The 56,593-nt window shown below is 33.7% G+C and carries 66 protein-coding genes, 6 tRNA genes and 4 pseudogenes (2 of these 76 running past the window's edge); 31 read left to right on the top strand and 45 right to left on the bottom strand.

All coding sequences use genetic code 11. The features are described from left to right. From JJC05_RS01825 to JJC05_RS01780, 11 genes and pseudogenes are all read left to right on the top strand, one after another. On the top strand, positions 1-981 hold the 3' end of the coding sequence (locus tag JJC05_RS01825) for an amidohydrolase (RefSeq protein WP_445297831.1). The gene continues 1,065 nt to the left of window position 1, outside the view; 981 of the gene's 2,046 nt are visible here — the last part of the coding sequence; the start codon falls outside the window, past its left edge; it ends in the stop codon at positions 979-981. A gap of 40 nt (positions 982-1,021) precedes the next feature. Beyond that, positions 1,022-2,323 (top strand): amidohydrolase family protein, encoded by a 1,302-nt coding sequence (locus tag JJC05_RS01820; RefSeq protein ID WP_235878081.1) that lies wholly within the window; start codon positions 1,022-1,024, stop codon positions 2,321-2,323. A gap of 198 nt (positions 2,324-2,521) precedes the next feature. After that, entirely contained in the window at positions 2,522-3,595 is a 1,074-nt protein-coding gene (gene prfA, locus JJC05_RS01815; protein ID WP_088391708.1) for a peptide chain release factor 1, read from the top strand. Positions 3,596-3,761: 166 nt separating this feature from the next. After that, positions 3,762-5,426, top strand: a complete 1,665-nt coding sequence (locus JJC05_RS01810; protein WP_258929405.1) for a DUF5723 family protein — start codon at positions 3,762-3,764, stop codon at positions 5,424-5,426. Next, entirely contained in the window at positions 5,378-5,788 is a 411-nt protein-coding gene (locus tag JJC05_RS16385; RefSeq protein WP_258929404.1) for an OmpA family protein, read from the top strand. Before JJC05_RS01810 ends, JJC05_RS16385 begins: the two co-directional genes overlap by 49 nt. 50 nt (positions 5,789-5,838) lie before the next feature. After that, positions 5,839-6,237 (top strand): hypothetical protein, encoded by a 399-nt coding sequence (locus tag JJC05_RS01805; protein WP_235878080.1) that lies wholly within the window; start codon positions 5,839-5,841, stop codon positions 6,235-6,237. 274 nt (positions 6,238-6,511) lie between these two features. Then, the gene (gene pyrF / locus JJC05_RS01800; RefSeq protein ID WP_105196558.1) at positions 6,512-7,351 is read left to right on the top strand and encodes an orotidine-5'-phosphate decarboxylase; all 840 of its coding nucleotides are present in this window, start codon (positions 6,512-6,514) and stop codon (positions 7,349-7,351) included. Between the two features lie 30 nt (positions 7,352-7,381). Further along, positions 7,382-8,211: pseudogene (locus JJC05_RS01795) on the top strand (ABC transporter substrate-binding protein). Positions 8,212-8,231: 20 nt separating this feature from the next. Continuing rightward, positions 8,232-9,005: an alpha/beta fold hydrolase gene (locus JJC05_RS01790; protein WP_105196545.1), complete on the top strand. Its 774-nt coding sequence runs from the start codon at positions 8,232-8,234 to the stop codon at positions 9,003-9,005. A 764-nt stretch (positions 9,006-9,769) separates the two neighbouring features. Continuing rightward, positions 9,770-10,666 (top strand): L-dopachrome tautomerase-related protein, encoded by an 897-nt coding sequence (locus JJC05_RS01785; RefSeq protein ID WP_235878078.1) that lies wholly within the window; start codon positions 9,770-9,772, stop codon positions 10,664-10,666. Between the two features lie 224 nt (positions 10,667-10,890). Then, positions 10,891-11,488, top strand: a pseudogene (locus JJC05_RS01780) (NAD(P)H-dependent oxidoreductase). A 348-nt stretch (positions 11,489-11,836) separates the two neighbouring features. On the opposite strand, the gene JJC05_RS01775 reads toward JJC05_RS01780, so the two are convergent. Further along, positions 11,837-12,244, bottom strand: a complete 408-nt coding sequence (locus JJC05_RS01775; protein WP_235878076.1) for a helix-turn-helix domain-containing protein — start codon at positions 12,242-12,244, stop codon at positions 11,837-11,839. A gap of 591 nt (positions 12,245-12,835) precedes the next feature. Continuing rightward, positions 12,836-13,243, bottom strand: coding sequence for a helix-turn-helix domain-containing protein (locus tag JJC05_RS01770; RefSeq protein ID WP_088394327.1), 408 nt, complete (start codon positions 13,241-13,243; stop codon positions 12,836-12,838). Positions 13,244-13,425: 182 nt separating this feature from the next. On the opposite strand from JJC05_RS01770, the gene JJC05_RS01765 reads away from it, so the two are divergent. Together JJC05_RS01765 and JJC05_RS01760 are read left to right on the top strand one after the other, a co-directional pair. Beyond that, positions 13,426-13,689: a hypothetical protein gene (locus JJC05_RS01765; protein ID WP_088394330.1), complete on the top strand. Its 264-nt coding sequence runs from the start codon at positions 13,426-13,428 to the stop codon at positions 13,687-13,689. 783 nt (positions 13,690-14,472) lie between these two features. Further along, entirely contained in the window at positions 14,473-14,652 is a 180-nt protein-coding gene (locus tag JJC05_RS01760; RefSeq protein ID WP_235878074.1) for a hypothetical protein, read from the top strand. Positions 14,653-14,800: 148 nt separating this feature from the next. Here the strand turns inward: JJC05_RS01760 and JJC05_RS01755 are convergent, their stop codons facing one another. From JJC05_RS01755 to JJC05_RS01655, 22 genes are all read right to left on the bottom strand, one after another. Next, entirely contained in the window at positions 14,801-15,502 is a 702-nt protein-coding gene (locus JJC05_RS01755; protein WP_258929402.1) for a DNA adenine methylase, read from the bottom strand. A 199-nt stretch (positions 15,503-15,701) separates the two neighbouring features. After that, positions 15,702-15,863 (bottom strand): hypothetical protein, encoded by a 162-nt coding sequence (locus tag JJC05_RS01750; protein ID WP_165764164.1) that lies wholly within the window; start codon positions 15,861-15,863, stop codon positions 15,702-15,704. Continuing rightward, positions 15,863-16,408 carry a hypothetical protein gene (locus tag JJC05_RS01745; RefSeq protein WP_235878072.1) on the bottom strand — a complete coding sequence of 182 codons (546 nt, stop codon included), beginning with the start codon at positions 16,406-16,408 and terminating at the stop codon, positions 15,863-15,865. The genes JJC05_RS01750 and JJC05_RS01745 overlap by 1 nt, the downstream gene beginning before the upstream one ends. Positions 16,409-16,411: 3 nt before the next feature. Beyond that, a complete protein-coding gene (locus JJC05_RS01740; RefSeq protein ID WP_088420403.1) occupies positions 16,412-16,801 on the bottom strand; it encodes a hypothetical protein in 390 nt (129 codons plus the stop codon). A gap of 93 nt (positions 16,802-16,894) precedes the next feature. Next, positions 16,895-17,626: a hypothetical protein gene (locus tag JJC05_RS01735; protein WP_235878071.1), complete on the bottom strand. Its 732-nt coding sequence runs from the start codon at positions 17,624-17,626 to the stop codon at positions 16,895-16,897. Beyond that, the gene (locus tag JJC05_RS01730; RefSeq protein ID WP_258929401.1) at positions 17,623-18,087 is read right to left on the bottom strand and encodes a hypothetical protein; all 465 of its coding nucleotides are present in this window, start codon (positions 18,085-18,087) and stop codon (positions 17,623-17,625) included. The genes JJC05_RS01735 and JJC05_RS01730 overlap by 4 nt, the downstream gene beginning before the upstream one ends. Next, a complete protein-coding gene (locus JJC05_RS01725; RefSeq protein ID WP_235878070.1) occupies positions 18,077-18,916 on the bottom strand; it encodes a nucleotidyltransferase in 840 nt (279 codons plus the stop codon). The genes JJC05_RS01730 and JJC05_RS01725 overlap by 11 nt, the downstream gene beginning before the upstream one ends. 1 nt (position 18,917) lies before the next feature. Beyond that, positions 18,918-19,217, bottom strand: coding sequence for a hypothetical protein (locus tag JJC05_RS01720; RefSeq protein WP_235878069.1), 300 nt, complete (start codon positions 19,215-19,217; stop codon positions 18,918-18,920). Continuing rightward, the gene (locus JJC05_RS01715; protein WP_235878068.1) at positions 19,189-19,734 is read right to left on the bottom strand and encodes a phage holin family protein; all 546 of its coding nucleotides are present in this window, start codon (positions 19,732-19,734) and stop codon (positions 19,189-19,191) included. Before JJC05_RS01715 ends, JJC05_RS01720 begins: the two co-directional genes overlap by 29 nt. Beyond that, positions 19,731-20,012 carry a hypothetical protein gene (locus JJC05_RS01710; RefSeq protein ID WP_235878067.1) on the bottom strand — a complete coding sequence of 94 codons (282 nt, stop codon included), beginning with the start codon at positions 20,010-20,012 and terminating at the stop codon, positions 19,731-19,733. The genes JJC05_RS01715 and JJC05_RS01710 overlap by 4 nt, the downstream gene beginning before the upstream one ends. Next, on the bottom strand, positions 20,009-20,497 hold the full coding sequence (locus JJC05_RS01705; RefSeq protein WP_235878066.1) for a hypothetical protein: 489 nt from the start codon (positions 20,495-20,497) through the stop codon (positions 20,009-20,011). Before JJC05_RS01705 ends, JJC05_RS01710 begins: the two co-directional genes overlap by 4 nt. Further along, positions 20,467-20,970, bottom strand: coding sequence for a hypothetical protein (locus JJC05_RS01700; protein ID WP_235878065.1), 504 nt, complete (start codon positions 20,968-20,970; stop codon positions 20,467-20,469). The genes JJC05_RS01705 and JJC05_RS01700 overlap by 31 nt, the downstream gene beginning before the upstream one ends. Continuing rightward, positions 20,967-21,308: a hypothetical protein gene (locus tag JJC05_RS01695; RefSeq protein ID WP_235878064.1), complete on the bottom strand. Its 342-nt coding sequence runs from the start codon at positions 21,306-21,308 to the stop codon at positions 20,967-20,969. Before JJC05_RS01695 ends, JJC05_RS01700 begins: the two co-directional genes overlap by 4 nt. 122 nt (positions 21,309-21,430) lie before the next feature. Then, on the bottom strand, positions 21,431-21,967 hold the full coding sequence (locus JJC05_RS01690) for a hypothetical protein (RefSeq protein ID WP_235878062.1): 537 nt from the start codon (positions 21,965-21,967) through the stop codon (positions 21,431-21,433). After that, positions 21,960-22,547, bottom strand: coding sequence for a DUF6046 domain-containing protein (locus JJC05_RS01685; RefSeq protein ID WP_088392825.1), 588 nt, complete (start codon positions 22,545-22,547; stop codon positions 21,960-21,962). The genes JJC05_RS01690 and JJC05_RS01685 overlap by 8 nt, the downstream gene beginning before the upstream one ends. Beyond that, positions 22,540-22,674, bottom strand: a complete 135-nt coding sequence (locus tag JJC05_RS16380) for a hypothetical protein (protein ID WP_258929400.1) — start codon at positions 22,672-22,674, stop codon at positions 22,540-22,542. The genes JJC05_RS01685 and JJC05_RS16380 overlap by 8 nt, the downstream gene beginning before the upstream one ends. 56 nt (positions 22,675-22,730) lie before the next feature. Beyond that, on the bottom strand, positions 22,731-23,084 hold the full coding sequence (locus tag JJC05_RS01680) for a hypothetical protein (RefSeq protein WP_235878061.1): 354 nt from the start codon (positions 23,082-23,084) through the stop codon (positions 22,731-22,733). 27 nt (positions 23,085-23,111) lie between these two features. Further along, a complete protein-coding gene (locus tag JJC05_RS01675; protein ID WP_235878060.1) occupies positions 23,112-23,531 on the bottom strand; it encodes a hypothetical protein in 420 nt (139 codons plus the stop codon). Continuing rightward, entirely contained in the window at positions 23,531-24,769 is a 1,239-nt protein-coding gene (locus JJC05_RS01670; RefSeq protein ID WP_235878059.1) for a DUF2586 family protein, read from the bottom strand. The genes JJC05_RS01675 and JJC05_RS01670 overlap by 1 nt, the downstream gene beginning before the upstream one ends. 7 nt (positions 24,770-24,776) lie before the next feature. Continuing rightward, positions 24,777-25,076, bottom strand: a complete 300-nt coding sequence (locus JJC05_RS01665; RefSeq protein ID WP_235878058.1) for a hypothetical protein — start codon at positions 25,074-25,076, stop codon at positions 24,777-24,779. Between the two features lie 10 nt (positions 25,077-25,086). Beyond that, positions 25,087-26,007, bottom strand: coding sequence for a hypothetical protein (locus tag JJC05_RS01660; RefSeq protein ID WP_235878057.1), 921 nt, complete (start codon positions 26,005-26,007; stop codon positions 25,087-25,089). Further along, on the bottom strand, positions 26,007-27,080 hold the full coding sequence (locus JJC05_RS01655; protein WP_235878056.1) for a head maturation protease, ClpP-related: 1,074 nt from the start codon (positions 27,078-27,080) through the stop codon (positions 26,007-26,009). The genes JJC05_RS01660 and JJC05_RS01655 overlap by 1 nt, the downstream gene beginning before the upstream one ends. Positions 27,081-27,219: 139 nt before the next feature. Here JJC05_RS01655 and JJC05_RS01650 point away from each other — a divergent pair, with 139 nt between their 5' ends. The 10 genes from JJC05_RS01650 to JJC05_RS01605 all read left to right on the top strand — a co-directional run bounded on the left by JJC05_RS01650 (position 27,220) and on the right by JJC05_RS01605 (position 35,423). Further along, positions 27,220-27,489 carry a hypothetical protein gene (locus JJC05_RS01650; protein ID WP_235878055.1) on the top strand — a complete coding sequence of 90 codons (270 nt, stop codon included), beginning with the start codon at positions 27,220-27,222 and terminating at the stop codon, positions 27,487-27,489. Continuing rightward, on the top strand, positions 27,486-27,671 hold the full coding sequence (locus JJC05_RS01645; protein ID WP_235878054.1) for a hypothetical protein: 186 nt from the start codon (positions 27,486-27,488) through the stop codon (positions 27,669-27,671). The genes JJC05_RS01650 and JJC05_RS01645 overlap by 4 nt, the downstream gene beginning before the upstream one ends. A 2-nt stretch (positions 27,672-27,673) precedes the next feature. Further along, positions 27,674-29,254, top strand: a complete 1,581-nt coding sequence (locus JJC05_RS01640) for a phage terminase large subunit family protein (protein ID WP_235878053.1) — start codon at positions 27,674-27,676, stop codon at positions 29,252-29,254. Beyond that, a complete protein-coding gene (locus JJC05_RS01635) occupies positions 29,254-29,679 on the top strand; it encodes a phage protein Gp36 family protein (protein WP_235878051.1) in 426 nt (141 codons plus the stop codon). Before JJC05_RS01640 ends, JJC05_RS01635 begins: the two co-directional genes overlap by 1 nt. A gap of 52 nt (positions 29,680-29,731) precedes the next feature. Next, positions 29,732-30,979, top strand: a complete 1,248-nt coding sequence (locus JJC05_RS01630; RefSeq protein WP_235878049.1) for a phage portal protein family protein — start codon at positions 29,732-29,734, stop codon at positions 30,977-30,979. Positions 30,980-31,014: 35 nt separating this feature from the next. After that, positions 31,015-31,311 (top strand): hypothetical protein, encoded by a 297-nt coding sequence (locus JJC05_RS01625; RefSeq protein WP_235878047.1) that lies wholly within the window; start codon positions 31,015-31,017, stop codon positions 31,309-31,311. Between the two features lie 29 nt (positions 31,312-31,340). Further along, the gene (locus tag JJC05_RS01620) at positions 31,341-32,264 is read left to right on the top strand and encodes a phage minor head protein (protein ID WP_235878045.1); all 924 of its coding nucleotides are present in this window, start codon (positions 31,341-31,343) and stop codon (positions 32,262-32,264) included. A 127-nt stretch (positions 32,265-32,391) separates the two neighbouring features. Next, positions 32,392-34,392, top strand: coding sequence for a phage tail tape measure protein (locus tag JJC05_RS01615; RefSeq protein ID WP_235878043.1), 2,001 nt, complete (start codon positions 32,392-32,394; stop codon positions 34,390-34,392). A 31-nt stretch (positions 34,393-34,423) separates the two neighbouring features. Beyond that, a complete protein-coding gene (locus tag JJC05_RS01610; protein ID WP_235878041.1) occupies positions 34,424-34,897 on the top strand; it encodes a phage virion morphogenesis family protein in 474 nt (157 codons plus the stop codon). A gap of 16 nt (positions 34,898-34,913) precedes the next feature. Next, entirely contained in the window at positions 34,914-35,423 is a 510-nt protein-coding gene (locus JJC05_RS01605; RefSeq protein WP_088395012.1) for a hypothetical protein, read from the top strand. Between the two features lie 27 nt (positions 35,424-35,450). Here JJC05_RS01605 and JJC05_RS01600 read toward each other — a convergent pair whose 3' ends face one another. From JJC05_RS01600 to JJC05_RS01530, 15 genes are all read right to left on the bottom strand, one after another. Then, positions 35,451-35,858 carry a hypothetical protein gene (locus tag JJC05_RS01600; RefSeq protein ID WP_088395014.1) on the bottom strand — a complete coding sequence of 136 codons (408 nt, stop codon included), beginning with the start codon at positions 35,856-35,858 and terminating at the stop codon, positions 35,451-35,453. A gap of 51 nt (positions 35,859-35,909) precedes the next feature. Further along, positions 35,910-36,122 (bottom strand): hypothetical protein, encoded by a 213-nt coding sequence (locus JJC05_RS01595; RefSeq protein WP_235878040.1) that lies wholly within the window; start codon positions 36,120-36,122, stop codon positions 35,910-35,912. Positions 36,123-36,127: 5 nt separating this feature from the next. Next, entirely contained in the window at positions 36,128-36,943 is an 816-nt protein-coding gene (locus JJC05_RS01590; RefSeq protein WP_235878039.1) for a DUF2786 domain-containing protein, read from the bottom strand. Positions 36,944-36,945: 2 nt separating this feature from the next. Further along, entirely contained in the window at positions 36,946-37,413 is a 468-nt protein-coding gene (locus JJC05_RS01585; protein ID WP_235878037.1) for a hypothetical protein, read from the bottom strand. Positions 37,414-37,420: 7 nt separating this feature from the next. Beyond that, positions 37,421-37,978, bottom strand: a complete 558-nt coding sequence (locus JJC05_RS01580) for a hypothetical protein (protein ID WP_235878036.1) — start codon at positions 37,976-37,978, stop codon at positions 37,421-37,423. Between the two features lie 144 nt (positions 37,979-38,122). Continuing rightward, positions 38,123-38,596: a M15 family metallopeptidase gene (locus tag JJC05_RS01575; RefSeq protein WP_235878035.1), complete on the bottom strand. Its 474-nt coding sequence runs from the start codon at positions 38,594-38,596 to the stop codon at positions 38,123-38,125. A 2-nt stretch (positions 38,597-38,598) separates the two neighbouring features. Next, on the bottom strand, positions 38,599-38,838 hold the full coding sequence (locus tag JJC05_RS01570; protein WP_088395002.1) for a hypothetical protein: 240 nt from the start codon (positions 38,836-38,838) through the stop codon (positions 38,599-38,601). A gap of 73 nt (positions 38,839-38,911) precedes the next feature. Continuing rightward, entirely contained in the window at positions 38,912-39,370 is a 459-nt protein-coding gene (locus tag JJC05_RS01565) for a hypothetical protein (RefSeq protein ID WP_235878034.1), read from the bottom strand. 93 nt (positions 39,371-39,463) lie between these two features. Beyond that, positions 39,464-40,138: a DUF3164 family protein gene (locus JJC05_RS01560; RefSeq protein WP_088394922.1), complete on the bottom strand. Its 675-nt coding sequence runs from the start codon at positions 40,136-40,138 to the stop codon at positions 39,464-39,466. A 170-nt stretch (positions 40,139-40,308) separates the two neighbouring features. Further along, entirely contained in the window at positions 40,309-41,238 is a 930-nt protein-coding gene (locus JJC05_RS01555) for an AAA family ATPase (protein WP_088394918.1), read from the bottom strand. Between the two features lie 29 nt (positions 41,239-41,267). Then, positions 41,268-43,016 (bottom strand): DDE-type integrase/transposase/recombinase, encoded by a 1,749-nt coding sequence (locus JJC05_RS01550; RefSeq protein WP_235878033.1) that lies wholly within the window; start codon positions 43,014-43,016, stop codon positions 41,268-41,270. Then, entirely contained in the window at positions 42,997-43,413 is a 417-nt protein-coding gene (locus tag JJC05_RS01545) for a hypothetical protein (protein ID WP_235878032.1), read from the bottom strand. Before JJC05_RS01545 ends, JJC05_RS01550 begins: the two co-directional genes overlap by 20 nt. 175 nt (positions 43,414-43,588) lie before the next feature. Continuing rightward, positions 43,589-44,119: a hypothetical protein gene (locus tag JJC05_RS01540; RefSeq protein WP_235878031.1), complete on the bottom strand. Its 531-nt coding sequence runs from the start codon at positions 44,117-44,119 to the stop codon at positions 43,589-43,591. 496 nt (positions 44,120-44,615) lie between these two features. Beyond that, positions 44,616-44,882, bottom strand: coding sequence for a DUF4884 domain-containing protein (locus JJC05_RS01535; protein WP_088394870.1), 267 nt, complete (start codon positions 44,880-44,882; stop codon positions 44,616-44,618). 413 nt (positions 44,883-45,295) lie between these two features. Beyond that, a complete protein-coding gene (locus tag JJC05_RS01530) occupies positions 45,296-45,481 on the bottom strand; it encodes an XRE family transcriptional regulator (RefSeq protein WP_235819818.1) in 186 nt (61 codons plus the stop codon). A 294-nt stretch (positions 45,482-45,775) separates the two neighbouring features. On the opposite strand from JJC05_RS01530, the gene JJC05_RS01520 reads away from it, so the two are divergent. Further along, entirely contained in the window at positions 45,776-46,321 is a 546-nt protein-coding gene (locus JJC05_RS01520; RefSeq protein WP_235878029.1) for a S24 family peptidase, read from the top strand. A 1,317-nt stretch (positions 46,322-47,638) separates the two neighbouring features. Here JJC05_RS01520 and JJC05_RS01515 read toward each other — a convergent pair. The 6 genes from JJC05_RS01515 to JJC05_RS01490 all read right to left on the bottom strand — a co-directional run bounded on the left by JJC05_RS01515 (position 47,639) and on the right by JJC05_RS01490 (position 48,241). After that, positions 47,639-47,712, bottom strand: a tRNA-Arg gene (locus JJC05_RS01515). A gap of 28 nt (positions 47,713-47,740) precedes the next feature. Continuing rightward, positions 47,741-47,815, bottom strand: a tRNA-Pro gene (locus tag JJC05_RS01510). Positions 47,816-47,831: 16 nt separating this feature from the next. Further along, positions 47,832-47,915, bottom strand: a tRNA-Ser gene (locus JJC05_RS01505). A 48-nt stretch (positions 47,916-47,963) separates the two neighbouring features. After that, positions 47,964-48,037: transfer RNA gene (locus JJC05_RS01500), tRNA-Arg, on the bottom strand. Positions 48,038-48,065: 28 nt separating this feature from the next. Continuing rightward, positions 48,066-48,141, bottom strand: a tRNA-Pro gene (locus JJC05_RS01495). Between the two features lie 16 nt (positions 48,142-48,157). Continuing rightward, positions 48,158-48,241, bottom strand: a tRNA-Ser gene (locus JJC05_RS01490). A gap of 366 nt (positions 48,242-48,607) precedes the next feature. Between JJC05_RS01490 and JJC05_RS01485 the strand changes: the two genes are divergently transcribed. The 7 genes and pseudogenes from JJC05_RS01485 to JJC05_RS01455 form a co-directional block, all read left to right on the top strand. Beyond that, positions 48,608-49,786, top strand: a complete 1,179-nt coding sequence (locus JJC05_RS01485; RefSeq protein ID WP_164849138.1) for an acetyl-CoA C-acyltransferase — start codon at positions 48,608-48,610, stop codon at positions 49,784-49,786. Between the two features lie 81 nt (positions 49,787-49,867). Beyond that, a pseudogene (locus tag JJC05_RS01480) lies at positions 49,868-50,628 on the top strand (C40 family peptidase). 85 nt (positions 50,629-50,713) lie between these two features. Continuing rightward, positions 50,714-52,111: a tRNA uridine-5-carboxymethylaminomethyl(34) synthesis GTPase MnmE gene (gene mnmE, locus JJC05_RS01475; RefSeq protein WP_127823140.1), complete on the top strand. Its 1,398-nt coding sequence runs from the start codon at positions 50,714-50,716 to the stop codon at positions 52,109-52,111. 465 nt (positions 52,112-52,576) lie between these two features. Further along, positions 52,577-54,118, top strand: a pseudogene (locus tag JJC05_RS01470) (type I restriction-modification system subunit M); the annotation flags it as partial. Continuing rightward, the gene (locus JJC05_RS01465; protein WP_258929744.1) at positions 54,092-54,397 is read left to right on the top strand and encodes a GIY-YIG nuclease family protein; all 306 of its coding nucleotides are present in this window, start codon (positions 54,092-54,094) and stop codon (positions 54,395-54,397) included. The pseudogene JJC05_RS01470 and the gene JJC05_RS01465, both read left to right, overlap by 27 nt. 5 nt (positions 54,398-54,402) lie before the next feature. Continuing rightward, positions 54,403-55,386, top strand: a complete 984-nt coding sequence (gene rhuM, locus JJC05_RS01460) for a RhuM family protein (protein WP_235878027.1) — start codon at positions 54,403-54,405, stop codon at positions 55,384-55,386. Continuing rightward, positions 55,383-56,593, top strand: the 5' portion of a protein-coding gene (locus JJC05_RS01455) for a restriction endonuclease subunit S (RefSeq protein ID WP_235878025.1). It continues 40 nt past the right edge of the window; the window shows 1,211 of its 1,251 coding nt (coding positions 1-1,211); it begins with the start codon at positions 55,383-55,385; its stop codon lies beyond the right edge, outside the window. Before rhuM ends, JJC05_RS01455 begins: the two co-directional genes overlap by 4 nt.

The raw sequence follows: 56,593 nt of genomic DNA, 5'->3' as shown, positions 1-56,593 counted from the left end.
GGATCAGCCAATCCTATTGGGGGACGCTCAGCCATAGTACGTTGGAAATGGGGATTATCACCAGACGAAATGATTTTTCAAAATTCACCCCAGTTCATCAAATTCGCTTTAGGAGAAAATGTAAAACAATCCAACTGGGATATTTCAAATCCAACTCGTTTTCCACAAACACGTATGGGAGTAGAACAAGTATTCGTAGATTATTTTACTCGAGCATTAGAATATGACCAAAATTGGAAATTGTATAATGCACAAGGAAAATCAGGTAAATTAAAACAACCACGTATAGATCTTGAATTACAAACAATAGCCGAAATTTTAAATAAAAAACGATTTATTTCCTGTCATTCGTATGTTCAATCTGAAATTTTATCACTAATGCGAGTAGCCGAAAAGTTTAATTTTAAAGTAAACACTTTTACCCATATATTAGAAGGTTACAAAGTAGCTAATGAAATGAAACAACATGGGGTAGGAGCATCTACTTTTTCTGATTGGTGGGCCTATAAATATGAAGTAAATGATGCCATTCCATACAATGCCTCAATTTTACATAAACAAGGAGTACTTGTAGCAATTAATTCAGATGATGCAGAAATGTCAAGACGATTAAATCAAGAAGCCGCAAAAATAGTTAAATACGGAGGAGTTTCAGAAGAAGATGCTTGGAAAATGGTTACATTAAATCCCGCTAAATTACTCCATCTAGATCATAAAATAGGAAGTATAAAAATAGGTAAAGATGCTGATTTAGTTTTATGGGATAATAACCCATTATCAATATATGCAAAAGTAGATAAAACCATGGTTGAAGGGATCATATATTATGACACTGAACAAGATAAACAACACCGAAAATCCATTCAATTAGAAAAAGCAGAGTTAATCAATCAAATGCTACAAGAAAAAAATCAAGGAACTTTTACAGTACCAGTAGTTAAAAAAATAAAAAAACAATACCATTGTGATACAATGGAATAGTAATAATTCAATTCTTGTACCCTTTTAAAGATATGAAACAATGAAAATAAATATAAAAATTTTATACTCCTTACTATTTGCAACAGGCATTTACTCTCAACAAATTCCAGCCCCTAAACAAACCAAATCAGTACTGATTATCAACGGTGTAGCGCATTTGGGAAATGGAGAAAAAATAGAAAATAGCGCAGTAGGCTTTAAAGACGGTAAAATAAACTTAGTAGCGGATGCTCGCCTTACTCGTATAGATTTAAGTACCTATGACGAAGTAATACAAGCAGAAGGCAAACATATATATCCCGGTTTTATAGCTCCCAATTCTACAATAGGATTAGTTGAAATAGATGCCGTAAAAGCAACTAACGATGAAAGAGAAATAGGCGGTTTTACTCCTAACATAAGAAGTCTTATAGCTTATAATACAGAATCAAAAGTAATAGAAACAGCACGTATTAATGGCGTTCTTATAGCTCAAGTTGCACCAAGAGGAGGAACCATAGCGGGAACTTCATCTATTGTCCAAATGGACGCTTGGAACTGGGAAGAAGCAGTTGTAAAAGAAAATGATGGAATTCATTGTAATTTTCCAGCCACGTTTAAAAAAACAGGATGGTGGGCTGAACCAGGAATGATAGAAATAAACAAAGAATATTTAAAAGAAGTAAACGAGTTTTCTGATTTTTTAAAAAATGCAAAAGCCTATTTAGCCAGTGAACCAATAGAAAAAAATAGAGTATATGAATCTTTAAGAGGTGTTTTTAATGGAACCCAAACCCTATATGTAAACGCCAATGAAGAAAAACAAATCATCGATGCCATTAGAGTGATACAAGAAAATCAAATACAAAAAATGGTAATCATTGGAGGATATCAAGCTGATAAAATAGCACCTCTTTTAGTTAAAAATAATATAGCAGTCTTAGTAGGAAGAGTACACAGTTTACCCAATTTAGATCAAGATGACATAGATCACCCCTTTAAAATAGCCAAACTCTTAATAGAAAAAGGTGTTTTAGTAGGTTTAGAAAACAGTGGAGACATGGAACGAATGAATACCAGAAATATACCTTTTCAAGCAGGAACAACAGTAGCCTATGGACTGACAAAAGAACAAGCCTTACAAACAATTACCCTAAATACCGCTAAAATTTTAGGAATTGATTCTATTTGCGGTTCCTTAGAAGTAGGTAAAGAAGCAACACTCTTTATTTCTGAAGGAGATGCACTGGATATGCGTACAAATAACCTATCACACGCCTATATTCAAGGAAGAAAAATTTCTTTACAATCACATCAAACCCAATTAAACGATAAATACAAAAAAAAATATAGCATTCAATAAAAACTTTAAATAGAAATCATCAACTTAATGAAAAACAATAAATAATAAGATTTTTGATAGTACACGAAGCTTTCTTTTAAAAGGGAAAAAAATATTTATAAAAATATATTTAAACCAGATCATAAAACTTAAATCTCTAATTCTTGGTTCTTGAAACAAAAATTGTAATTTTGTAGTCCAAAATAGAAGAATTACAATATGTTAGAAAGACTTCAATATGTAAAACAGCGTTTTGATGAGGTTTCAGATTTAATTATCCAACCAGATGTTATTGCTGATCAAAAACGTTATGTACAATTAAATAAAGAATACAAAGATTTAAAAGCGTTAGTTGAAAAACGTGATGAATATGTAAACCTTGTTGGAAATATTAATGAAGCCAAAGAAATTATAGCAGATGGTGCTGATGCTGAAATGATAGAAATGGCAAAAATGCAACTAGAAGAAGCACAAGAAAGACTCCCTCAATTAGAGGAAGAAATCAAATTCATGCTAATCCCTAAAGATCCAGAAGACGCTAAGAACGTAATGGTTGAAATTCGTGCTGGTACAGGTGGGGATGAAGCCTCTTTATTTGCAGGAGATTTATATAAGATGTATACCAGATACTGTGAAACCAAAGGATGGAGAACCTCTGTTGTAGATCTAAACGAAGGAACAGCTGGAGGATTTAAAGAAATTATTTTTGAAGTAACAGGAGAAGATGTTTACGGAACTTTAAAATACGAAGCAGGTGTACACCGTGTACAACGTGTACCCCAAACAGAAACACAAGGACGCGTACACACCTCTGCTGCTACCGTTATGGTATTACCAGAAGCAGAAGAGTTTGATGTACATATAGATATGAATGATGTTCGTATTGATTTATTCTGTTCTTCAGGACCCGGCGGACAATCTGTAAATACAACCAAATCAGCTGTGCGTATGACACACATTCCAACAGGATTAGTAGCACAATGTCAAGACGAAAAATCACAACACAAAAATAAAGATAAAGCCTTGTCAGTACTACGCTCCCGTTTGTACGAAATGGAACTAGCTAAAAAACAAGAAGAAGACGCTAAAAAACGTAATTCGCAAGTTAGCTCAGGGGATCGCTCGGCAAAAATTAGAACCTATAATTTTCCACAAGGACGTGTAACAGATCATAGAATAGGTATGGATATTTTTGATATGGATGGTGTAATGGGTGGAAAAATTCAAAAATTTATAGACGAATTACAATTAGTAGCTAATACCGAAAAATTAAAAGAATCAGAAGTATATTAATGGGGGCTGAAAAGTTAATACTCAGCGTTTAATTTATTACTTCAACGACAGGAGAAGTCACATTACCAGTATTATGTGATTTCTCCCTATGGTCGAAACAATAAGATTGTCATTTTTTAGAAGAGCCTCTACTTTTAAACAATAAAACCATCATCAAATAAAAAAAATGAAAAAACTTCTCACATTATTTTCTCTTTTCCTCTGTGCAGAACAAATACAAGCACAGTCCTATATCGGATTTGTTCCCGATAACTACAGTGGTGTACACGGTATGATTTATAATCCCGCCGCTATAGTAGGATCTCCCTATCGTCTAGATTTAAATTTAGTTTCAGGAAGTGCCTTGCTAGGTAACGATTATTTTGGTGTCAAAATTACAGACCTTTTAAAAAAAGACTTTGATATAGATTTACAAGCCAAAAAATTTGCTTCATCAAACAATAATGCAATCGTAAATGCAGACGTATTAGGTCCCTCATTTATGTTTAATATTGCACCCAAACACGCTATTGGTTTTTTTTCTAGAGCCAGAGGAAATGCAAACATACACGAGTTAAATGGTACTTTATTTGATAAATTTAGAGAAGATTTCAAAGATGTTAAAAATTATAATATTGATGAAGGTGATTTTAACATGGTAGCCAATACTTGGGCAGAAGTAGGCTTGTCTTATGGAGCCATTATCCTAAATAACGAACAATATTCATTAAAAGGAGGTTTTTCATTAAAGTATTTACAAGGATTTGCAAATTCGTATGCCTACGGAAGAAATATAAGCTTGTTTTTTAATGCAAATAATCTTCCTAAAAATCAAAAAATTACAGCCACAGGAGATTTTATTTATGGCGGTACTAAAGAATTTGATAACCTAGATAAAGAAATTAAATACAACTCAAATTCTAATGGATTTGGAGGTGATTTAGGATTCCTATTTGAAATAAAAAATCAGGATATTCAAAAAAAATATGGGCCTAATTATAAATGGAAATTTGGAGTATCTGTAACCGATATAGGTTCTATTAACTATAAATCAAATACAGAAAATCATTACGAATTTAATAGCATTACCATCAATCAAGTACTTGTTGAATCAGCAGGAAATTTAGACAAGATTTTAACATTATTTGATTCAACTCCAGAGGTTAATACTTCACAAAAAGTAATGCTGCCAACCGCTTTACATACCAATATAGATTGGAATTTTTTTAGAAAATTTTATTTAAATATTAACGGTGATTTTAATTTAAACGATAAAAAAGCCTTAAATACAACATCAATTGCTAATACCTATATTTTAACTCCACGTTACGAAAGCAAATGGTTTAGTTTTGCTTTGCCAGTAAACTATATGGAATACAGAGGACTAAATGTAGGAACTAGTTTGCGTTTTGGTCCTTTATTCTTAGGATCAGGATCTATCTTAAGCAATCTCATTTCATCAGAGTCAAAAGGTGCCGATGTTTATTTTGGATTAAAAGTACCAATTTATAAAGGAGAAAAAAGAGTAAAACAGCCAAAAGAAATAAAACAACCAGAGCCGACACCTGTAGTGGTAGAAAAGATAATACCTGACACCGATAATGATGGTTTGTTAGACAATGTAGATCAATGTATTAACGAAAAAGGACCCAAAGAAAACGGAGGATGTCCTTATAAAGATACCGACAATGACGGTGTTATAGATCCTGAAGATAAATGTATAACAATAGCAGGACCTGTTGAAAATAAAGGTTGTCCTTGGCCTGATACAGATGGAGATATGGTGTTAGACAAAGATGACAAATGTATAGATGTACCGGAACAATCAAAAACAATGGATGTCCTGAAGTAACACAAGCAGTTGTTAAAAAGCTAAATGATTATGCAAAAACAATTTTGTTTGATGCAGGAAAAAATACTTTCCAATCTACTACTTATCCAGTATTAGAAGCTATGTCAGCCCTTTTAAAAGAATATCCTACAGCTAAATTCTCATTAGAAGGCCATACAGATAGTATAGGGAAAGCAGAAACAAATCAAGCTTTATCAGAAGCACGAGCATCCGCTATTATGAATTATTTAGTAAGTAAAGGAATTGATAAAGCAAGACTAAAAGCAATAGGATATGGTGAGTCAAAACCAATAGCTTCTAATAAAACAAAAGCAGGAAAAGCATTGAATAGAAGAGTAGAAGTGAGATTAATCATTGAATAATTTCATCATTTTTAATATCTTGTACATCATAAACAAAATAATGTACAACTATGAAAAATACGAATTTTAAAAAAATAGGCCTATTATTATTACTAAGTTCATTTTTTAATAGTAATGCTCAAGAAAAAAGAACGAGCGAGTTCAGAGTTAGTTATGGAGTAGTTTCAACTAACAGTATCATTAATACCGTTACAGATATTTTAACTACTCCAGCAACTTTAGGAGCAATAACAGTAGATAATAAAATCAGTTCAGGAGTATTTACTATTAGTTATAGTTATGCTCTTGTAGATAAGTTAAATTTAGGATTAGATCTAGCGTATGAAGCTTTTGTATCAGATGTCATATCCAATGGCAAGATTGTAAATAAACAAAAAGAAGACGATATTACCCCGGCTCTAAAATCCAATTATAATTATCTGTCAAAAAATAAATTTAGATTATATTAAGGTTTAGGAATAGGTTATACACTTATCAAAAACAGAACAAATGATTTATCCTCACAAGGACTATCCTTTGATAATTCAAGCCGATTTAATTTTCAAATAACAGGTATCGGATTTCGATATGGAGGAAAATTAGGAATAAGTGCAGAAGCTGGTTTAGGATATAAAGGAATTTTAAATGCAGGAATTTCCTATCAGCTCTAAAATTAAGATATTTATTAAAAAGGATGTTCAAATTGAACATCCTTTTTTTATTTTTGTAACACAAAAAAATAAAATGACAACACAACAATTAATCCATCAAATTCAAGAAAAAAAATCATTCCTTTGCATAGGATTAGATGTAGATTTAGATAAAATACCACAACACCTTTTAACAACAGAAGATCCTGTATTTGAATTTAATAAAGCTATTATAGATGCTACACAAGATATATGCGTAGCCTATAAACCCAATATTGCTTTCTTTGAAGCTTATGGAATCAAAGGATGGATTTCGTTAGAAAAAACCATTCAATATATTAATAAAAATTATCCTCAAATTTTTACCATTGCAGATGCAAAACGAGGCGATATAGGCAATACCTCCTCTATGTATGCCAAAGCATTTTTTGAAGATCTAAAATTTGATTCCGTTACAGTAGCACCCTACATGGGAAAAGATTCCGTAGAACCTTTTTTAGCATTTAAAGACAAACATACAATCATGTTAGCTTTAACATCAAACGAAGGAGCCTTTGATTTTCAAACCTTAAATGTAAATGGAAAAGAATTATACAAACAGGTTATAGAAACATCTAAAAATTGGAAAAACTCAGAAAATCTAATGTATGTAGTAGGTGCCACTAAAGCAGAATATTTTCAAGAAATTAGAAAAATTATACCCGATAGTTTCCTCTTAGTACCGGGAGTAGGAGCACAAGGAGGAAGCCTACAAGAAGTATGTAAATACGGAATGAATAGCAATGTAGGTTTATTAGTTAATTCTTCTCGTGGAATTATTTACGCTTCAAAAGATAAAGATTTTGCTCTAAAATCAAGAGAAGAAGCTTTGAAATTACAAAATGAAATGAAAGAAATTTTAATTTCAAACCCAACTTTAAACCTTCAGAGTTAAAAGAACATGATTTAATCCCCTTTTGAACAAATGATTTATACTGATCCAACAGGAAACCAACAAGAATTAAAAACAACCCCCAAAAGAATTATTTCTTTAGTACCTTCACAAACCGAATTATTATATGATTTAGGTTTAGAAGATAAAATTGTAGGTATAACAAAATTTTGTGCACACCCTTTTCATTTTAAATCCACAAAAACCATTGTAGGAGGAACAAAAAATATAAAAATAGATAAAATAAAAGAACTAAATCCCGACATCATTATTTGTAATAAAGAAGAAAATACCCAAGAAATAGTTCAAGAATTAAACTCAATATGCCCCGTTTGGGTAACAGAAATCTATACTGTTGAAGATAATAACAAAATGATTGAAGATTTTGGCAAACTATTTAATGTACGTACCGAATCACAAAAATGGATCGATAAAATTAATTTTGCAAAAAATGATTTTCTTCATTTCATCAAAGATTATGAAAAACAAACAGTAGCCTATTTCATCTGGGGAAAACCCTATATGGTAGCAGGAAGAGATACCTTTATTAATCATTTATTACAATTAAATAAATTAGAAAATATTTATGCAAATAATGATAAGTATCCCCAACGATATCCAGAAGTTATTGTGCAAAAATGCGAATTCAAGGCGATCCCGACTTAATATTCCTTTCATCAGAACCCTATCCTTTTAAAGATGAACACGCTTTTGAATTAGGCCGATATTCACACCATGCAAAAACTGTTTTTGTTGATGGAGAAATGTTCTCATGGTATGGTTCACGTTTAGTAAAAGCCTTCGATTATTTTAAAAAATTACGTTTACGTATAGGTGAATTACATTTACACCATGCACACTAAAAATAGAATTGCTATAAAATATGATTCATTACACCATTTATGAAAATACATCAAGTAATCAATGGGTTACTTTTGTACATGGGGCAGGAGGAAGTTCTTCTATATGGTTTAAGCAAATTAGAGAATTTCAAAAACATTTCAACGTCCTATTACTCGATTTAAGAGGACATGGAAATTCTAAAAAAGCAAACTTCTCAAAAAAATATACATTTAAGTCTATTGCTCATGACGTATTAGAAGTTATAGATTATTTAAAAATACAGTCATCCCATTTTATCGGAATTTCTTTAGGAACCATAGTCATCAGGCAATTAGCCGAAATGTATCCAGAAAGAGTTAAAAGTATGATTATGGGTGGTGCTATCCTAAAAATGAATTTTCGCTCACAAATATTAATGAGAGTAGGTAATTTTTTTAAATATGTATTACCCTATTTATTCCTCTATAAATTATTTGCCTTTATTATTATGCCAAAAGATAATCACAAACAATCCCGTTTGATGTTTATCAATGAAGCTAAAAAATTGTATCAAAAAGAATTTATAAAATGGTTTAAATTAACATCTGAAATAAATCCCGTATTAACTTGGTTTCGACAAGTAGAATTAAATATCCCAACGTTATATATAATGGGAGAAGAAGATTACATGTTTTTGCCAACCGTAAAAAAAGTAGTAGAAACACATTATAAATCAGCAAAACTAACCATTATTGAAAAATGTGGACACGTTGTAAATGTCGAACAAGCCCCTATTTTTAATAAAAAAGCAATTGATTTTTTAAAAAAAATATAATAAAATCCAATTTTAAAATTTTGAGATAGATTTAATCTAAGTTTCACATTACACTTTGTTTTGCAATAAAAAAGGCAATAAATTCAAGTGCTCACGGAAAATTTTAGAAGATGAAAAAGGCAACTATTTTGATGAATAAAAATAGAGTACGTCCTTAAATTTGAATAAAAGTAAAATGAATAGATTGCTAATGCGGAATTTGAGTTAAACCATTTTCAAAAAGATCATGTTTTGTTTTTTAAAAATCATTTTGAGACAGATTCAGAAAAAACTATCAATAAAATTAGTTTTCAATACCTCCTTACTTATAAAATGAAGCCCTGTTTTTGGAAAAGTCCAAAAGTAGGGTTTTTCTTTCCATCTTTTACTACAGTATCTACTCAATGATTTTGTAGATGTCTAAAAAAGAACCTATTACTATCCCCAAGCAGCCCATTAGTAATCTAATGCTAGACGTAAATTCAGTCGTCTATACAATATATTAGGTACTATCTATTTTATCCGTTATTGCAAAGATAAATAACTATACTTATTTTTGTAACTATAAAAATTATAGTTTAATCAATTCTTGTAAAAATGAAAAAAAATAATCTATTTATATCAATAGTATTTGCTTTCTTACTTATAATAAGTTTTGAAACGAATGTCTACGCCCAACTAAAAGCAGATAAGAATAGCCAATTGGAGATAGTTGCAGAAATGCAGATTCGTCCGGAAACGTAGCAGTTAGTAACAAAGGGGTCGTTTATTCAACCATTCATCCTTTGGGAAATCCATCCATACAATTGGTTGTTATTAAAGATGCCAAAACAATAGAAGCGTTTCCCAATATGGGATGGCAAAGAGGAGCCGATCAAAAGGCAACTCCTACTACCTTCGATACACCACTTGGAATAACTACAGATGAAAACGGAAATTTATGGGTAATTGATATGGGGTTAAATTTAGGGCAAACTAGATTGTTTTGCTTTAGTTCAGAAAGCAAAGAAAATATTTTTTCTTTAACCTTCCCTGAAGAAGTAGCCCCAAAAGGCTCTTTTATCCAAGATTTAGCAGTTGATATAAAAAATGGTTTTATTTATCTAGCAGATATAGCCAACCCCGGGATTATAGTAGTTAATATAAAGACAAAAGCCGTAAAAAGATTAAAACAACACCCTTCATTTTTAAGTGAAGACATTGATACAGTTATAGACTTTAAAATTATAAATTTTGGAGGCAAACCTGCGCGTGTAGCAATAAATCCAATTACAATTTCAGCAGATAAAGAAACGGTTTTTTACGGTGCGATGAATGGAAAAACATGGTACAGTATATCCGCAAGGGCAATTAGAAAAAATGAAGAAGAAGATAAAATTTTAGCAACCATAAAAAAAGTGGGAGATAAACCAATTTCAGACGGTGTTGCAACAGATAAAAAAGGCAATCATTATTTTACAAATTTGAATGATAAAGGAATTGATAAATGGAATGCTAAAACAAAAAAGCTAGAACCTTTCATTCGAGATGCTAGATTACTTTGGGCTGATAACATCAGTTTACAAAATGGATACCTCTATATATCTGTTAACCAGCTTCATAAAACAATAGCTTTTTCAGGTACAATCGATTCAGGAAAACCACCTTACTTTATATACAAAATAAAAATAAACAAATTGTAAACTTTTAAAAATAAAAAGGCGGTTATCGCTTCATATAATTTATTTAAAACCAGATTTCGCATTAGAAAAAATAAATTTTATAACTTATTGAAATAAAAAGATTTAGTTTTACTGATTCTAGTACTTAATTTTATACAGTACTGACAATCAATAAAATGTTCTTTTTAAAATCTCTAATGAGTATTTGGGTTAAACCAGCATAAAAAATAATTAAAACAAATAAAATGGATTTTATAAACTTATCAAAAAACAGATATACAACCAAAATGTATAACACACAGCAAAAAATATCCGATTATGAAATAGAACAATTGAAGGAAATTTTGCGATTAAGTCCTTCATCTATTAATAGTCAACCATGGAAATTTATTATTGTGTCAAACGATAAAACAAAAAATCAATTAGCAGAAGTCTCTTACTTTAATGAACAAAAATTAAAGAAGCAAGTCATTTAGTGGTTTTTTGCGCAATAAATGACATTCCTACTTTTGAAAATCAAATAAACAAAAATCTTCCCGAAGGAGCCGTTGGTTATTACAATCAGTTCATAAAACCACTGCCTGAGTTTGAAATAAAGTCTGGCTAAAACATCAGATTTATCTTTCATTAGGCTATTTTTTGAGTGCTTGTGCAAGTATGAAAATTGATTCTACCCCAATGGAAGGGATTAAATGTGATGAATATGATCAAATTCTTAATCTAAAAAATTATTCAACATTATTTGCAGTTGCAATTGGTTATAGAGATGAAAATGACCCTAATCAACCCCACATTAAAAGTAAATCAAGATTACAAATGGAAGAAATTGTCGAAGTCTTATAGTCGATTTTTTTTACCTGCAATTTAAATAAGCTTTGTTGAAAACTAATTCAACGTAAATTGATATTATTTTTACTCCAAATATTCTTTTTTATGTTTTTTAGAAAATATTAAGTCTTATATAACTTGTAAAAAAGATATTTTAAAAATAAAAATTGAAGAAATCAGAATACTTAAATGCAAGGTTTTTATACTATAATATTCTCAAAAACCTTGCATTTAATAATAAAATTCAATTGTAGTTTTATCTTTTTAAACCAAATGACTATTTAAAAAAAGTAAGAAAATCATAAAAAACAAAATCAAATACTATAAAATATCATTTTAGCAGTACAACCTTATAAAAAACAATTAAAAATTATTTTGCTTTACTTTATTTATATATTTAATCCTTTCCTTATAAACTTGGATGAGCTCTATGTTATGATAATAGTCAAGAGAATTAGGATTTAAAATCTTCAAAATCTCCTCACGTTGATTAATTAATTCATTCAAGTGATGAATCGTTTTATCTAAACCACTTTCCGTATAATATATTTCCGAAGGTTCTTTTATATGATTTACATCAGATAAAAATTTATCTAATATTTGGTATTTTGTTGATGGAATCTTCTTTCCATTTTCATAACCATTATAAGTTTGAAAAGAGACCCCTATTAAATCCGCCACTTCCTTTTGAGTCAAACCTTTCATTTTTCTAGTTCTTTTCAATTCTTCTGGGCTCATAGATTTTTTTTTAGTTTCGTTTAATTTCAACATCGTTTTTTATTTTTATAAAAAATTTGATTTTATATTATTTTTGATCAAATATTTTATATATTTGCATATCTGATTTTTGATATAGTTTATAAGTATAAACCATACGTTTAATTTTCATAAAGAATTTACACAAATTATACCAGCATATAATTTGTGTAAACATTAAAAACAAATATACAAAAGTTATATTAGTTCATTCTAAAAACACGACAAAGACAAAATAGTTTGTGTTAAACTGACAGATTAGGTAATAAACTTTCTGATGAAAACGAAAAGATAAAAACACACGAAAAATTTACCACAAACGTGTTTTACTATATCAAAAATAAAAAATCCGCAGTCTTAAAATTCTAAACTATTACTTTATCCATAATAAGTTTCTAAAGCTTATTTGAGTTAAATAAACAAGATTAACACAGACTGTAAATATTTTCTGATAGGAAAATAGAATTTAAACACTTTTAAAATAATAATAAAAAAAGCAACTACTTCTATTTTAGAATGAAAACCTATAAAATCTAATAAATAAAGAGACTAATTATCAAATAGTCCTTTTATTTATAATATATTTCTACACAAAATAAAAAATACCTAAAAAGAATTCTTTCTTACGCTATTTATGTATTTAATCCTTTCCTTATAAACCTGAATTAACTCTATATTATGGTAGTAGTCAAGGGAATTAGGATTTAAAATCTTCAAAATCTCCTCACGTTGATTGATTAATTCATTCAAATGATGAATCGTTTTTTCAAAATCATTTTCCGTGTAATATACTTCTGAAGGTTCTTTTACCTGATGAACATTTGATAAAAACTTCTCCAATATTTGATATTTTGTTGTTGGTATTTTCTTCCCATTTTCATAACCATTATAAGTTTGAAAAGAGACCCCTATTAAATCCGCTACTTCCTTTTGGGTTAAACCTTTGATTTTTCTAGCCCTTTTTAATTCTTCTGGATTCATAGATTTTCTTACAGTTTCGTTTAATTTTAACATTGTTTTTTATTTTATAAATTATTTGATTTTTTACTTGTTTTTAATCAAATATTTTATAAATTTGTATATCTGATTTATATAATTTACACAGGTAAATTATATTGCTAGTTTTCACAAATAGTTTACACAAATTGTATAACAATACAATTTGTGTAAACATTAAAAACAAATATACAAAAGTTATGTCAGTTGATTCTAAAAATACAATGAAGAAGAGAGAACTCTCTACATTAAAACGAATAGAGTTAATTCAGCGTTCAAGTAAGCTTTTGATTGGCTTTTTTAATAAAGGATTTAGAAGTTTTGATGCTTTTAAAGCTGTAATTCAAAATTACTATCCAGAAATACCAGAGTCAAAGGTTTTTGATTTTTGGCATTTTAGAAACATAAACAAAGAAATATGTGATAAAATAGAACAAGTTTTAGAATTATTAGTTAATCAATGATGTAATTTTTAAAAAGAACAATGAGTAAATAATGCTAAAAAACTAAATTATTTATCAAATTACAACCGTATATATAACATTTTTAATGCTATATCTTTAATGATAAATTTTAAAAAGCTTGTTAAGATAAAATGGCGTTAATCAAATAAAGTTAAAAAGAGATAGTAACTTAATGAAAAATGGCTAGTACTATTAAACATATTCTTTGTTAATATTGAAAATAATATATGAAAACTATAAAAAAAGTAAGGATGTGTAATAACTGTTTAATCTGGTTGTTAATTGGTGTCGTATTAAATTTATTGGTTCAAACTATTTTGTATTTGATATTATAATTATACCGAATAATATATTTTAAAAAGCAAAAATTGCTTTTATCTTATTAAAAAAATCCAGAATAAAAGATCGTAAATGCTTTTAGGTTTTTCCGTATCACCTATTAAGTTTAAGTTTTTAGTTTGTTTTTTAGTTTTTTTTTGATCTTTAATTGTAGGGCTGGTTAATAAGACAGTATAATCGGGAAAACCAAAAGTAAAGTTTTTTTTAGATATGAACAGCAGTAATGGGCTGGAAAAAATTCCCAAAATATCACTTCACAATGCAGACTATCGCATAACGCTTGGCAACTTGCAGTTGGTTTATCAAAAAGAAACAATCATGAATGAAAACAAAATAAAACCATCCTAAGACTCTAACAATATAAACCAAATCAAAAAATACTTTCAAAAAGACTACGACGTGTTGTTTTTCCAACGTATACTTGCCGTGTAAAAAAACGAAAATATGAAAGCACAAGTATTACAATTCTTAACAACTGACCCAAAAAATAAACGAGGTAAAATTGGAATAATAATAAAAACTAATGAAGAAGATGAAGTATATACATTGCTATTCGAGGATGGTGTTACTGGACTATACTCATTCGATGCGGTGAGTATTTTAAAAGACTTAAAGCCCTTTTAAATCTACTTTAAAAGGCTTAAGTTTATCTAGCAAGCTTATAAATCATTATATCTGTATAACTCGATTGATGAGTAACATTTGTATTCATTGTTTCCATTTTAGAGCCATTGAAAGGATTCGCTAAAGTCGAACGGCTTTCAATCCACTCTCATAACTCCACAATTTGACTTTTATTAGAAGTAAAATAAAAGTAATTCGAACCTTCAAGCACGTTTAGTACGTCCAAATAATCCCTTAACTTCCAATAGCCTTTATAGGTGCTTGCGTCAGTAGATAAGTACGGTGGGTCGACCAAAAACACAATGTTTTTACAATCCTTATACTTTTTGAAAAGCTCTTTGTAATCCATTTGAACGACTTCTATTGCGTCTAAATAACCCTCTGCGGTATAGTTGGATTGGCGCACGCAATTGTAAAGCGTTGACTTTTCAATTTCATTATAGCAAGTTGCATAGTTCATTGAAAACAGAATTGAGCTTGATATCGTTATGTAATCAACGTATCCTTTTGCTTCTTCTAATTTGATCCGCTCTAAAATTTCCTTACGCGCTTCTTCTTTAATGATTTTGTCTTTTGGGTGGTTTGCTAATATTTGTCTAATATCACTTAGTAAAACGTTGGTTTTATCAATGTTTGCCAAGCGTTCGCTATAGCCGTCGAAGTCATTGTAAACTACTGTGGCATTTGGGTAAAACGCTTTAACGGTATGACTAAGTAAACCCGAACCGCCGAACATATCTATATAAATTGCATCAGATGGGAAATCGTTTAAAGCTGGTTTGAATTTCTTTAAAAATTGGCGTTTTTGCCCCATGAAAGGAAGGGGTGCACTTGAAAAAACTTTTTTCATTTCTTGATTTTTTTTGATTGATGATTGATTAATTAAATTTGATGATTATCTTTGTAACTCCTAGGAATGTTTTAAATAGTAAAGCCACCATTAAGAAGACTTTTAGTCCTCCAACGGTGGCTTTGTTGCTAATTTAAAATACCCTAGGAAAGTTTTTAATTTGTTGGAGGACTTTTTTTATTCTTCCCTCCGAAAGAAATTACTTTACTGCATCTTGCGAAAAGATTAGACCAATACCCGCAAGTACAGCCGTTAAAGATTCAATAATTTTTGTTTTATCATTCACGAATAATAAAACTCCTGATGCTATGGAAACAACGCCAGCCGACGTGGTTTTCCAGTTTTTAAAAATTAATCCCATTATTTTTCAATTTTTATTTTAATGATTTCCCCACCTAAACCTAAACATAAATAGCGGACGGCATCGATAGTTTTTATAAACAAGTTCCCCTGTGTTGCTGATTCATTATCTACAGATAATACAATTGCGGTACCCTGTAAGCTAGGAAGTTTAAAAATCCCTTCCGTGTTGTTATCGCTAGGAATGATCGCTATATGTTTATTGTTTCCTTTGTTTAGGAAAGAGATCTTCGTGTTTGTCAGTTCTAAAGAAGAAAATGAATCGCTAAACTCAAGACCATTTTCTTTAAATGTTGTTTTATTATCTAGGGCGGTTCCATATTCGCATGTAGAGGATGTCGTTAGTATTCCTTGCAATGTTGGTGGGACAATTATACTACGCTTATCGACTTGTTTGATCATTCCAGAATGATCACGGACTAAAATATTTTCTGAGCCTGTGCCTGCGGGTACGCTGGTCAATTTCAAGGGTTTCACAATAGTGTGTGTCTGTGCGTTTGCTATCATCCCGATAGCCAAAGCGCAAAATATATTCAATAGTTTCATTTTTTACATTATTTTAATAGATGATTGTTTAATTTCTGTCATATTTACGATATCGTAAGAGGATATATTATGTATATCGCCGTCTATATACACCCCCTCTATATACACATCGCCAATTATTCTTTTAACAAAATCCCCTCTTTCTAACACGCTGTTATTTGAATTTGGGGAAACTTTAAATATTAGAAGTTGCCCAACTGGAACGATGCGGATGTTTTGTTGGTTTTGAGAAATATTGTTTATAGCATCAAAAATTCGTTCCATTCCTTCAATTTGCGTAATAGGGATTTTGTCCATTTTATGCCAAAATGAATCCCACGTAGCACTAAACTGGTCTTGCGTTGGTTTCAGACCTGTTTTAAAAAAACTTTTTATTACATCGATTGCTATCATTATTTTATTTTCCTGTATAAATTATAAAATGTACGACCAAGCATGGGTTTAAAAAATCAATCTCTATTTGATTGGTCGCGGATGTTCCAATACTTACATCTCGTTGTGAAGGTTTGAAATACGGGGTGCCACCGCACGGAGAACTATCTGTGTTCCCCTCTTGTTCGATTGTTCCCGTTGTGAATTTAAATTCTGGAATATGCTCTTTTGATAGTTTTTTTTGCGAGATCCTAAAGGAACTAATAATGCGTCATAATCTGACTGACTACCGTCAAAACCCAGTGGCATTCGTCCGTGTAAGGGTGTAAACTCTTCCCAACCTTTGGGAATTTCGTTAGATGGTCTGCCCCATATAGCAATCATACCTATAGGCACGTTTGCCATTGGTCTTTCTTCTAATTGTTTCACACGCTGGATTAGCTTTTCCAGCTCGGTTTGTTCTGCTTTCTCTTTTGTCAACTGAATAGTTGATTTTGGGCGTTTAAAATCCGACCAGTTGTAAGTCGTATTTCCTATTCCAAAAGTGGCAAACCGAATAAACAAAACGTCTTTTTCTTCGCCGTTTTCAAACTCTTTTTTTATGGGCGTTTCAACAATGATAACGGTAGTGGTAGGATTGCCCCCGCGAAACTCCAACACTTCACCATTTATAAAGACTACTCCATTTGATATTACTCCATTATTATTTTCACATCCTGAAATAACAGCTAAATCTCCAGCTATATTCCCTAGACTGTTAAATATATTGTAGGCGGTTTGCATATCGTTTAATACTTCCGTTTCCAACGGAAAGCCCTCTGATTGATTGAAATTTTGCTTATTCATATCTTTTCTATTCTGTATCGTTTACCTGCTAATTTGTAATATTTTATTAAAAATTTCAGTTTGTGAATGTTTAGTTCTACAATCTCTTTTGGTGCAAAAACCACAAAGTCAACCCCTGTATTTTCAAATTCCGTTTTGTTGTTAATAAATACCTTTCCTAAATAAATAGGCTTTTTTTCTGCTTTTGTATAGATGTATTTCCGTTTGAATGATGTACCATCGTCAATCCGAATACGCCTTTGTCGGGTGTCTAGTTCGTCATTTAAAACCTTTCGTAACTTGCATCTTTGCCCGTTATGGTTTAACATATACCAATCACTTTGCCTTTTTTGTTTCCATTGGTAATACACCTCGTCAATTGGTTTAACCAAGCAATGTAAATAGGCAATCGTTTTACGTTTTCGTAACGCTATAGGCAATAGTAGTACTATTAACTTCTTATAATCAACCTCAAACCACATATTTAAACACGCTTTGATTATCTATTTCAAAATACCCAGCCAAAGGGATCGTTTTCACATTTATAGCCGTGAAAGGCGTGTAAGTGTTAGTGGTCAAATCTAAGTAACTACTTTGAATGGTAGTTATGTTTACGTTAATCACCCCGTCAACACTTCTAAGATGAGCAATCAAATCGTTAACCACTAATTCACCATCAAAGGGTAAGTTTTTTAAATATTTTTTTAAATCAATTTCTACTGTTTTACTTCCAAGCCTAACGTTTGTCCCTTTGCTATCAAATAATAGTGGGTCGATATAAACGTCCATTTTTAACAGTAATTTGTCCGCTGGATTATTGATAATTAAAAGTTTCACACCCGCAAAACTTACTTCTTTCATATAAGCGGTGAAGCTTCTAATTTCATCTGCTGAAAGCTTGCGCAAATTATCGCCTTGCTCACCTGCCACTTTCAAAATCACCTTACTACTTTCTAAGCCTTCCTTAACAGAACAGTACTTTACAATCTTTGAAGTTTCAATTTGTTCGGTTGTCGCTCCTTGGTTATTAAACTGGTCATCGTCTGGTTTTAAATTAAACCCAAATTGAAAGGCTAACGCCATATTTCTATACCAACGTAAAGTACCGGGCTTGTACTCGTAAATAGCGGTGGTGATTTGGATTTTATGAATCGAAAACAATTGATCTAAACTCCAAATAGCTACTGCTACTATATAACAAAAAAGTCTGTAAATTGCCGTTTTACTTGTGCTGTTTAACTCTTGCAAGTCGGGATGATTGGCAATGTTTGCCAACATATTCCCGTGTATTTCTTCGATGCTTCTTGCCATATTATTGTACTGTAAAATCAAAACCAATGAACATATAGCCTATGCCTTGGGGTTCTAAGTTTTGGATTTGGGTTTTACTTAAACCTGTTGCTGGTTGTTCGTTTGTTCTTCTTAGATAATCAGCTATTTCTTTACTTGCGTTATTAGTTCCTATAACTAAAACAGTAGAAGTTTTTAACTCTTGCGTAATTGACAGGTTGTTTTGTAAAGCCAATTCAAAAAGAGTTTTTATACAACCTGTATGCTGTATGGCTATATCTAGTAAGGACTGATTACTTAAAACTGTTGCTTTGCTCTGCATCTAACTCAAACTTTTTATAAAATTGTTTATTGATGATTTTTATTAATATAGATGCGTATTTATAGCCTAGATTGTTCAGATTCTCGAGCAATGATATTAACAATTGCCAAATCATACCCAAGAGAAATACCCAATATAACCACATAAAAGGATCTACTTCATATCCCATTATACTTGGAAATTGTGAGTTTTTCGAAAATTGATTTAGAATGTAGATTGGAACTAAATACGTTGCAATTTTCAATAGCATACGCCCAAATTTTCGACTTGAATGATTTTCTCCTTTTTTAAATGAAGCTTTAACGCCCGTGAACCATTCAAAAATGAGTAACACAACGTAAGCAGTAAAAAAAGCTATATTAAAACCAAACAACGTGTTTACTGAACAAAATACAAATGCTAATAAGCTATCCAAAAGGATTATTTTTTTATCCATCGTATGTCCGAACGTACTCTTTAAAAAGTCTTTAAAATCCACAAAACCAAATCCATCTAGGATATAATTAATCGTTTTCATATATCAATTTTTAATTGACCGTTAGTTAAGTTAATCTTACATTTTTTATAATTGTCGTGTTCTAGCTGAATTTTTAAATCTCTTTTAAATTCAACCTCCGACACATTTGTTTTTAAATAATTCACTATTCCAAAACCAAGAGTAGGATGCTGTTTGTATTCACCTTTTACGGCTTCCAAAATATGCTCTACGTGCATCTGGTCTGATGGAGCTAATGAGAAATCACCATTTATAAAAGACAAATCACCATCTTGGTCTAATTCAAAATCTTTATTCATTTGAGTAAATTTTTAAACTTTTCTTTCAAGGCTTCAATAAGTAATTTTGAATCAGGTGACACAGTTCCGATACCATTTGGAGTGGTAATCTTCAAGTTGTTTATATTTGCTATCAAATCATCAAGTAAACTCCCTAAACTATTTTTACCGTCAAAAACTTCGAGCTTATCGTTTTCGAGTTTTAGAGAAATAGAACCTACTTTTGTTTCAATACGTTCTATTTCACTATATCCAACTATCAGTGTTTCGCTTGGCTGGTTTTCAATTTCAAGCAAAATTACTTGACTGTTTATTTTAGGTATTACTTGAATGAAACTCTCTTTTTTTTGCTCCAAGGCACTAAAGCGAACATCTAGTAAATCTGCCCTTCCTTCACGTTTAACAGTACAAGTATTGTCTTGCACACTTTCAACTATACCTAATGAGGTGACCGCTTTTAAATGTTTGGTAACTTCTAAGGCAACGGCACGGCTAAACGCTTCCATAGTTTTACAATTTTATAAATGAGCCACAGACAAAAAATACTTGTGAATAACTTACCCAAACTACACCACAACGTTTCCCACCAAGTGAGTGGTTTCTTTATTAATTTGGGAGGAAGCGCCACCGTTTTAACTTTCGTCTCACTGATATGCTTTTCTTTCCATTGTAAAAAAAGCTTTTGCGCTTCCTTTTTACAATCCACGATAAGCATACCGTTTACAAGTGTTGTCCTAATCTTTAAAGGTTCTTTAAAGATTGTTTTAACATTGGCTAAATCTTTTTCTATTAAAACAGGTTTATTATTTTGGCACTCGATAAGTGCTTTGTAAAATGTACTATCAGCTTGCACTTCAAATACGGTATCTTTAACGATGGTTTCGATTATCTTTTGGTTTTGCTCCTGTTCAATTGGCTTTGCCGTTTTGCAAGAAAACAACAATCCCAACATTACCAATACGAATATTTTTATTTTCATTTACTTAGTTTGTAAGACAGCTTACTTTGTCTTTTAAAGCCGTCGGTTTCGTTTAATACTATTTTTACACTCTCAACCAAATACCTACCGTCTCGATGCTGGTCAGGATAGTTTGGGTCTTTTAAATCTATGGTATCCCCATGTTGTACTAGAGGAATTGCCCAGCCATCAACTGTACCACTATAACCACTACGTGTACGGTTTTTGTGTTCGTTTTTAGCCAGTTGCTCAATTGCTTTTTGAGCCATATTTAAAGGAGCATTAATACTAATTTCATCTCCTCCCTTTTCTCCGTATTCGTAGAAAACATTTTCTTTACCTTTTTTTGGTGAGGTCACTTTTATCAAGACCTTTCTTGATTCGTTCGTTTCGAATTTCAAAGCGGTTGATTTTCGTATGTTTATTCCAAAAACATAGTCGTGATTTTGATGCGGTTTTAAGTCAATCAGCAAGCTTACTATTAACTTTTCTCCTTTGAAGTAAAACCACAAACGGCAATCCTTTTTAGTCTTTCAAAAACATCAAAAGGCGTAGCGTTGTCTATCATAAACTTACCTAAGTCCATATCAATTACCTCGCTTTGGTAATTAGGAAGCAGAAAGTTTACAATATCTTTAAGCTTGCAACTACTAAAAGTTTTACTTACTTTAGGTAGTTTTTTGAGCCTGTACATTTCATCCTCACACTCTAAAATCAAAGGAATATCAGCACCTACACTAGAAATATAACCCTCAAACTCTTTGACTAGCTCACCATTGTAACCCGCTTCAACTACAACAGTATCCCCTTTATTTATAAGCTCGAAAATGCTTTTGTAAGCAATTGTATCAGTTGTACCGTTTACTTTTAGATTTCGAAACCCCCTTGGTAGTTCTATTTTTGCTGTATCGGAAAACTTATCAATGCTTTTTTCAATTTCTATACTTTTCACCTGCGTAATAACAAGCTTCCCGCCAATAGTAATTTTAATGTTGATATTGTAATAATGGCTATTCATTTGGGTTTGATAAGGAATAACTAACTTCTTTAATACTTCGTGCTGACAAGTTAAATCTTACCGTGTCAGCAAAGCCTTCCAAAGGTTCGATGTGAACAGCTTGAAAATAAACGCTATCAATGTCTTTATCTAAAAACTGATTTCCTGAAACCTTTACGATATTGTTATAATCGAACAGCTTTACGAGTTCTTCAATTTTTTCTTGTGGATAGGCTCTGTTTTCAACATCTATTAAAATTCCTGTAATATTGATTATCCAATTAGAAGTACCCCAGCGCTCTACTACCATATTGTCAGAACCACTAACTTCGGTTTCTATTAGCCTTTTCTCTTTTGAAAAATTCATCATAAGAGGGGGGGCAAAAATTCCAGTATCATCAAGCAACATTGCTCCGAATACCATTTTATTTCCATCAAACTTAAAAATGACCTCTTCCTGTGTTTCAGACTGTTTATCGTAGTATTCTACTTTGTACTTATTGTCTTCCTTAACTACAACCGCCTTACTTTGAAATGCTACTCCGAAAGCAGTAGCGTATCGCATAGCAAGATTTATAAGTATTGAAGCTCCATCATCCATTACCTGACATTTTAGAAATTCCTAATATCCCTTTTTCTGAGAGCCATTGTATTTGCGCCCATTTGCTTGCCCAAGTTTCATCATCTAACTCTTCGGGGAAAGGGATATGCAAAAAGTGACTTATCATTGCATCCACTTTAAAATACAAATCCCCATCATCCTTATAGTTTAAACTTAATTCCTCTAGGCTCTTTCCGACTTTCCCTGTCTAATAGGCATCAGTTCAGTTAAAGCAGTAAAGGCAGCGTAAAACAATCCATCATCTGCCAACACTTTTTCTTTATCGGTCAACACACAGTTTTTAACTACAATTTCCTGCGCTTTCAAAGGGTCAATGCGTTCGTATTTTTGATACTGCCCAATAATTTTGCGTTTTGGCACTACTGCCATAACTTCAATAAATTTAGTTTCGTCTTCGTTTGCTGGTAAGGTTAATTTTCTTAAATCCTGACCGTGTTCAATTTTAAGAGAGCTAATAGTTTCCTCAGCTACTTTTTGAATAGTTTCTTTATTTTCTTGGTTTTCTGTATGCGACATTTTTGTTTTTTTTAAAAGATTAATAATTTAGGATGCAATATTTAACACCACATCAAGAGCAAATAGTTCGTATTGTTTTTCCAGCCCCATGTCTCCAGTAACTTCACGTCCTTCGTTTTTGAATTTAGCGACCACTTTATCAACAACTATTAAATTGTATTCGTTTATAAATTCAATTGTAATAGTAAATGGTTTAATATTCAGCAAGCTATTTCCTTGCGATGCTACCTCCAAAGGGACTGCGTCGTGCATTGCTAAAGTCATCGAAGCCGACGGGGTTATTTTCCCCATACTCCACGAAGTGGCTTTAGCTCCTAACGAATGGTTTAACTGATGCTCCTGTTCGTTACCGTATGATATGCTTTTTACCTCGATAGGCACACCGTTAATTTGGACTTTAACGTCGGCACTATCATACGCCTTTGAATTTCTAATTAAGTCTGCCATTACGTTTGTGTTTTAAGGTTAATAGTTCCTTGAATTTCTCCAATTGTTCCTTTGGGTACGATAACAAAAGACACTAGCAATGTTTTTTGAACCAATAAGTCAGATTTTTTGTCAACGATGGTTTTACCGTATGAAATATTCCCTTCCTTGATCATTTGGGCAAAAACTTTATTTCCAATATCTTCTAGTGCAACAATTGTTGCTGGCGACAAAGTCCCCGTTGCTTTATCCACAAACCAGTCGGTTTTAATTTTGGGTAAATAAGCAGCTCTAAGCTTTCTAACCGCCTTGTTCATAGTTCTACCGTATGCTACTGTATGCTCGTTAATCACTTTGTCAGTATCCATTTTTATAGGCGCACAAACGTGGTCGTTGTTTATTCTAACTCCAGCTAACCCTGTGTAATTGATTCCAAAAACAAAACCCTTATTTTCCAAAGTTTGTAAATCAGAAAAGCAATCAATGTTTAATACATTAGAGGACAGGGCTGGTTCTAACCATGCGTCCTTTGTCGCATCCGTAATATTGAAAAGCTCATTATTTCCAATGTTCTGATGTACTAGCGCTTTTGACGCTACTCCAAGAACAGTTCCTATATCAGCGTATTTTTTTGCTAACCCTGTTTTACTTTTAGCATATTGATAATCTTGACCAATAAACACAGTCACCTTATCGGCTTCTAAATTGGTTAAGTCTCTCAAATTGGCAACAGCCGAAGCAGTACCTGAATAATTATACCCTTCTAAGAAAATTTGACAAGGCATATTATTTTCATAACTCCAGTTATAAAGAGCTTGAGCTTTAGAAATGCCATCAATAACATTTTTAGGAAGACCGTTTAACATCACTGGAACATCGTTTGCAGGTAAATTAACCGCAATCCCTAAAAGGGAAGCATACCCACCAGCAAAAACCAAAAGCTTTTTTGCTAATTCCGTCATTTCGGTGATGGTTTTATTTTGTTCTACCAGCATTATGTATAAAGGATTGCCCTCTTTAGCTAGACGATAATATTCGTCTATATGCCTGTATACATTCACATTGTTAGCCGTGTCAAATTCAGAAGTAATGCCTTTTGCTTTGGCATCATTCCGATTGTAAATAACAAAAGATTTTTGATGCTCCATTCCTTGTGGAACTGGTGAAGAAACAACAAGAGCGGTAACTCCTTCCGAGTTATCCAAAATACTCGCGCCTTGCTTTCCTTTTTGTAAATTGAATCCTTTTAAATCTGCCATTTTACTACTATTCTTTTGGCGGTTCTTCGTCTGTTTTTTCTGTTAGATTGAATACCCCTTGTTGATTATTTTTATTTGTATTGTTTGGCACTACTTCTTCACTACTAAAGGACTCGTCTTCTTTAGGAAGCTTTTCACCTAATTTTTCAGAACGTGTAATAACTTCTAGTTTATCCTTTTCCTTCGTGCCGTTCATCGCCCAATCTTTACAGGTAAAGTATTCGCCCTCGACTGTTAAGAAAACAGCCTTTAACTCAGGTTGTTTTTCTAATATTTGTAATCCAATTGCTTTTCCTTCTGTTGTCATAAGTTCTAGTTTATGCGTTATCAGAAATGATTGCACCAAATCCATGTTCTTGCACTTTATCGCACAAGCCGTAAGCGTGTAAACGTAATTCGCTTTTAGGGTCGGCGCTTCTTGTATCCCCTGACATTGGTTTATATTGAACCTTAACATCTTCAATATGGTAAACTGTGTTTGGTTGATAAAAGAAGATTGACCCTTTTTGGTCGCCTTGAACAGTAGTTGAACCCAATGATTTTAATTTACCATTGCTTCCATATAAAGGAGTAGTTGCGTTTTCAAAAAGATTCAAATTATAGAATCTTTTAATTTTTCCTGTCAATGGGTCGAATATCAAATTATCCTTATGACTGTTAGACCCCGCCTTATCCTGCATTAAATCCATACGATGTGTGGTGTTCAAAATCATATATAAAGCTTCTTGGTCAGTTAAATTTAAACTAGCCACTTCCTCTAAGAAGTTTAACATATCTGCATAAGTCAAACGTTTTCTACCGTTGATAACCACACCAGTTGTTCTAATAACTGGCATTTTACCTGCCTTATGTTCTGATGGAGCAATTTTATTCAAAGCATAGTCACGAACTCCAATTTTGAAACTTTTGAAATGCTCTTCCTTAATAGCACTTTCTTTGTTAAATGCTAAGTTTCTAGCTTCACTATCGGTACATTCAGTAGGCGTTGTGTCTAATTTATCCCACTCGACTAATGTTTTTTCACCAGTCATTTTACTGGTAGTAAAATCGTCGGATTTATTAACATAGAAACCTACGTTATTAATAAGTTTATTAAATCGAATACCGTCAGCAGTTACGGCATTAGGATTTGGCGCTTTTAAAACGCCTATAAAATCATCGTTGTAGTTTCTGAAATCTTCCAGTAACTGTGGCTCTACATACTGCTGTAACCATAAACCTGTATTAGTAGTAGGCATTATTTTTTATATTTTTGATTGAACAATTTTTTAAATTTTTCAGGATTTGCAGACGCCATAACTTCCAATCCTTTTGGGTCTTCTTTCTGCCATTGGTCAAACGACCAGTTTTCGCTACCTTCAAAAGCATCGGCATTTGTAATAAGTGCTGAAATATTTGGTGCTTGTGGTTTAATTCCTTCGATTAATTTTGCAAGATCATCAAAGCCTGCTTTTTCACCAATACTTTCGTACAACTGCCTGTCTTCTTTTTTGAATACGCCTTTTGCTTCGGTTCTATCCAAATAAGCTGTTAATTGGCTTTTCTTGTATTGGTTTAACTCTTCTAAAGCGTTGTCCTTTGCCTCACGCTCTGTTTTAAACTGATTTTGTAAAGCTTCTAAAACTGCGGTATCGGAGCTTTGAGCCGTTACATTAGGCAGGTTTAAAGCCTGAATGATTAACTGTTTCATATTATCGTCTAATTTTTGACTGTTAAAGTTTGCCATTGTAAGTAGCGAAGCATAAGCTGAAAAAACATCGCTTGGTTGCATTTCTTGTGGTTGAATTTCAATAGCTGGTTCAACTACCCAAGGCACTACCTCGCTCACTAAACCCATGTCTAAACACTCTTGCGCATTAAACCAGTGGTCGCCAATCATAAGCTTATTTATTTCCTCAGGGTTTAAGTTCGTTTTAGCGGAAAGAAGTTCTTTGAAGTTTTCTTCCATTTTTCTAAGCAAAGAAGCTTGACCTTCTAAATCGGACGCCGTTCCACCGCCGTACAAACTGGGAGCATGAATCATTACAAAACCGTTATCTACTATCTTAACCTTATTGGAGGCTAGAATGATTATGGCTCCCATGGATGCGGCTATACCATCAACTATTATATCAATATTGCTTTTGCTTTTGTTTATAGCGTTAAAAATTAAGTTGCCATCAAACACACTACCGCCGTCGGTGTGTAATCGAATTGTAATATCCGAGTAAGAAGATTCTAAACGGTTTAAGGTTTCGCAAAACCAAGCTCCGTCTCCTTGCCAAATGCTACCGTAAGCGTGTAGTGTATTTTCAATGGTTTTAATTAACATTACTTATTATTTCTAGGTTGTCGTTTTATTTGATGCAAACATAAAGCAGGTTTTTGGGTTGTTTTTTTCTTAGGGAAGGGTTGCACTTTTATTTAACTTGCTGTTAATGAGTGGGTAGTTTTGAAAAAATATTATTAAAATGACAAAACTTACTCGTGTAAATAATCACCCGATGTACGCTATTTGTGAGCGTATGTATGTAGAGGAAGGCTTGAACAAAAAAGCAATCGCCAATGCTACAGGAGTATCAGAACAAACCATAGGTAAATGGAGTAAAGGCGTAGGAGAAAGCAATATCTCTTGGGATGAAAAAAGAATCAATACAAGGCTACTCCACATAATATTAAAAAAATGCTTATTGATGAGCTTTCACACCTTGCATCAGGTGGAGAGGCTACCCTTGACGTGAAAAGCATAGCCGAAGTTAGGAGAGCAATTGAACAACTATCCGATAAAACATCGGTACAGGTTGTTTTTACAGTCTTTAAAGAGTTTGACCAATGGATGGCAAGCCAAGAGCCTGATACTGCTATACTATTCTTGGAATGGCATAAAATGTTTTTACAACACAAAGCACTACAGGAGGGGTAGCAATGGCTGAGAAATTAAATAAAAACATAGAAAAATTACTTGCAAGTTATGAGGAGCATTGTAAAAAAATCAAGCAAATTAAAAACGTTAATGTTAACGAAACTCCCCAAGAACGCCGTAAGAAACGCCTTGAACTAGAAAAAAATTATATAGACTGGTTTGAGGCTATTTTTCCTCTATACGCAAGAGTTCCTTGCGCTCCATTTCATAAAAAATTAGCTAAGCTAATTATTGAAAATGAAGTTGTGGACGTACTTGCTGAGATTTACCGTTCAGGAGCAAAATCTGTACATCTTTCGCTTGGTATTCCTTTGTTTTTGTATGCTACTGGCAAACTTCGCTTTATGCTTTTAGCATCACAAACAGAGGACAAAGCAAAGAAACTCATTAGTGACATTCAGGCGAATTTAGCCCATAACCCGAACTTTATCCATTACTATGGTAAGCGATTTAAGTTTGGAGATTGGTCAAATGGTGATTTCACCACCTCAGACGGTGCAAAATTTATGGCATTGGGTGCAAGCCAATCCCCAAGGGGTTTACGTGAAGCAAATTCACGCCCTGACTATATCGTTATAGACGACGTTGACACTAGACAACGATGCAATAACGATGAGCTGTCTAAAAAACTATTCGACTGGGCTTGGGAGGACTTAAAAGGAACATTTGACGAAGGTAGTCCACGCAGACGATTTATAGTAGCAAACAACAATTTTCACAAAAACACTTTAATCAATCAGTTAAAGAAAGAATTTCAAGGCTACATTCAAAAAGCTAAAGAAAGCGGTTTTACAATACGCCACTTTATAGTGAGTGTTCCGGCGGTTAAAAATTTAAGCACGTTTGAACCCTCATGGGCAGAAAAAACATCGGCGGATTATTGGCGTGAAAAGTTTGCTACAACGCCTTACCGCTCATTTATGCGGGAGTACCAACACATTCACATTGTAGAAGGTTCAATTTTCAAAAATGAATTTATCGAATATTGCACGCCTTTGAAGTTGAACAAATACGAAGCATTGGTTTTTTATGGGGATTTATCATATAAAGATGCGGGTGACTTTAAAGCAATGGTTTTTGTTGGTAAGATAGGTTTAGAGTTTCATGTACTGGATTGTTTTGTAAGGCAAACCTCAAAGAACAATACAGCACTTTGGTTATATGATAAAGTTGCACATGAAGGCTTGCTAAATCTAAATGTTAACTACTGGATTGAGGGATTATTTGCAATGGACGATTTTGTAAATGACTTTGACAATGTAGGCGCACAACTAGGCTGGTACATTCCTGTAAGAGCTGACAAAAAAAGTAAGAGCGACAAATTTGACCGTATTGAATCAATGGCGGGATATTTTGAAAGAGGAAAGGTAAAGTTTAGCAAATCGCTTGAAAATAGTAACGATTTTAAAGAACTATTAAACCAGCTTTTAGCCTTCCAAAAAGGAAGTGGCGCACATGATGATGCACCCGATGCGTTACAATCGGCTATAGTTAAGCTCAACACAGCATCCATTATAAATACTATTCCACCAAAAATGGTGAGCAGAAAAGAAACAATTAACAATCAAAAAAACAGGTTCTAATGGGATTCATTTTAGAAGAAGATTATTCCGTATTAATACGCAATGAGATAAAAGACATATTGCTCGAGAATTATTCACCGCAAAAGTTAAGCATTGCTCAAGATATGGCTATAAGTCAAATAAAAAACTATTTGAGTGGCAAGTTTGATGTAGCTACTATTTTTAAAGCCCAAGGTATGGACAGGAATCCGCACCTTGTAATGGTCGTTATTGACTGCACGCTTTATCATTTATATACTTCTATTAATCCCAAAAAGATTACAGAAATTCGCTCGCAACGTTATCAAGATGCAATCGACTGGCTAAAAGAAGTAGCCAAAGGCGAAATCACGCCCGACCTACCCAAGCTAACTGATGCAAATAACCAAATAATGACTGGTTTTAAGATCAGCAGTAAAAACAAACCGTCTAATCATAGATGGTAACTCTTTAAACCATCTTTAAACTTCTTTTTAAGCCATTAAAAAATAAAACACAATGAAAGTATTAGGTTTTGAATTTTCCGTTAAAAAAAATAAGGTTTCTGCGATTCAAGAAAAAACACGCACAAACACCAATCCCGCTATTTTGAATATCGTGAGTTCTTTTAAAGATAACTCACGAAAAGACATCAAAAAATGGAGAGATGCTTTAGCTATGGCAAACCACCCTAAAGAACCCAAATTAAACTTATACTACGATTTACTGGACGACTTACTTACAGATGGACATTTGCAAAGTCAAATCCAAATGCGTAAAATGGCTACACTAAATACTGAGTTTGAAATTTACAATAGAAAAACAGGTAAGGTTAATGAGGAACTAACAGGTTTAATAAACAACCAATGGTTTTATGAACTCTTAGAGATAACCTTAGATAAAATCATTTTCGGACATACACTAGTAGAGTTTAAGGAGTTCTCGGGCGATAAAGTAAAATTATCTGTTATCCCAAGGCGTAACGTAGTACCTCCATTTAAACGTATTTACCCTGATTTATCAAAGCGTGAATTTATCCAGTACGATGATGAAAGCTTTAAACCTTGGTTATTGGCATTGGGTAATGATACCGATTTAGGAATTATAAACAATATTATCCCTAATCTTATTTGGCTTAGAAATGTATTTCAGTCGTGGGCTGAGTTTTGCGAAAAATTCGGTTTACCACTCATTACCGCTACCACTTCTACTGGTGATAACGCTACAATTGAAAGAGTACACCAAATGCTTTTAGAGCTAGCCGAAGCATCTGTAGGTACATTCCCGTATGGTACAGAAATAAAGTTTAATGAAGCTAACAGAACCGATGCGTTTAGAGTATATAAAGAGTTTATACAATCGAATGCCGAAGTAGTAAGTAAATTACTTGTTGGGAGTTCTACGCTTTCAGAACAGGCTGGCAATCGCTCACAAACCGAAGTACACGAACGTACTTTGGATGGTAAAATTGCAATGGCTGACAAACGGATGATTGCCTTTGTGGTTAATGACCAGCTTTTTGAGTTGTTGATACTTCAAGGTTATAAGATTACCCCTGATGATATGTTTCGTTTCAAAACAGCACAGCAAGAAGTAGATATTGCACAACTTTGGACTATCACCAGCGGAATTATGAATAACGGTTACACTATTGATACGAACTGGTTATCGCAAACTTTCAATATTCCATTAACATTAAAAGAAGTAAGCGCACCAACAAATAAAATTGACACATCGGCGCAAGTAAAAAAAAATCCCAACCCGTAGCTTATAGCGTGGCTAATAAATGTGGCTGTGAACCTTTGGCACTAGGTAAAAGTATAAGTACATTATTGGATGCTCTTTGTAAAGAACTGGCGCTTTCACTTTGGAATGGAAAGGAAACAAAGGGAATTTTAGGACGAATGATACAAGCAGAAGGACTGGAGCTTTTACAAGGATTACGCAATGATTTTAAAACGATAAACCCTTATACTGGTGCTGATGTGCTTGCATTGCAAATGATGGAGTATAACATTTTCATGTTTGCAACTTCAAAAGCTGAGAAACGAATGGCATCGATGACAGAGCTTTTAATTAACAAGGATAAAAAGAACTAAGAGATTACCAACAATTCGAATTGTTATGTATGCAAGAAACGGAGAATTTAAACCGTAGCCACTTGCGTACAGAATACAATTTATCGGTTGCCGTTGGTCAAAATTCAGCTTCTTACTATCGATTCATGGAAGAAAAAGACACCGTAACCTCATACGTACAATACCAAACCGTGGGGGATGATAAAGTACGTTCCTCACACGAAGTATTGAACGGTAAGGTATTTAACCTTTCAGATAAAGAAGCTATGGACTTGTTTCCGCCTAATGGTTTTGGTTGTCGTTGTGAAATGCTTCAATACATAGGCGAAACCAAGGGGGTGGTGACCAAAGGAGCAGATGCAAAACGTTTGCTCGAGCTTACTGATTCCAAGTTTAAAGGTTCATCATTTGAAGTTAATCGAGGTGATTTAAAACAAGTATTCACTAAAAAAGAGTTTTACGTTGATGCAAAAGGATTGCCTGAAAAAATTAACGATATGACTTTTGATAAGTACAATTTGAAACTTTATCAAGACTTTAAAGATTCTTTAAAAGCAATTGAACTGGATGGAACTATTACCCCTAAAAATGTAAAAGAGCTATTCAAAAAAGAGAAAGACACTAACTATATGGGCTTTTCAGATTATTTGGATAGAAAAATGATTTTATCAGAAAAGGATTTCGATAGACACACGCAAGGCTATTACACAGGAAAGGATGAACTGAGACATCAATTATTCCCACACATTCAAAAAGTTATTTCAAATCCTGATGAACATTGGTATTTTGACTATAAAAACAACGGTCAAAAGTTCCAAAGTCGATATATCAAGTTTTACAAAGATAAAGCGTTAGTTGTTGATTGCGATGTAGACCCAAAAACCAAGGCTTTGAAAATTAACACTTGGTATACTATGAAACAAGCAGACCACTTCGTGCGAAAAGGTCTGCTTGTAGAGAGGAAGAACCCTTAAAGCTTACCCCTTTTTCTCTAAATCGAGCGGGTTTTATACGCATCCTATCCTCAGCTTTTCGGTAGCTTTAATGTAGAGCCTTAATGATTCAAAACAAAAGTAATAAAATAATTAATACAAATACAAAATGGCATCAGCTAAATTAACTATGCTCTTGGATTTGAGCGACAAAGTCAGCTCCAAGTTTGCTTCAATTCAAAACAAATTCAACCGAGGCGCTTCAAGAATGCGGGAATCATTCAGTGAAATTACTGCGGAAATTCCTTTTTTAGACCGAGCTTTAGACATTGCGACTAATAAATGGGTATTGCTGGGTGCTGGTATTATGGGTGTGGGTACGCTATTTGCTAACGCCACCAAACAAGCCAATGACTGGCACACCCAGTTAGCGGAGGTCAACGTTACGGCGGGAATGTCTCAAAAAGAGTTACAAGGGCTTTCGAATAAATTACTCGATATAGGCGCACGAAATGTTGCGCCACTCGAGGAAGTTCCCAAAGCCTTTAACCGTATTATTTCAGCGGGTTTAGATGTAAATCAATCCATGGAAGCGTTAGAGCCTACATTACGTGCAGCAAAGGCTGGTTTTGTGGATATTGAAACAGTCGCATCGGCGGGTATTGCTACTATGACTTCATCAGGTGAAGATATTAACCGTGTTTATGATATTTTGTTTCAGACGGTTAAAGATGGTAGAGCTGAATTTAAGGATATTGCTAATTACTTACCTAAGGTTGTCCCTTTAGCAAGGAAACTCGGTTATGAGCTTGAAGATACAGCAGGAGCGTTCGCTTCTTTAACCACAAAATTAAGTAGCGAACAATCATCAACAGCGCTTGAAGGTATTATGCGTGCTTTGGCAAACCCTGATGTAGCCATTGGGAAAATGGATAAGACAGGAAAAATGGTTAGCGGTTTTAAAGCGCTAGGAATTGAAGTATTTAGCTCTACTGGTAAAATACGCCCAATGGTTAATATCATAGAACAATTAAACCGTAAAATAGAAGGATTATCTAATAAAGATAAAGCAATTCAACTAAATAAATTAGGATTGGATGAGTCTGCATCTTTAGGTTTTAGTGTTTTAATGCAGGATATTAATGGATTAAGAAAAGCTACAGACGGAGCTTTTGGTTCTGTAGGTTCTTTAAATAAAGCTTACATCGATTCATTAACCCCGATGGAACAATGGGGAATCATTCAAAATAAAATTAAAGCTATGATGATAAAATTAGGTGAAAAAATACTACCTATTATAGCTAAAGGATTAGATGCTTTGAATCCTGTGATTAATGCTGTATATGATAATTTTGACGACATCGTAAGCGTTTTGAAAATATTAATCCCCGTAGCGGGTGGTTTGTTCTTATTTTACAAAATTGCTACTGCTTTTACACTAGCATCACAAGCCGTAAAAGGACTGACCGTTGCACAATGGCTTTTAAACACGGCTATGAGTGCCAATCCTATTGGACTTATCGCAATAGCAATAGGCGCACTTATAGCTTATATTACTATTGCTATTGTCAAGTTTGAAAAATTCGGCGCATTGATGCTTTGGATCATGGGACCCATTGGGCGTATCGTTTCGGCGTTTCTACTTATTAGAACACATTGGGATAGCATTACAGAAGCTTTTGAAAGTGGTGGTATTATCGGCGGTTTAAAGCGTATTGGCGTCGTTTTAATGGATGTGTTTTTAAAACCATTACAACAATTACTAGAGTTAATGTCAAAAATACCGGGATTGGGTAAACACGCTAAAGCTGGTGCTGATAAATTACAAGACTTTAGAACCAAAATGGAGCTGGTTATTCCTGAAGAAAAGGGGATAAAAGCAAACAAGGAAGATAAAGCAAAACCCAAAACAGCCCCATTAAAAGGATTATACGATTCTGCACCACCATCTAAAGAAAATAAAGAAGGTAAAACCAAACTAGCTAACGATGTAACTAAGGTTACTGGCGAAAGTCAGCAAATTAGAAATATCACTTTTAATATTGGTTCAATTATAAAAGGGGATATTAAAATGAACGATCCGAAAGTTCAAGGAATGTCTAAGGCTGATTTTGAAAGCTATTTAGAGGAAATGTTTATGCGAATGGTTAGAAATGCTGAAAATGCTTAAATGATGGATTTAGATTTTAGAGACGAATATTTTGAAAAAATTAAGCCGTATCAGCAGACACGGCTTTTTAAAAGAAATGACTAATAATGCTGGAGTAACCGCCGTTAATTTCGTAAAAAAACGCTTCGTTGAAAAGAACTGGAAAGACCAAGGAACACAACCTTGGGAAGCAAGAAAACGCAAAGGGCGAGGTTCATTGCTTACTGTTTCGGGGCGTTTAAAACGCTCGATTCGTAAGATAGCCAGCGGTAATTACTTTGTTTATATAGGAACGGATGTACCGTATGCTAAAGTGCATAACGAAGGAGGTGAAACTTCTAAAACGGTAAATGTAAGAAGCCATCAACGCAAGCGAAACGGAAGAAGCCACAACGTAAAGCTTCACACTAGAACAAGCCATTTTAAAGTGCCTAAGCGACAATTTTTAGGCGATTCGCAGTATTTGGCACGAGGACTAGAGCTTATGCTGAAACAAGCCGTTGAGAACGAATTAAACCAATCTTAAACCTACTTTAAAGACTATGAAAGATTTTTACAAAAAAATGGTAGCCGTATTTAATGACGAGCAAACCAAAGAAACCTATAGAAGCCAAGGTATTTTACCTGTCCGTTTTGTTGACCTATATGCAGGGCAGGACTATGATTCTCAAAATTATGATGCGCATTTGTTCCCCGCAGTATTTGTACACTGGAGTGTTGACCACACCAGTCAAACGGCTACCATGACTATTAGGCTATGTTATGAACAATTGCGAGATTATTCGTCTGTGAGTTCTAACGCTAGAGAAGCCTTGAAGTTTCTCGACTTTGTACGGATTACAAACAAAATACTCGTTTCTTTTCATACTAAAAACACGGGACGTTTAGTGCTAGTAGGTGAAGAACTGGCAGTAGATGAGACAGTAGTGGATGTGTATATACTAACCTATAATTGTCGTTATCAAGGTATGTTAACGCCGAAAGAATACATAAAAGGAGAAATAGAGAGCCTACAGCTCGAAACGGATTTATACCAAAAACTATTAGACTAAAAAAGCAGGCGTTATGCCTGCTTTTTGTTATTTTCGGATGCTTATCTTTAAATAGTCTGTGTTTTCGTCATAATGAACATTTAAAGCATCTCCTTTAATTAATTTCAAAGTTGTTACGCCTTTACCTTCATAATTAGTTAAACAACCTGTAAAACCCGTCTCTTCTGATAAACTCAAACCATCTAATTCAATATTTTCGAAAATAATATTTTTGTATTTGTCGTCTTCATTTTTAGTAATTTTAAAGTTCTCCAAATTCCACCCAAATTGTTTGAATCCTTTTAAATTTATGCTATCCTCAGGCTTACCATATAACTTAACCAATTCATCTTGAGGTTTTATGCAAAAATCTTGAATGATCGTTATGTTTTCATGATTTCTACCTCCACATGATATTACAACAATACTAATCAAAATCAGACTAATTTTTTTCATAATTTAATTTTTTAATTTCAGCAAAGTTATAAAAATGATTTTCTCAAATATTCAATATTCATTATTCAATTTTTCGATTTTCTTTTGTTTGTACTCGATTATTCTTTTAAGCCGTTGAATTTCTTTGTTTTGCTCCAAGTGTTGTTCAAGAGCGTAAAAGAGGATTTCAGGAACAGTTTTAAAACCTTTGGTACTTGCTACTTCTTCAAGTTGTTTCCGTTGCTCAGGTGTGAAGCTTCGGATATAGGTACTAGATTTAATCATTGCTGTTAAGTTTCAAGTTCTTTAACTGCTTGGTTTCTATTACCATCTTCAACACCTTGTAAAAAACCTTCTTTGCAATGTGCCACAGATTTTACTGCTTTTTTTGAAAAATCTCCAATTATATCAGGGATGGCTTTTTCAATCAACTCATCATTTTTTAAAACAATCAATCCCCATTTAGACGCATTATCATCAATTGCGAGTATTTCTTTTCTCTGTTCTTCTAAATACTTTTGAATTCCTTTAGTACAACCAATTAAATAAGAAGTGATAAACGTTTTTTTAGAAGACATTAGTTTACTTTTTTCGAGCCATTGAATCGTAATATTTTTAGTCATTCCAAACTCATTTAACTGCCTTGTTAAAGTGTTTTTCTTTAATATCTTGTATTCATTGTATCTAATTTCCGATAGGTTCAAAAATATTTCAACACACGATTGATATAGTTCTTTAGCAATCATTCTGTTTTCAAAAGTACCTACAATAGAAAGCTTAGTTCTTTTTGTACTTCTCCAGTCTATAGCATCAAAATCATAACTAACACCTTGAAAAACTCTACAATTATAACCCTCAGCTATAGTGTCTAATAAATTCCACTCAAAGTTTGCAGTCTTATACTTGAAGTACTTCCATAAATCGGAATAAACTACCTCTTTATTGATGTCGGAAATATGAATTTCAACATCTGATTTGTCTAAATTGTGTTGCATCATTAATTTTTGAGCCAATTTTAAACAAGTCTCTACCTCGCTTTCCGAGGAAGCTCCACAGTTAGCCTTGGCTAATAATTTTCTGATTTTTGTTAAAATTTTACTTTCCATATCTACTTATTACTATTAAATCCTTTGGCACCTCTCCAAATACGTTCTATGTTTTGCGAGTAGTTAAAAGTGTCTTCGCTGGCATGGTTTTGATGCGCTCTTAAACTGTTGTTTTCTGCCAGTTCCATACGTTCCTCAGCGTATTGTGTAAAAAAACGTAGGAGTTTAGCTGAATTGAGCGACTCAAAGAACTCGCCGTAAACCCCTGATATAATACGCTTGGTAAGCAAGGTAAGGTCTGATATTTTTAAATAGGCAAAATCACTAATTATTTGCGTGGCACACCATTCAATTTGGTCTTCGGTGAGTGGTCTATTCAAGTTTAAAAGGTCGTTTATGTACAGTAGCCACACCATCACCAAGCCTTTTGAGAACTTATCGCCTTTATCTCTACGAATAGCGCCTAAACTTGGGGCTTTGTTATTGTTCATTGCATCCTCCAGCGTGATTACTTTGTAGGCGTGTTCCATGCAGTTTTTAGGACTGTAACGATTCAATAATTTTTCGTTGGAAATTGTCGCTATACTTGATTTTTGAACCGCTATTGCTTTGCTTTGCATCTTGTAGAAGTTTATTAAGTTGGCTATTGATGTACTTTAAATCTGTATTTTTTTGATGAAATTTATCCAGTTTATGCCAGTTGTTTAAAAGGTTTTGCCACACTTGCAAGCTTTCTTCCTCTGTAGTACATACGCTTTGCAGATACGTGATAATTTGTTTTAAACTTTTACCGTCAATCCCCGTAAACTTGGGTGGGAATCCTGTATAATTTTCGTAAAAGGCAAACCACATAGTGTTGAACTCCGTAAACAAATTCTTTTCTTTTACCACTTCGGTATAGCTCACCGTTCCTTTTAAAGTTTCTTTAAAGCTGGTTAAATCTTCAAAAGTAGGCGGTAGAATTTTCCCAATTTTATCCCACAATTGCGGTTGCATTTTACCTTTTTTTAATTTCACCGATTCGAGCTTTCCTGATTTTGAATAAGACAGCACGAAATGGCAATCGGTTTTAATGGTATGTGCTAGTACTTGCATTAGGTTTCAAATTTTGGTTTTCCTATTTCTTTTTTACAATCACAGCACACTTGTACTGTTTTCTCGACCGTTGCCCAAACCTCCAGTACTTTGGTATAAGTACTGGAGTGGATACATACGGTTTTTATATTTTTTTGTCTTTTTTCATAGTTTTACATAACCGCTGGCATCTTTCGGGAGTTTTGCCAACTGTCTCCATGTTAAATTTTTCATTTCAAAGTGGGGCATATCTTTGAATTTTACCCAACTACCGCCCCAAACCCAGCCGTGTAGTGCAAAAATCTTAACACATTCCATCCAGTCTGCTATTTGGTCGTTATCCCAGTCCTTAGCTGTGTCCCAGCTGGCTGTTTTACCATCTATCATTAGGCAGATGTCTACTGCAAAACCGTAATTGTGAATAGATTCGCCCCCTTTGGCATTGGTTACTTTTTTGCCTTTTTTTGTCCTGCCTATGGCGTACAAATCATTTTGTTCTTCATTGGTTCTTAAGCCTTGGGTAATGCGTACTTGTGCTTTACCTTTTAAAGCTTCGTTACAACTATTGATAATCTTTACCATCGTTTCCCTTACTGTCGGGTGTAGTTTACTGATTCTTTCTTGTGTTACTTTGTCCATGATTAAATATTAAAAAGTGTTAATTGATTATGCGATTGTTCAGCTTGGCTCATTTTTTTTAGCTCTTGTTTGGCTGGAGTTCCGAGGTAACTTGAAAATGTACGCTCGCAAATCTTAAACTTGGGATAAATGATATTCCAGTAAATCTCCTTTTGCGTTAACCCTTTTTGGTATTTTTCATGAATTGTAATGTCTTGAATTTCAATAATACGTTTGTAAAGATTTTTTTTGTTGTATGCCATGCCTGAAAAGAATTTAATTTTTTACCTTTGCTATGCTAAGAGGAAAGGCTTGTCAGTTATGGCAGGTCTTTTTTTAATTTCGGCTTATATCATTCAAGCCGAGCATAGTGTACCAACCCGAAGTGTGTGGTATTATTTTAGCTTTTGATACTTTAGTACTAATCGACTTGAACTGCTTTATTAACTGTGGAAATTCGTCAATTTTATACTCGTTTAAAGCCTTTTTAAAGATGCTTTTATTGAGCATAAAACGGTTGAAAGTAACCCATGATTCAGGCGTATAAATGCCTATAAACTGAGCCTCTTTAATAATTACCGAGCGAAGCCTTTTTAACTCTCTTTCTTGCTCCATTTCAAATAAAAAATCAATGGCTGATTTTTTAGGAAAGAAACGAGTATAAAGTGCTTCGACTTCCTCTCTTGAAAGTTCTGTAATATCAGTAGTACGTTTCGTTTCCATGTACACTGCCTTACTCAATGCCGAAGCACTGAACTTGCTACATAAAGCGTTAATTTTGTCTTGTGTATTCATACTTTCTTTTTTTATGCCCCTGCCTAAACAGGGGACATTTAAAACTTTGTTCCCGCCCAGTACTCGAAACTGGGTGTGTACCTCTCGGGATTATTATTGGTTTTCTTCTTTAATCAAAAAGCTTAAATCAAAGCCTTTTGGAAAATTCATTGAGGCTATTGAAAGCGGTAAATGCTGGTCGATTCCTACGTTATTTTGAAATGATGCTTGAATAAACCAAGCGGAACGACGTGGAGAGTATGCGTTTTCAATAATTTCAACACCTTCCAGTAATTCAAAATCTTTGTACTCTTTGGTTATTTGTTTCAGCTCCATTATCCTTTTAGGGTCTAAATCCCCCTTTTTATCGGGTTTTAAAAGATTATTTAGCTGTTTTACTAACTTGGCTGTGTCTTCGTCTTTAATGAGTGAATTGATAAAGTTTTTGACCTTTGCGACCCCCATGTAAACTGTATCGTCATAACCTGCCGTAACATGGTAACCAATAGTAATGGATTGTCCATTACTAGCGCTAAACGTGTGTGATTTTTGATTTGTTTTTGCGCTATAGGTTTCAAACTTTAATTCTATTAATTGTTTTAGCCCTTGGTAGATTTCTGCTTTTATGGCTTCGCCATCTTCTGACCATTGCTCTAAACGGCTGAATAGTTGCGGAATGTGTTCCTCTTTCAAGTCGTTGTACGCTTTTTTGTTAGCTTCTTTTTTCTCGTTTCTACGAGCTAACTCTTTTAAAATTTCGCTATCTGATAATTGTGCTAGTGCTTCCATGTTAGACTATTTCTGTTTGAATTGTATAATTAAATTTTGTTTGTAACTCCTTAACTTTGTCCTCCTCTATGAGATTGTAGGCTATGTAAACCAGTTTTTTACGTGGACTTACTCTTGCGTTGAATTGCTTTTTTACTGCACGATGCAAATAGTAGCGTCTATTAGTTGTTTTATCGACCATGATAAATCGAGTTTAACAGTTCAATGCTTATCGGTTCTCCTGTATCGGCAATTTCTTTAATCGCTTTAGTAATAATAATCTTCATAGTATCAAAGTCCTTAATTCTGTTGGTAAACCAGTTAATTATCCTTTTGCTGGTTATGTTCATATCGTGGCAAATGTTCGCTATATCTTCCGATATATCTTCTATACATCTGCCTCGGTCAGAAAATCGGCGGGCTGTTTGTCTAAAGTTCTGTTTGTTACGCTCAAATCCTTTGTTTAAAATATCATTGATTCCCATTCCAACCAGTCCAAAGGCTACCTTTCCTTCCAATAAATCGGCTAAACTTTTGATTATATTGATGTAGCCGCTTTTGTTTTTTATGTGTTCCGCTTCATCGATGTATAGAATGGCATCCTCTAATGTTATAAGTTTTTTTACCACTCTTTTGATGATTGCACCCGCAGTTCCGTGCGTTTCAACTCCTACCACTTCGGCTATGTTTATGGCAAATTCTTTGCTGTTTTCAATTGCCGAACAGGTTACAAGAAATGTGTTTGTTGGGAATTGTCTTTTGTACTCTTTACAAGCGTAAGTTTTTCCTGATCCTGTGTCACCGTCAAAGGTGAATCGCTTTTTCTCTTGTCTTGCTTCCACAATTGAGGTAATGAAAAGCATATAGTTAGTCGTATCGAAGTGTCTCCATAACTCAGGCTTTAGCTCGAAGCCGATAAACTGGCAAATTGCTTCGTAATATTTGTCTTTGATTTCAGATTTTGCAATAGTGGTTTTACCTGCTAAAATGGTAGATACATAGGCTTCACCTACACCTGATAACTTTGCTAAGTTGGCTTGATTGGTGTTTTTTTCTACCAAATACATTCTAATAGCATCAGGAATTTGTTTTGTCTTTTGAAAATTGTTTAATTTTGTCATAACTTTTTTTATTCGTTAGTTACCATATTTTAAGCACTAGCTTGGTTTTGCAAGTTCTCCTGTATTGAGGAGAACTTTCTTTTTGTTCTTTCCAGTAATAATTCTTTTGCTGTTTTAGGCTTTTCTGCTGTGGTTGTTTCCATTATCTCGTTGTAACTTTCCTTATTACCACCTAATTGCATTTGATGCGTGTACGGCAATTCATTTACTAACTCTTCTTCATACTCCTCCTCATCATTGAAAAACAAAGAATCAAAAGCATTTTTAACCGATTCAGTAAAGTTGTCAGCTCTATTTATCTGCCTTTGCTTTCTAGCTAAATGATAGTTTAGTGCGTTTTCATTGGCATCGTCAGCTTCTGCTTGCGACTGGATGGCTCTTTGTGCTAATTGGCACGTCATTAAGTATTTACCATCCAAGCTGTACAAATCTGCATTTTCTTCATCCCAAACCACTTTAACCTCTGCACTTTTGTAGTGATTTGCCTTTTCGATGATTTCCATACTATCAATTGGATCAGGCAATTCAAAAAGAAACTCTTTAGTGTTATTATAACCGCCTAATGACTTGGTTACTTTTATGAATCCACGCATATAAGCTGGGTTTACCTTGGTATGATTAGCGTTTAGATAGCGAATTACTCGTTTATCCATCGCTTCGCATTTCGGGTTTTTGTGTTCAAATCGCTCGTTTGGTGATAAGTTATCCGCTCTTTTTGTCTCATTCCAACGTTGCACAATGTCATAAAACTGCATTATAGCTTCTTCATAAGTTGGAAATTCGTCTATATTGATATAATCAGGGTTCGACTGCCCTTCAATACTTACGCCCCATGATGTAGAACCGAAATTACTTAACCCTCTAAGGCTATTTTTGAACAACTTAAATTGTAATTCGGCTGGGTTAGCTTGTGAATTACCCGCTTGAATGTTACGTACTTTGTTAAAAACCATATTCAACAAGTCTTTACTTTCGCTGGATGTATAAGCGGAGTGATTATCGCTCACAAATTCAAACATAGTCTGATAATTACTAGTTTCCATTGCCATTTTAATAGCCTTATCAAGCATTTGAAAAGTTTCGGTACTTTGCCCTTTGTCCGCAACACTCCAGCCTACAATTTTGCTTGATGCAACATCCGTAATTAGCAATACGTATAATTTTCTTGTTTTCTTTTCGCCTTTCTTGTTATAATATCTGTAATTGATAGTTCCTGAACCATCGGCACAATACAACGAGTGTGCAAATTGCAGTTTTTGCGATGGCACGTAAGCCAATGAGCTTTTTTTATACCAATCTGCTCCGTGACGTTCCTTAAGTGTTAACAGTTTTAAGCCATTTCGTCTTAAAATACGTGTGTAGTTTTCGTAGCCTGTAGGCTTTAAATCAAAATCCTGCATAGTAGGCAAGTAAAAACTTTCGTACTGCTGGCGCATATTCAATTTAGTGCCTTGACCTACCGCCATAAATGCGTAAAACATTACCGCTTGGTGAATATCTACGTTTATAATTTCGCCAGTTTCAGTATCCACAAGTTTGTGTTTACCTACTTGCATGGCGTTTGTATTATTATATTTACCCGAAATAATCGCAGAACGTTGCGCTAAAGTGTTCGTGGTTGGGAACAAATCTACTTTGTTACGTAAATATGCTCCACTTGATACGCTTAAGCCTTCTAAATTTAGAGGTTGAATCAACTCGGCACAAACATTGTAAAACTCTGATTTTGTTTTTATACCTAAAGTCTTGTATTGGTCTTTATCTGCTGTATTTTTCACAAAAACACACCATGCCCCTAGACATCATTAGCTGGGTAGCTTTTTCTTTATTAAAACCAACCTCTGCATTGTATTGGTAATAGTTAATATCAGAACTGTCGTACAGTTCGACAACTTGATTAACAATGCTTTGTTTGGCTAATTCTATTAAGTTGCCTTTGCTTAGTTCGCCTAAATCCTGATAGGCTTGTTTAATATCGTTTAACGTGCCTAGTTTAGACTTATAAAAGCACGGTTTGCGGTCAGGGATATTATCGTAAGCATAATAAAAACTACCGTTTAACTTTGCCCAACGCCAACCTTTGCCACTATCAGGTAAATACTGTCCGCTTTTAGCTAAATCGCACGCACGCACTGTTTTTTTATAAACATTTCTAACACTTTCGAGATAGTGCATTTTTAACTTGCACGTCTGCATTACAAGGCGTTGCGATAGCCAAAACGTTTCCGTTTTGTCCGCTTTACGCAATAGTATGTCGCCTTGTTTATACATAGGGTTAGTGAATTAGGTTAAATTTGTTTTGTTCCCGCCCAGTACTCGAAACTGGGTGTGTGCCTCTCGGGAGTTTTGTTTAAAAAAAAGTGATTACTTTAGTTTGAGTATCTTTGCTTCCTTTTAATAATAAATCAAACAACTTTGTAAGAGATGAGTCTTGAAAATTATCTTCTAAAATCGAATGCACCCGCTCAAGAGATACGCTATGCTTTTTCTGAGCAAGAGGTTGAAAAACTCTATAATCTCGTATCAACGATGCAATTTTCTGAGTATTTATGTTTTGTTGTGGAGTACCTTGAAGACATTCAGAAATATATTGCGATAACTGATTCTCAACGAAAACAAAAGAAATGGATAAATCATCCTCAAAATTTACTGATTCGTTTGGCGTCCTTACAACTTGCTGATGCAACTGTCGAATTTTTGAATGACATTCATGAAGTTGCGCTAGTGGTAGATTCAGGGTCATATCGTAAATTTCATTCCATAATTTCTGCAGGTCTCTCTGACAAGATTCTTTGTAATCCATTCTTTTATTTTCCATTTCAAGAGAAGGAACAATACAGGATAAATCCTTGGAAAAAGGTTTAAATATCTTCTTTGCCATTTTTTATATTTTATATTAGCTCCCGCCCAGTACTCGAAACTGGGTGTGTGCCTCTCGGGAATTTTGCTATATTTGAGCTGTCAAACTTTAAAACATAGCGTTATATTCATTACTTTAAATTATGCAGGCAGTCAAATTGCCTTAAATGTTAATCACATAGTTAAAATTGTTGCTTTGGAAGGAGAAAATTGCTTTATCCATCTACAAAATGGGAATACCTTATCCGTTGAAATGTATTTATACGACTTGGTATCATTAATAAAGCAAGTAACTACTCAACCACTCTAATAACTTTGTAAATAGTTATTCCAAAAAGTTTAATTCTTTTTTCTACAAGTTTAGTTTCGATACTACGCTTGTAGCTTTCTTTAATTGTTATCATCTTTGTTAGTTTTAATTAGTTCCCACCGTGGTGTCGAAACCACGCTAGTGCCGTGGTGGGAAAATCTATACTTTTAGGCGTTAAACTTTAAAATATAGTTGTATTGATAATTTTCTAATTGGTTGTAATTGTTTCTTCATAATGCCTAATATTGTGCTTTCCAGAATTTGTTGTAAAGTCTGATTGTATTTTTCCTTGACAGTCTGACCAGTAGATATATCTTCCACCATCTTCAAATCGATACATTTTACAACCGTTCTGTTCAAATAGATACTCCACCTTGAAATTGCCATTTTGGATAGTTTTAAGAGGTTCTTCTTTACAACTACTCAAAAGGAGTAGAGCTAATAATGATGGTTTTAAACAACTTTTAATCTTCATTTTTACTATTTTGAGTGGATTATTGTGTATATGAACTTGGGGCAAATATTATTTTTCATACATTCTGTTTGTATAAGTGATTTCGTTTGTTTAAACAATTGCTTTTTCAAAGTATTTCTCTCAAGCTCTAATGAGTTAATCAGTTTGTTATCTTTACCCTTTGCTATCGCAATATTTAACTGCTTTGATAGCTTTATAATTTTATTTCTTGAATCTGTACTTGTTTTGATTACCATTTTGCATATACGTTCGATTTCAGTAGCTTTTTCACTTCTTGTCATTTGTATATCGTTTTAATGTATATTCCAAACAGTAGCATATAAGACGCCGTTACACTTTTCTTTAGTTGATAGTCGTACACGATGCGACTTTCAAACTTCACCGCTTTACTAAGCAGTTTTCGAAATAGGGTTCTAAGTGTTTTCATTTTGTATTTGTTTTTCTAGTTCTTGTTTGATTTTTAAACCTTTTCCACGTATAGGAGTTCTGATGCCTCTAGCTATTTGTCCTACATATATTACAGTGGTATCGAATTGCTTGGCTATCTTTTGATAGGGGGTTGCGACCCTATGATTGATTTTTTGTGCTAATGTTTCCATATTTTGTATACTTTTGCTTTTTAAATACAATGCAAATATATACGCATTTTGAGTTTAAAACAAATAAAAAACAATAAATATACGCATTTTGAGTAATAAAATAGATAAAGTATTCATTTTGAATAGTTTAAAAAACCACATGTCTTTTAAAAAGATATAGATTTTGCAAATTTTCTAGGAATAAAGCCTACAACACTGTCATCTTGGTATTCAAGAAACACTTTTGATATAGAATTATTATACGCAAAATGCAATGATGTAAGTGCCGATTGGCTCATTTCTGGTAAAGGTGAAATGTTGAAAACAAAAAATATAAAAAACCTCATTAAAAAAAACGATGAGGAAAACAATGAGGAAATTAACAAAAAACCAAATGTGCAAAAAACCTCTACAAATGAGGAAACGATTCCAGCGATAAAAATGACTAATTCGCAAAAAGGGATTCCGTTGTTACCTTTTGATGCCTTTGCTGGATTAGGGGATTCAAGCGTACAGGGCGTTGATTTTGATACGATAGAAGACCGCTACGTAGTTCCTTTGTTTGATGGCATAACCATTGATTTTATGATACCTGTACGAGGTTCAAGTATGTATCCTAAATATAACAGTGGTGATGTGGTAGCGTGTAGATTAGTTAATGAACTGTTATTCGTGCAGTGGAACAAAGTACATGTTATAGATAGTGTTAGCCAAGGGGTTATAATGAAACGCCTACTTAAAAGCGACAAGCCTGATAGCGTTGTTTGTAAGAGTGATAATAAAGACTATGGGGAGTTTACAGTTCCAATGTCAGACATCAGAAGCATCGCCTTGGTGGTTGGAGTTATCCGTTTGGAGTAAACAAGTCCTTGAAATGTAGATTTTTTAACTACGTTTTAAGGAAATAGGCTTTTTTTTGCGCATCTGCTTTTAAAAAATCTACTTTTTAACTACAGGTTTACAAAAGTGCTGTTTTAGTGTATATATAAGGTATTCCCTTTTTTGGTTTGGATTGATGCGAGTATTCATGGTTTAATGAAGCTTTAAACCAACCTGAATGCGCCTTTTTTAGGTTTTATTAAAGCTTGCTTTCATTTTTTCTTTAAATAGTTAAACCAAAATGAAAGCAAATGAATGTTTTTTAGGGGTTAAGTCTTTATATTTGGTTTTAATAATTATAACAGATAAATATATTACCCTAGGAATGTCTAGAGCTAATGGTTTTGTAGAAAAGAAGATTTTAAAATGCTTAACTTGGTGGTTGGGTTCGTATTTTTTTCTTCTATTCTTTTAACAAAAGATAAACTATTAAACTAAACTCAGGCATTCCTTTTTTATTTTCCTTTTCAGTTCATTATATTCTCTTTAAAAGAGGCAATCTCAGATTCTGTATTAGACTTCGTTGTAAAACAAAATTTTTTAATAAAATCAAATGCTCACGGAAAATTTTAAAAGATGAAATAATTAGCTATTTTGATGAATAAAATTTGAATACGTGCTTGAATTGGAAGAAAAATAAAGTGGAATAGATTTACTTCGTCTATTCGCTACGCTCGGGTCTAATGCGTAATTCTATCTAACTTAGCTAAAATTATTATATACGAGATAACACGATGTTTGATCATTGATTGTCTCAAGGACTTCCAAATGGAAGCCTTTTTACATTTCAGCCAAAATTTAAGAGGGGATAAATTCACCATTTTTTTGCATAGGCTTCGCTGACAAGTACAAGTCAGCTCTCATTTGTCAAAGAACAATACTTTCTTGAAATCTGGGTTAAATAGATTTCTAATGCGCAATTCTATCTAACTTAGCTAAAATTATTCTATACAAGATAACATGGTGTTCTATCATTAATTGTCTTAAAGGTCTTCCAAATGGAAGCCTTTTTATATTTCAGCCAAAATTGGGGAGGGGATAAATTCACCATTTTATAGATAGACTTCGCTCGCAAGTACAAGTTAGTTCTCATTTGTCAAAGAACAATACTTTCTTGCAATCTGGGTTTAAGGTAATTTGATTGAGGGTTAAATACACTTTTTAGGTTCAAAAGTCCTATTTATTTAGGGTAAATTTTTAAGATATGACCTAGATTAAAATAGGATAGGAGTGAATAAAAAAATGCACAAATCATCATATAAGATTTTTGTGCATTTTTGTCATATAAAGGAAACTCTGTGATCCAATCAGGATTCGAACCTGAGACCTACTGCTTAGAAGGCAGTTGCTCTATCCAGCTGAGCTATTGGACCTTTTAGATATAATCTAAACTTTTCTTTGTCGGGGTGGCAGGATTCGAACCTGCGACCTCCCGGTCCCAAACCAGGCGCGATAACCGGGCTACGCTACACCCCGAAAAGTTCAATAAAAGCGGAGAGACAGGGATTCGAACCCCGGCATCGGTTACCCGATGACAGATTAGCAATCTGCTCCGTTACCACTCCGGCACCTCTCCTTTATTGTTTAATATTTTATTGAACGTTAACTCTTTAAGTTATTTTTGTGATCCAATCAGGATTCGAACCTGAGACCTACTGCTTAGAAGGCAGTTGCTCTATCCAGCTGAGCTATTGGACCTTTTAGATATAATCTAAACTTTTCTTTGTCGGGGTGGCAGGATTCGAACCTGCGACCTCCCGGTCCCAAACCAGGGCGCGATAACCGGGCTACGCTACACCCCGAAAAGTTTAATAAAAGCGGAGAGACAGGGATTCGAACCCCGGCATCGGTTACCCGATGACAGATTAGCAATCTGCTCCGTTACCACTCCGGCACCTCTCCAGTCTTTACTTACAAGAACTTTATTTCGTTTTGCGGTTGCAAAGATATAATAAGATTATGTTTTTACAAGTATTTATTTGTTTTTTTTTCAAAAAAAATAAGGACTCTTTTGTTTTAAAACATAACATCTTAAGCATGAAATATTTAGATCTGTTAAATAATATTAATAAACTTTTTATTTTATACCCTCAATACAAAATAAGATAAAAAAGCTAAATCAAAAAAAAGGATGATAAAAGAAATTAAAATCAGATTGAGATAAAACAAAAAATTACACTCAACTTCTTATACGAATTATCATTAAAAGAGTTTATTTTTTCTATTTTAAATTAGTATTTTCGCACAAACTAATTTAGAAAATCATTCATAATGAAAAAAGTAGTTATAGTATCAGCTGCCCGTACACCAATAGGAAGTTTCATGGGAGCTTTATCAACGGTTACAGCTCCTCAATTAGGTGCTGTTGCTATTAAAGGTGCTTTAAATAAGATAAATTTAGATCCAGCCTTAGTAAATGAGGTGTATATGGGAAATGTTATTCAAGCAGGAGTAGGACAAGCACCTGCTAGACAAGCAGCATTGTTTGCAGGACTTACAAACGAAGTACCTTGTACTACTGTAAACAAAGTATGTGCATCCGGAATGAAAGCCGTTATGATGGGAGCTCAGGCTATAATGTGTGGCGATGCTGATATTATTGTAGCGGGTGGTATGGAAAATATGTCCCTTATTCCTCATTATGTACACATGCGTAATGGTGTAAAATTTGGGCCTACCACATTCGTAGACGGTATGCAAAAAGATGGATTAACAGACGCTTACGATAATAATGCTATGGGAGTATGTGCCGATTTGTGCGCAACAGAACATAATATTACGCGTGAAGAGCAAGACAACTTTGCTATTCAATCCTACCAAAGATCAGCTTCCGCTTGGGAGGCAGGAAAATTTGATAACGAAATTGTTCCCGTTACAATTCCTCAAAGAAAAGGAGACCCCATTGTTGTTTCTAAAGACGAAGAATATACAAATGTAAAACTAGATAAAATTCCAGCATTAAACCCTGTATTTACAAAAGAAGGGACTGTTACAGCCGCAAACGCTTCAACAATTAATGACGGAGCAGCTGCATTAGTCTTAATGAGCGAAGAAAAAGCAAATGAATTAGGATTAAAACCATTAGCCTATATTAAAGGATATGCTGATGCCGCACAAGAACCCAAATGGTTTACAACAGCACCAGCTAAAGCTCTACCATTAGCCCTAGCTAAAGCCAATGTTTCCTTAGATCAAGTAGATTTCTTTGAATTTAACGAAGCATTTTCAGTAGTAGGATTAGCTAATGCAAAAATATTAGGTCTAGCTAATGAAAAAGTAAATATAAATGGAGGCGCCGTTTCCTTAGGTCATCCTCTAGGATGTTCAGGAGCAAGAATTATCGTTACGCTCTTAAACGTATTAGAGCAAAATAATGCAAAGATAGGAGCAGCAGCCATTTGTAACGGTGGAGGAGGAGCCTCTGCTATTGTAATAGAAAAAATCTAATAATAAAATCGGATGAGTTATAAGTTTTCCTTTATACTATAAAGATTACTTATAACTCATAATTTAAATAAAACATATACAATGTTTGGTATTTGTAATTTAGCTAATATTCCTTTACGTTTTGAACCAAGTGATCGCAGTGAACTCGTTTCACAAATCTTATTTGGTGAGCATTTTCAAATTATAGAACAAAACACCAAATGGTCTAAAATAAAATTAGCCTTTGATAACTATGAAGGCTGGATAGACAACAAACAGTTCAAAACGTTAGATGCTGAGCAATTTGATGCGCTTAATCATTCCGATTTGTTATTTAATGGCGATTTGATCGAATATGTTACCTCTACAGACAATCTATTAATACCCATTCCTCTTGGTGCCTCTTTAAGTTTTTTATCTATACCCACTATAAATACAGAAAATTATCATTTTGAAGGGTTAAAAGTAACAGGACAAAAACAAAAAACCGAAATTATTAATACAGCCTTTATGTATTTGCACAGCCCTTATTTGTGGGGAGGAAGAACTCCTTTTGGAATAGATTGTTCGGGATTTACCCAAATGGTATATAAACTAAATGGGTATAAATTACTTAGAGACGCTTCGCAACAAGCCAATCAAGGCGATCCTCTCAGTTTTATAGAAGAAAGTGAACCCGGTGATTTAGCCTTTTTGATAACGAAGAAGGAACAATTATTCATGTAGGAATTATAATGGAAAACAATTACATTATTCATGCCAGCGGAAAAGTAAGAATAGACCGTTTAGATCATTTAGGAATATACAATGCCGAATTAAACAAACATACCCATAAATTAAGAGTAATTAAAAAAATTATCTAAAGCATCCTTTTTAATAGATTATGAGCATTCATTTAATCTTAAAAAATATAATTAACTTTGTAGCCAAATTTTTTTAAGATTATTCATGAATCAAGAAACCATTGTAGCACTTGCCACTCCATCAGGAGCAGGAGCTATCGCTATAATCCGTATTTCGGGTAAGGATGCCATTGTTAGCGCACAAAGTGTTTTTAAATCAATTAAAAACAAAGAGCTAACAAAACAAAAAACGCATACACTACACTTAGGACATATTATAGATGGAGATAAAATAATAGATCAAGTACTCCTTTCCCTTTTTAAAGGACCTAACTCTTATACAGGGGAAGATACCGTTGAAATTTCCTGCCACGGTTCTACATTCATACAACAACAAATCATCCAGTTATTACTCCGCAAAGGCTGTCGTATGGCACAAGCAGGCGAATTTACGTTGCGGTCTTTCCTTAACGGAAAAATGGACCTATCGCAAGCCGAAGCGGTTGCCGACTTAATTGCCTCAGACAATGAAGCCAGTCACCAAATTGCTATGCAACAAATGCGCGGTGGATTTAGCAATGAATTAGCCAAACTTCGTGAAGAACTCTTAAACTTCGCCTCCTTAATAGAACTCGAACTTGACTTTGCCGAAGAAGATGTTGAATTTGCCGACAGAAGTCAGTTTGTCGATTTATTAAATCGTATCGAATTTGTTTTAAAACGCTTAATCGACTCGTTTGCTGTAGGAAACGTGATTAAAAACGGAATACCAGTAGCCATTGTAGGCGAACCTAATGTGGGCAAATCGACCTTGTTAAATGCCTTGCTAAATGAAGAACGCGCTATCGTAAGTGATATTGCAGGTACAACCCGTGATACCATTGAGGATGAACTAGTTATTAACGGCATTGGCTTCCGTTTTATTGATACGGCAGGTATTCGTGAAACCAAAGATGTGGTAGAAAGCATTGGGATCCAAAAAACATTTGAAAAAATCGAACAAGCACAAGTCGTAATTTATTTGTTTGATGGTTCCAAGTTTAAAGTTTCAAGTTCACAACTTATCCTTGAAATAGAACAAATTAAAAACAAATACCCTCAAAAACCGTTAATCGTATTAATAAATAAAAAAGATGTTTTAACATTAGAAGAAATTTCAACCTTAAACCTTAAACTTGAAACTTTAAACTTGAAACAAATTCTAATCTCTGCAAAACAGAATATTGGTATCGAAGAATTAAAAAACACCCTATTATCCTTTGTAAACACAGGAGCCCTGCGTAATAATGAAACAATTATCACCAATACAAGACATTACGACTCATTACTTAAAGCATTAGAAGAAATTCAAAAAGTACAATGGGGCATGCAACAAGGACTCTCTTCGGACCTTATGGCAATTGATATACGCCAAGCATTGTATTATTTTGGAGAAATTACTGGAGAGGTTACTAACGATGAGTTGTTAGGCAATATCTTTGCGAATTTCTGTATCGGGAAGTAACACCCCATAAAACACACAAATAACAATCTAAAGTCCTTGATTAAGGGCTTTTTTAATACCCCATCTTTCGCATAGTACAACTTGCTTGAATTTGAAAAAAGGAAGTGGAATAGATTTACTTCGTCTATTCGCTACGCTCGGGTCTAATGCGGAATTGGGGTTTATTTAAGTAATTTCAAAACAAAAAAAAGATTACCCCATACTATCCAGTCGAGTACCTTTCTTTTTCTACAAACAAAAAACAGAGAGAACTAATAACAACAAATTAGAAGACAACTCTTTTTACTATAATTTCTGGTTTTCCCCAATAATTTTATTTTCTCTTTGTTTACTTTAGTACCATTATATTGATATTTTTGCACAGAGTATCAATCAAAATTTATAAAACTAAAAGTCGCTAATAAATCATTTTTTATTTAAAAAGACTGATTTTAGACTTAAGCAAATAGGTATTTAAATTAAAATATGACAAGCACCATTCAAAAACAAGAATTACAAAATAATATATGGAAAATTGCCAACCCGGTACGTGGTGCCGTTGATGGGTGGGATTTTAAACAATTCGTTCTAGGTGCATTATTCTATCGCTTCATTAGTGAAAACTTTAAAAATTACATAGAAGCGGGTGATGAAAGTATTCACTACGCCAACTTATCAGACAGCGTTATTACGCCCGAAATTAAAGAAGATGCCATTAAAACCAAAGGCTATTTTATATATCCCAGTCAGCTTTTTGAAAATATGGCTAAAACAGCCCATACAAACACCAATCTGAATACCGACTTAAAAGCTATTTTTGATGCGATTGAAAGTTCGGCCAATGGCTATCCTTCAGAAAAAGACATTAAAGGATTGTTTGCCGATTTTGACACCACGAGTACCCGTTTAGGAAATACCGTTGAAAACAAAAACACCCGTTTAGCTGCCGTTATAAAAGGCGTAGAGGAATTAAACTTCGGAAATTTTGAAGACAATCAAATTGACCTTTTTGGTGATGCTTATGAGTTTTTAATTTCCAACTATGCTGCAAATGCAGGTAAATCAGGTGGTGAATTTTTTACCCCGCAAACGGTATCAAAACTGATTGCGCAACTGGCCATGCACAAGCAAACCACGGTGAATAAAATTTACGACCCAGCTGCCGGTTCTGGTTCGTTATTGTTACAAGCTAAAAAACATTTTGATAGCCATATTATAGAAGAGGGTTTCTTCGGACAGGAAATCAATCATACGACCTATAACCTAGCGCGTATGAATATGTTTTTGCATAACATTAACTACGATAAGTTCAACATTGCTTTAGGGAATACTTTGTTAGATCCTCATTTTGGAGACGACAAACCTTTTGATGCCATTGTATCTAATCCACCTTACTCAGTAAATTGGATTGGTGCTGATGACCCTACCTTGATAAACGACGACCGTTTTGCACCGGCAGGGGTTTTGGCTCCTAAATCAAAAGCCGATTTTGCCTTTGTGTTGCATTGCTTAAGTTATTTATCAAGCAAAGGACGAGCGGCATTGGTTTGTTTCCCCTGGTATCTTTTACCGTGGCGGTGCCGAACAAAAAATTAGAAAATATTTAGTAGATAACAATTTTGTTGAATCTGTAATTGCTTTAGCACCCAACCTTTTTATGGGACTTCTATAGCAGTTAATATTTTAGTTTTAGCCAAAAATAAAACCGAAACCAAAACCCAATTTATAGATGCTACGGGTGAAGATTTCTTTAAGAAAGTAACCAATAATAATGAGCTGACTAACGAACATATTGATAAAATTATGGATATGTTTGATAGCAAAGCCGAAGTACCTCATATTGCTACTACTATCGACAATGCTAAAATTGCGGAAAACGACTATAACTTATCAGTGAGTTCGTATGTAGAAGCCAAAGATAATCGGGAGAAAATAGATATTAAACAGCTAAATGCCGAAATCAACAAAACGGTAGCCAAAATAAATACGCTACGTACTGATATTGATGCCATAATAAACGAGATTGACCCGCCTGCCGGCAGGCAGGAGCATGAGTTATATTATACTTATGTTTTACTTTGTAATGATGGGTCATATTATAAAGGCTTTACTAAAAATCTTGACCAACGTTATCAACAACATTTGAGTGGAAATGGTGCAGAACATACAAAAAAGCATAAACCAGTAAAATTAGTTTACTACGAAACTTTTAATACCGAAAGACAAGCTATTGAAAGGGAAAAGTACTTTAAAACGGGATCTGGTCGAGAATGGCTTGCATCAAAAATTAAATCACTTGAAGCGTAAACGATATGAGCGAAATAATATTATATACAACAGATGATGGACAAACTAAAATTAATGTCCAACTTGAAGATGAAACCGTTTGGTTAACCATCGATCAAATGACAGAATTATTCAATAAAAGTCGGTCTACAATCAATGAGCATATCATTAATATTTATACTGAAAATGAACTAATTGAATCAGAAACGATGAGAAAAATCGGAATTTCCGATTTTTCTACCAAACCAACAAACTTTTACAATTTAGACGTCATTATTTCAGTTGGTTACCGTGTGAAATCTGTGCAAGGCACTCGCTTTCGTCAATGGGCTACCCAACGATTAAAAGAATATATCGTGAAAGGTTTTACAATGGACGATGATAGATTGAAAAATTTGGGTGGTGGTAATTACTGGAAAGAACTTTTAGACCGCATTCGTGATATTCGTTCTAGCGAGAAGGTTATGTATAGGCAAGTATTAGATTTATATGCCACAGCTACCGATTACGACCCAAAAAGCGACGAAAGCATCCAATTTTTCAAAATCGTGCAGAACAAGTTGCATTACGCTGCACACGGTAAAACAGCCAGCGAAATAATTTATATGCGTGTAGATAGTGATAAACCTTTTGCAGGGCTTACTACATTTAAAGGCAATGAACCAACTCAAGCAGAAGCCTTGATTGCTAAAAATTTCTTAGAAGAAAAAGAATTGAAAGTACTCAATAATTTAGTAGCTGCTTATTTTGATTTAGCTGAATTGAACGCTATTGAAGAAAAAGAAATGCGGATGGTAGATTACATCAGAGAGTTAGACAACATCTTATCATCTACTGGTAGAAAAGTATTAGATAGCGCAGGTACAATCTCACACAACCAAGCGCATGACAAAGCAGTTCAGGAATACAAAAAATACAAAGCCAAAACGCTAAGTTCGGTTGAAAAAGACTATTTAAAAACGCTTGCTGCCTTAGAGAAAACAGCTAAAAAACAAAGCCGTAAAAAATGAGTTTTTTAGATAAATTATTAGAGGGTGTTGAAGTGGAATGGAAAACACTGGGGGAAGTTTGTGATTTTCAAAATGGTTTTGCATTCCAAAGCAGTTTATTTAAAGAGTCAGGACTACCAATAGTAAGAATAACTAATATAAACGGATCAAATGTTGAATTAAAAGATGTAAAATATTTTGATGCAACAGATTACCGTTCAGGAAATCCTTTAAATTATTATATCGAACATGGAGATGTTTTAATTGCTATGTCAGGAGCTACGACTGGAAAAATTGGTTATTATAATTTGGATGAAAAAGCTTATCTAAACCAACGTGTAGGTAAATTCATTCCTAATAAAGAAATTCTTAATAATCGTTTTCTTTATCATTTCCTTTTAACAAAATCAGAATTTTTATATGTTCTTGCTGGAGGAGGTGCTCAACCAAATTTAAGTTCGAATAGTTTAAAAGAAAAACTCTTAGTTCCTATCCCTTGCCCAGATAATCCAAAAAAATCCCTCGAAATTCAACAAAAAATAGTTGGAATTCTCGATAAGTTTACAGAGCTTACAGCAGAGCTTACAGCAGAGCTTACAGCACGAAAACAGCAGTATAGTTATTATCGTGAGCAGTTGTTTAGTTTTGATGAAAACGAAGTGAAACATTTACCAATGGATAATGAAAGTATTGGAGAGTTTCAAAGAGGTAAACGATTTGTAAAAACAGATTTAATTGCTGAAGGTGTTCCTGTCATTCATTATGGAGAAATGTACACCCATTACGGTACTTGGGCAGAAAAAACTATCTCGTTTGTAAGTGAAGAATTAGTTAAAAGTAAAAATTTACGTGTTGCTCAAAATGGGGAAGTAGTAATTGTTGCTGCAGGAGAAACGATAGAGGATATTGGTAAGGGGACAGCTTGGTTAGGTGATGAAGGTGTAGTTATTCATGATGCTTGTTTCTCTTATAAAACTAAATTAAATCCCAAGTTTGTTGCATATTTTACACGTACTAAACAATTCCATGACCAAATAAAAAAACATATATCTTCTGGTAAAATTTCTGCCATCAATGCAAAAGGTTTAGGTAAAGCAATAATTCCAGTTCCTTCACCAGAAGAACAAGCTCGCATCGTTTCCATACTCGATAAATTTGATACGCTAACGACTTCCATCAGCGAAGGTTTACCAAAAGAGATAGAATTGAGACAAAAACAATATGAATA

Origin of the sequence: Flavobacterium davisii, assembly GCF_019565505.1 — a bacterium.
Taxonomy (GTDB): domain Bacteria; phylum Bacteroidota; class Bacteroidia; order Flavobacteriales; family Flavobacteriaceae; genus Flavobacterium; species Flavobacterium davisii.
The sequence above is the reverse complement of the archived record's forward strand: the minus strand, read 5'-3'. Positions and strand labels throughout refer to the sequence as shown.

Excerpts from the sequence above, each read along its gene's own strand:
- JJC05_RS01730 (WP_258929401.1), bottom strand. The coding sequence starts at position 18,087 with ATGTGGTTTGAGGTTGATTATAAGAAGTTAATAGTACTACTATTGCCT.
- JJC05_RS01655 (WP_235878056.1), bottom strand. The coding sequence starts at position 27,080 with ATGTTAATTAAAACCATTGAAAATACACTACACGCTTACGGTAGCATT.
- JJC05_RS01700 (WP_235878065.1), bottom strand. The coding sequence starts at position 20,970 with ATGAAAATAAAAATATTCGTATTGGTAATGTTGGGATTGTTGTTTTCT.
- JJC05_RS01635 (WP_235878051.1), top strand. The coding sequence starts at position 29,254 with ATGGGATTCATTTTAGAAGAAGATTATTCCGTATTAATACGCAATGAG.
- mnmE (WP_127823140.1), top strand. The coding sequence starts at position 50,714 with ATGAATCAAGAAACCATTGTAGCACTTGCCACTCCATCAGGAGCAGGA.
- JJC05_RS01740 (WP_088420403.1), bottom strand. The coding sequence starts at position 16,801 with ATGATAGCAATCGATGTAATAAAAAGTTTTTTTAAAACAGGTCTGAAA.
- JJC05_RS01750 (WP_165764164.1), bottom strand. The coding sequence starts at position 15,863 with ATGGGATTAATTTTTAAAAACTGGAAAACCACGTCGGCTGGCGTTGTT.
- JJC05_RS01565 (WP_235878034.1), bottom strand. The coding sequence starts at position 39,370 with ATGAATACACAAGACAAAATTAACGCTTTATGTAGCAAGTTCAGTGCT.
- pyrF (WP_105196558.1), top strand. The coding sequence starts at position 6,512 with ATGACAACACAACAATTAATCCATCAAATTCAAGAAAAAAAATCATTC.
- JJC05_RS01765 (WP_088394330.1), top strand. The coding sequence starts at position 13,426 with ATGTCAGTTGATTCTAAAAATACAATGAAGAAGAGAGAACTCTCTACA.
- JJC05_RS01755 (WP_258929402.1), bottom strand. The coding sequence starts at position 15,502 with ATGAAAAAAGTTTTTTCAAGTGCACCCCTTCCTTTCATGGGGCAAAAA.
- JJC05_RS01650 (WP_235878055.1), top strand. The coding sequence starts at position 27,220 with ATGACAAAACTTACTCGTGTAAATAATCACCCGATGTACGCTATTTGT.
- JJC05_RS01620 (WP_235878045.1), top strand. The coding sequence starts at position 31,341 with ATGCAAGAAACGGAGAATTTAAACCGTAGCCACTTGCGTACAGAATAC.
- JJC05_RS01775 (WP_235878076.1), bottom strand. The coding sequence starts at position 12,244 with ATGTTGAAATTAAACGAAACTAAAAAAAAATCTATGAGCCCAGAAGAA.
- JJC05_RS01710 (WP_235878067.1), bottom strand. The coding sequence starts at position 20,012 with ATGAATAAAGATTTTGAATTAGACCAAGATGGTGATTTGTCTTTTATA.
- JJC05_RS01580 (WP_235878036.1), bottom strand. The coding sequence starts at position 37,978 with ATGCAAGTACTAGCACATACCATTAAAACCGATTGCCATTTCGTGCTG.
- rhuM (WP_235878027.1), top strand. The coding sequence starts at position 54,403 with ATGAGCGAAATAATATTATATACAACAGATGATGGACAAACTAAAATT.
- JJC05_RS01675 (WP_235878060.1), bottom strand. The coding sequence starts at position 23,531 with ATGGCAGACTTAATTAGAAATTCAAAGGCGTATGATAGTGCCGACGTT.
- JJC05_RS01540 (WP_235878031.1), bottom strand. The coding sequence starts at position 44,119 with ATGGCAAAGAAGATATTTAAACCTTTTTCCAAGGATTTATCCTGTATT.
- JJC05_RS01735 (WP_235878071.1), bottom strand. The coding sequence starts at position 17,626 with ATGAATAAGCAAAATTTCAATCAATCAGAGGGCTTTCCGTTGGAAACG.
- JJC05_RS01660 (WP_235878057.1), bottom strand. The coding sequence starts at position 26,007 with ATGCCTACTACTAATACAGGTTTATGGTTACAGCAGTATGTAGAGCCA.
- JJC05_RS01570 (WP_088395002.1), bottom strand. The coding sequence starts at position 38,838 with ATGGCATACAACAAAAAAAATCTTTACAAACGTATTATTGAAATTCAA.
- JJC05_RS01805 (WP_235878080.1), top strand. The coding sequence starts at position 5,839 with ATGAAAAATACGAATTTTAAAAAAATAGGCCTATTATTATTACTAAGT.
- JJC05_RS01600 (WP_088395014.1), bottom strand. The coding sequence starts at position 35,858 with ATGAAAAAAATTAGTCTGATTTTGATTAGTATTGTTGTAATATCATGT.
- JJC05_RS01590 (WP_235878039.1), bottom strand. The coding sequence starts at position 36,943 with ATGGAAAGTAAAATTTTAACAAAAATCAGAAAATTATTAGCCAAGGCT.
- JJC05_RS01685 (WP_088392825.1), bottom strand. The coding sequence starts at position 22,547 with ATGGATGATGGAGCTTCAATACTTATAAATCTTGCTATGCGATACGCT.
- JJC05_RS01770 (WP_088394327.1), bottom strand. The coding sequence starts at position 13,243 with ATGTTAAAATTAAACGAAACTGTAAGAAAATCTATGAATCCAGAAGAA.
- JJC05_RS01680 (WP_235878061.1), bottom strand. The coding sequence starts at position 23,084 with ATGTCGCATACAGAAAACCAAGAAAATAAAGAAACTATTCAAAAAGTA.
- JJC05_RS01725 (WP_235878070.1), bottom strand. The coding sequence starts at position 18,916 with ATGGCAAGAAGCATCGAAGAAATACACGGGAATATGTTGGCAAACATT.
- JJC05_RS01595 (WP_235878040.1), bottom strand. The coding sequence starts at position 36,122 with ATGATTAAATCTAGTACCTATATCCGAAGCTTCACACCTGAGCAACGG.
- JJC05_RS01705 (WP_235878066.1), bottom strand. The coding sequence starts at position 20,497 with ATGGAAGCGTTTAGCCGTGCCGTTGCCTTAGAAGTTACCAAACATTTA.
- JJC05_RS16385 (WP_258929404.1), top strand. The coding sequence starts at position 5,378 with ATGTATAGATGTACCGGAACAATCAAAAACAATGGATGTCCTGAAGTA.
- JJC05_RS01640 (WP_235878053.1), top strand. The coding sequence starts at position 27,674 with ATGGCTGAGAAATTAAATAAAAACATAGAAAAATTACTTGCAAGTTAT.
- JJC05_RS01790 (WP_105196545.1), top strand. The coding sequence starts at position 8,232 with ATGATTCATTACACCATTTATGAAAATACATCAAGTAATCAATGGGTT.
- JJC05_RS01670 (WP_235878059.1), bottom strand. The coding sequence starts at position 24,769 with ATGGCAGATTTAAAAGGATTCAATTTACAAAAAGGAAAGCAAGGCGCG.
- prfA (WP_088391708.1), top strand. The coding sequence starts at position 2,522 with ATGTTAGAAAGACTTCAATATGTAAAACAGCGTTTTGATGAGGTTTCA.
- JJC05_RS01810 (WP_258929405.1), top strand. The coding sequence starts at position 3,762 with ATGAAAAAACTTCTCACATTATTTTCTCTTTTCCTCTGTGCAGAACAA.
- JJC05_RS01715 (WP_235878068.1), bottom strand. The coding sequence starts at position 19,734 with ATGAAAACGATTAATTATATCCTAGATGGATTTGGTTTTGTGGATTTT.
- JJC05_RS01760 (WP_235878074.1), top strand. The coding sequence starts at position 14,473 with ATGAAAGCACAAGTATTACAATTCTTAACAACTGACCCAAAAAATAAA.
- JJC05_RS01555 (WP_088394918.1), bottom strand. The coding sequence starts at position 41,238 with ATGACAAAATTAAACAATTTTCAAAAGACAAAACAAATTCCTGATGCT.
- JJC05_RS01615 (WP_235878043.1), top strand. The coding sequence starts at position 32,392 with ATGGCATCAGCTAAATTAACTATGCTCTTGGATTTGAGCGACAAAGTC.
- JJC05_RS01745 (WP_235878072.1), bottom strand. The coding sequence starts at position 16,408 with ATGAAACTATTGAATATATTTTGCGCTTTGGCTATCGGGATGATAGCA.
- JJC05_RS01575 (WP_235878035.1), bottom strand. The coding sequence starts at position 38,596 with ATGGACAAAGTAACACAAGAAAGAATCAGTAAACTACACCCGACAGTA.
- JJC05_RS01585 (WP_235878037.1), bottom strand. The coding sequence starts at position 37,413 with ATGGAACACGCCTACAAAGTAATCACGCTGGAGGATGCAATGAACAAT.
- JJC05_RS01530 (WP_235819818.1), bottom strand. The coding sequence starts at position 45,481 with ATGGAAACATTAGCACAAAAAATCAATCATAGGGTCGCAACCCCCTAT.
- JJC05_RS01535 (WP_088394870.1), bottom strand. The coding sequence starts at position 44,882 with ATGAAGATTAAAAGTTGTTTAAAACCATCATTATTAGCTCTACTCCTT.
- JJC05_RS01820 (WP_235878081.1), top strand. The coding sequence starts at position 1,022 with ATGAAAATAAATATAAAAATTTTATACTCCTTACTATTTGCAACAGGC.
- JJC05_RS01720 (WP_235878069.1), bottom strand. The coding sequence starts at position 19,217 with ATGCAGAGCAAAGCAACAGTTTTAAGTAATCAGTCCTTACTAGATATA.
- JJC05_RS16380 (WP_258929400.1), bottom strand. The coding sequence starts at position 22,674 with ATGATAAGTCACTTTTTGCATATCCCTTTCCCCGAAGAGTTAGATGAT.
- JJC05_RS01605 (WP_088395012.1), top strand. The coding sequence starts at position 34,914 with ATGAAAGATTTTTACAAAAAAATGGTAGCCGTATTTAATGACGAGCAA.
- JJC05_RS01560 (WP_088394922.1), bottom strand. The coding sequence starts at position 40,138 with ATGGAAGCACTAGCACAATTATCAGATAGCGAAATTTTAAAAGAGTTA.
- JJC05_RS01690 (WP_235878062.1), bottom strand. The coding sequence starts at position 21,967 with ATGAATAGCCATTATTACAATATCAACATTAAAATTACTATTGGCGGG.
- JJC05_RS01665 (WP_235878058.1), bottom strand. The coding sequence starts at position 25,076 with ATGACAACAGAAGGAAAAGCAATTGGATTACAAATATTAGAAAAACAA.
- JJC05_RS01545 (WP_235878032.1), bottom strand. The coding sequence starts at position 43,413 with ATGCACTATCTCGAAAGTGTTAGAAATGTTTATAAAAAAACAGTGCGT.
- JJC05_RS01520 (WP_235878029.1), top strand. The coding sequence starts at position 45,776 with ATGTTGAAAACAAAAAATATAAAAAACCTCATTAAAAAAAACGATGAG.
- JJC05_RS01630 (WP_235878049.1), top strand. The coding sequence starts at position 29,732 with ATGAAAGTATTAGGTTTTGAATTTTCCGTTAAAAAAAATAAGGTTTCT.